General features: G+C 57.4%; 60 protein-coding genes and 1 tRNA gene (1 of these 61 running past the window's edge). 4 read left to right on the top strand and 57 right to left on the bottom strand.

Translation table 11 applies throughout. The annotated features are described in order from the left end of the window. Positions 1-374, top strand: partial view of a RagB/SusD family nutrient uptake outer membrane protein gene (locus tag IH971_00735; GenBank protein MCH7496364.1) — the end only. It extends 904 nt beyond the left edge of the window; the window shows 374 of its 1,278 coding nt (coding positions 905-1,278); its start codon lies off the left edge, out of view; it ends in the stop codon at positions 372-374. Positions 375-539: 165 nt separating this feature from the next. On the opposite strand, the gene IH971_00730 is transcribed toward IH971_00735, so the two are convergent. Then, entirely contained in the window at positions 540-1,103 is a 564-nt protein-coding gene (locus IH971_00730) for a hypothetical protein (GenBank protein MCH7496363.1), read from the bottom strand. Positions 1,104-1,637: 534 nt separating this feature from the next. Here IH971_00730 and IH971_00725 point away from each other — a divergent pair. Then, positions 1,638-2,648: a tetratricopeptide repeat protein gene (locus IH971_00725; protein MCH7496362.1), complete on the top strand. Its 1,011-nt coding sequence runs from the start codon at positions 1,638-1,640 to the stop codon at positions 2,646-2,648. A 218-nt stretch (positions 2,649-2,866) separates the two neighbouring features. On the opposite strand, the gene IH971_00720 is transcribed toward IH971_00725, so the two are convergent. From IH971_00720 to IH971_00695, 6 genes are all read right to left on the bottom strand, one after another. Then, complete coding sequence (locus IH971_00720; protein ID MCH7496361.1) at positions 2,867-5,230, bottom strand: adenylate/guanylate cyclase domain-containing protein; 2,364 nt, start codon at positions 5,228-5,230, stop codon at positions 2,867-2,869. A gap of 41 nt (positions 5,231-5,271) precedes the next feature. After that, positions 5,272-6,033 (bottom strand): FecR domain-containing protein, encoded by a 762-nt coding sequence (locus tag IH971_00715; protein ID MCH7496360.1) that lies wholly within the window; start codon positions 6,031-6,033, stop codon positions 5,272-5,274. 115 nt (positions 6,034-6,148) lie between these two features. Continuing rightward, positions 6,149-7,060 (bottom strand): LPP20 family lipoprotein, encoded by a 912-nt coding sequence (locus tag IH971_00710; GenBank protein MCH7496359.1) that lies wholly within the window; start codon positions 7,058-7,060, stop codon positions 6,149-6,151. 69 nt (positions 7,061-7,129) lie between these two features. Then, the gene (locus IH971_00705; GenBank protein ID MCH7496358.1) at positions 7,130-8,269 is read right to left on the bottom strand and encodes an S-layer homology domain-containing protein; all 1,140 of its coding nucleotides are present in this window, start codon (positions 8,267-8,269) and stop codon (positions 7,130-7,132) included. Positions 8,270-8,427: 158 nt separating this feature from the next. Next, complete coding sequence (locus IH971_00700) at positions 8,428-9,600, bottom strand: hypothetical protein (protein MCH7496357.1); 1,173 nt, start codon at positions 9,598-9,600, stop codon at positions 8,428-8,430. Positions 9,601-9,654: 54 nt separating this feature from the next. Beyond that, a tRNA-Gly gene (locus tag IH971_00695) sits at positions 9,655-9,725 on the bottom strand. A gap of 396 nt (positions 9,726-10,121) precedes the next feature. Between IH971_00695 and IH971_00690 the strand changes: the two genes are divergently transcribed. Further along, complete coding sequence (locus IH971_00690) at positions 10,122-12,569, top strand: adenosylcobalamin-dependent ribonucleoside-diphosphate reductase (protein MCH7496356.1); 2,448 nt, start codon at positions 10,122-10,124, stop codon at positions 12,567-12,569. An 88-nt stretch (positions 12,570-12,657) separates the two neighbouring features. Here the strand turns inward: IH971_00690 and frr are convergent, their stop codons facing one another. From frr to pyk, 10 genes are all read right to left on the bottom strand, one after another. Continuing rightward, positions 12,658-13,215, bottom strand: a complete 558-nt coding sequence (frr, locus tag IH971_00685) for a ribosome recycling factor (protein MCH7496355.1) — start codon at positions 13,213-13,215, stop codon at positions 12,658-12,660. After that, the gene (locus IH971_00680) at positions 13,212-13,937 is read right to left on the bottom strand and encodes a UMP kinase (protein ID MCH7496354.1); all 726 of its coding nucleotides are present in this window, start codon (positions 13,935-13,937) and stop codon (positions 13,212-13,214) included. The genes frr and IH971_00680 overlap by 4 nt, the downstream gene beginning before the upstream one ends. An 18-nt stretch (positions 13,938-13,955) precedes the next feature. After that, on the bottom strand, positions 13,956-14,570 hold the full coding sequence (tsf, locus tag IH971_00675; GenBank protein MCH7496353.1) for a translation elongation factor Ts: 615 nt from the start codon (positions 14,568-14,570) through the stop codon (positions 13,956-13,958). Next, entirely contained in the window at positions 14,567-15,391 is an 825-nt protein-coding gene (gene rpsB / locus IH971_00670; protein MCH7496352.1) for a 30S ribosomal protein S2, read from the bottom strand. Before rpsB ends, tsf begins: the two co-directional genes overlap by 4 nt. A 26-nt stretch (positions 15,392-15,417) precedes the next feature. Continuing rightward, positions 15,418-15,810: a 30S ribosomal protein S9 gene (gene rpsI / locus IH971_00665; GenBank protein ID MCH7496351.1), complete on the bottom strand. Its 393-nt coding sequence runs from the start codon at positions 15,808-15,810 to the stop codon at positions 15,418-15,420. Between the two features lie 7 nt (positions 15,811-15,817). After that, entirely contained in the window at positions 15,818-16,246 is a 429-nt protein-coding gene (gene rplM, locus IH971_00660; GenBank protein ID MCH7496350.1) for a 50S ribosomal protein L13, read from the bottom strand. A gap of 40 nt (positions 16,247-16,286) precedes the next feature. Then, entirely contained in the window at positions 16,287-17,564 is a 1,278-nt protein-coding gene (locus IH971_00655) for a dihydroorotase (GenBank protein MCH7496349.1), read from the bottom strand. Positions 17,565-17,581: 17 nt separating this feature from the next. Beyond that, complete coding sequence (locus IH971_00650; protein ID MCH7496348.1) at positions 17,582-18,526, bottom strand: aspartate carbamoyltransferase catalytic subunit; 945 nt, start codon at positions 18,524-18,526, stop codon at positions 17,582-17,584. Further along, complete coding sequence (gene pyrR, locus IH971_00645; GenBank protein MCH7496347.1) at positions 18,523-19,074, bottom strand: bifunctional pyr operon transcriptional regulator/uracil phosphoribosyltransferase PyrR; 552 nt, start codon at positions 19,072-19,074, stop codon at positions 18,523-18,525. Before pyrR ends, IH971_00650 begins: the two co-directional genes overlap by 4 nt. A gap of 185 nt (positions 19,075-19,259) precedes the next feature. Next, positions 19,260-20,699, bottom strand: coding sequence for a pyruvate kinase (gene pyk, locus IH971_00640; GenBank protein ID MCH7496346.1), 1,440 nt, complete (start codon positions 20,697-20,699; stop codon positions 19,260-19,262). Positions 20,700-20,985: 286 nt separating this feature from the next. On the opposite strand from pyk, the gene IH971_00635 reads away from it, so the two are divergent. After that, on the top strand, positions 20,986-21,753 hold the full coding sequence (locus IH971_00635; GenBank protein ID MCH7496345.1) for a hypothetical protein: 768 nt from the start codon (positions 20,986-20,988) through the stop codon (positions 21,751-21,753). A 638-nt stretch (positions 21,754-22,391) separates the two neighbouring features. On the opposite strand, the gene IH971_00630 is transcribed toward IH971_00635, so the two are convergent. The 40 genes from IH971_00630 to IH971_00435 form a co-directional block, all read right to left on the bottom strand. Next, positions 22,392-22,811, bottom strand: coding sequence for a helix-turn-helix domain-containing protein (locus IH971_00630; GenBank protein ID MCH7496344.1), 420 nt, complete (start codon positions 22,809-22,811; stop codon positions 22,392-22,394). A gap of 601 nt (positions 22,812-23,412) precedes the next feature. Continuing rightward, the gene (locus IH971_00625) at positions 23,413-24,768 is read right to left on the bottom strand and encodes a glycosyltransferase (protein MCH7496343.1); all 1,356 of its coding nucleotides are present in this window, start codon (positions 24,766-24,768) and stop codon (positions 23,413-23,415) included. A gap of 8 nt (positions 24,769-24,776) precedes the next feature. After that, positions 24,777-25,859 (bottom strand): hypothetical protein, encoded by a 1,083-nt coding sequence (locus tag IH971_00620; protein ID MCH7496342.1) that lies wholly within the window; start codon positions 25,857-25,859, stop codon positions 24,777-24,779. A gap of 113 nt (positions 25,860-25,972) precedes the next feature. Further along, entirely contained in the window at positions 25,973-26,968 is a 996-nt protein-coding gene (locus IH971_00615) for a cyclic nucleotide-binding domain-containing protein (protein ID MCH7496341.1), read from the bottom strand. A gap of 70 nt (positions 26,969-27,038) precedes the next feature. Beyond that, positions 27,039-27,626 (bottom strand): tetratricopeptide repeat protein, encoded by a 588-nt coding sequence (locus tag IH971_00610; protein MCH7496340.1) that lies wholly within the window; start codon positions 27,624-27,626, stop codon positions 27,039-27,041. Positions 27,627-27,817: 191 nt separating this feature from the next. Continuing rightward, the gene (locus IH971_00605; protein MCH7496339.1) at positions 27,818-29,761 is read right to left on the bottom strand and encodes a glycosyltransferase; all 1,944 of its coding nucleotides are present in this window, start codon (positions 29,759-29,761) and stop codon (positions 27,818-27,820) included. Beyond that, entirely contained in the window at positions 29,758-30,306 is a 549-nt protein-coding gene (locus IH971_00600; protein ID MCH7496338.1) for a class I SAM-dependent methyltransferase, read from the bottom strand. The genes IH971_00605 and IH971_00600 overlap by 4 nt, the downstream gene beginning before the upstream one ends. A 6-nt stretch (positions 30,307-30,312) precedes the next feature. After that, a complete protein-coding gene (gene csrA / locus IH971_00595; protein ID MCH7496337.1) occupies positions 30,313-30,585 on the bottom strand; it encodes a carbon storage regulator CsrA in 273 nt (90 codons plus the stop codon). Positions 30,586-30,590: 5 nt separating this feature from the next. Continuing rightward, entirely contained in the window at positions 30,591-31,043 is a 453-nt protein-coding gene (locus IH971_00590) for a flagellar assembly protein FliW (GenBank protein MCH7496336.1), read from the bottom strand. Then, positions 31,043-31,915: a hypothetical protein gene (locus tag IH971_00585; GenBank protein MCH7496335.1), complete on the bottom strand. Its 873-nt coding sequence runs from the start codon at positions 31,913-31,915 to the stop codon at positions 31,043-31,045. Before IH971_00585 ends, IH971_00590 begins: the two co-directional genes overlap by 1 nt. Before the next feature lie 20 nt (positions 31,916-31,935). Then, positions 31,936-33,294 (bottom strand): flagellar hook-associated protein FlgK, encoded by a 1,359-nt coding sequence (gene flgK / locus IH971_00580; protein MCH7496334.1) that lies wholly within the window; start codon positions 33,292-33,294, stop codon positions 31,936-31,938. A 1-nt stretch (position 33,295) separates the two neighbouring features. Then, positions 33,296-33,814 carry a flagellar protein FlgN gene (locus IH971_00575; GenBank protein ID MCH7496333.1) on the bottom strand — a complete coding sequence of 173 codons (519 nt, stop codon included), beginning with the start codon at positions 33,812-33,814 and terminating at the stop codon, positions 33,296-33,298. Then, on the bottom strand, positions 33,792-34,190 hold the full coding sequence (locus tag IH971_00570) for a hypothetical protein (protein ID MCH7496332.1): 399 nt from the start codon (positions 34,188-34,190) through the stop codon (positions 33,792-33,794). Before IH971_00570 ends, IH971_00575 begins: the two co-directional genes overlap by 23 nt. 10 nt (positions 34,191-34,200) lie before the next feature. After that, the gene (locus tag IH971_00565) at positions 34,201-35,328 is read right to left on the bottom strand and encodes a flagellar basal body P-ring protein FlgI (protein MCH7496331.1); all 1,128 of its coding nucleotides are present in this window, start codon (positions 35,326-35,328) and stop codon (positions 34,201-34,203) included. Next, positions 35,328-35,990: a flagellar basal body L-ring protein FlgH gene (locus IH971_00560; protein MCH7496330.1), complete on the bottom strand. Its 663-nt coding sequence runs from the start codon at positions 35,988-35,990 to the stop codon at positions 35,328-35,330. The genes IH971_00565 and IH971_00560 overlap by 1 nt, the downstream gene beginning before the upstream one ends. Positions 35,991-35,994: 4 nt before the next feature. After that, positions 35,995-36,735 carry a flagellar basal body P-ring formation protein FlgA gene (gene flgA / locus IH971_00555; protein ID MCH7496329.1) on the bottom strand — a complete coding sequence of 247 codons (741 nt, stop codon included), beginning with the start codon at positions 36,733-36,735 and terminating at the stop codon, positions 35,995-35,997. A 5-nt stretch (positions 36,736-36,740) separates the two neighbouring features. Then, positions 36,741-37,529, bottom strand: a complete 789-nt coding sequence (gene flgG, locus IH971_00550) for a flagellar basal-body rod protein FlgG (GenBank protein MCH7496328.1) — start codon at positions 37,527-37,529, stop codon at positions 36,741-36,743. Between the two features lie 9 nt (positions 37,530-37,538). After that, on the bottom strand, positions 37,539-38,252 hold the full coding sequence (locus IH971_00545) for a flagellar hook-basal body protein (GenBank protein MCH7496327.1): 714 nt from the start codon (positions 38,250-38,252) through the stop codon (positions 37,539-37,541). 231 nt (positions 38,253-38,483) lie between these two features. Next, positions 38,484-39,284 carry a GAF domain-containing protein gene (locus tag IH971_00540; GenBank protein MCH7496326.1) on the bottom strand — a complete coding sequence of 267 codons (801 nt, stop codon included), beginning with the start codon at positions 39,282-39,284 and terminating at the stop codon, positions 38,484-38,486. Between the two features lie 24 nt (positions 39,285-39,308). Further along, a complete protein-coding gene (locus IH971_00535) occupies positions 39,309-40,187 on the bottom strand; it encodes a hypothetical protein (GenBank protein ID MCH7496325.1) in 879 nt (292 codons plus the stop codon). Beyond that, positions 40,138-40,428, bottom strand: coding sequence for a hypothetical protein (locus IH971_00530; protein ID MCH7496324.1), 291 nt, complete (start codon positions 40,426-40,428; stop codon positions 40,138-40,140). The genes IH971_00535 and IH971_00530 overlap by 50 nt, the downstream gene beginning before the upstream one ends. Continuing rightward, positions 40,425-41,192, bottom strand: a complete 768-nt coding sequence (locus tag IH971_00525; protein MCH7496323.1) for a FliA/WhiG family RNA polymerase sigma factor — start codon at positions 41,190-41,192, stop codon at positions 40,425-40,427. The genes IH971_00530 and IH971_00525 overlap by 4 nt, the downstream gene beginning before the upstream one ends. After that, positions 41,164-41,424 (bottom strand): hypothetical protein, encoded by a 261-nt coding sequence (locus tag IH971_00520; GenBank protein ID MCH7496322.1) that lies wholly within the window; start codon positions 41,422-41,424, stop codon positions 41,164-41,166. Before IH971_00520 ends, IH971_00525 begins: the two co-directional genes overlap by 29 nt. 1 nt (position 41,425) lies before the next feature. Continuing rightward, entirely contained in the window at positions 41,426-42,250 is an 825-nt protein-coding gene (locus tag IH971_00515) for a MinD/ParA family protein (GenBank protein ID MCH7496321.1), read from the bottom strand. 65 nt (positions 42,251-42,315) lie between these two features. Next, complete coding sequence (locus tag IH971_00510) at positions 42,316-43,470, bottom strand: hypothetical protein (GenBank protein ID MCH7496320.1); 1,155 nt, start codon at positions 43,468-43,470, stop codon at positions 42,316-42,318. After that, positions 43,460-45,505 carry a flagellar biosynthesis protein FlhA gene (gene flhA, locus IH971_00505; protein MCH7496319.1) on the bottom strand — a complete coding sequence of 682 codons (2,046 nt, stop codon included), beginning with the start codon at positions 45,503-45,505 and terminating at the stop codon, positions 43,460-43,462. Before flhA ends, IH971_00510 begins: the two co-directional genes overlap by 11 nt. Before the next feature lie 26 nt (positions 45,506-45,531). Further along, complete coding sequence (flhB, locus tag IH971_00500; protein MCH7496318.1) at positions 45,532-46,629, bottom strand: flagellar biosynthesis protein FlhB; 1,098 nt, start codon at positions 46,627-46,629, stop codon at positions 45,532-45,534. 1 nt (position 46,630) lies between these two features. Continuing rightward, positions 46,631-47,419, bottom strand: a complete 789-nt coding sequence (gene fliR / locus IH971_00495; protein ID MCH7496317.1) for a flagellar biosynthetic protein FliR — start codon at positions 47,417-47,419, stop codon at positions 46,631-46,633. After that, a complete protein-coding gene (fliQ, locus tag IH971_00490; GenBank protein ID MCH7496316.1) occupies positions 47,416-47,685 on the bottom strand; it encodes a flagellar type III secretion system protein FliQ in 270 nt (89 codons plus the stop codon). Before fliQ ends, fliR begins: the two co-directional genes overlap by 4 nt. A gap of 2 nt (positions 47,686-47,687) precedes the next feature. After that, entirely contained in the window at positions 47,688-48,443 is a 756-nt protein-coding gene (gene fliP, locus IH971_00485) for a flagellar type III secretion system pore protein FliP (protein MCH7496315.1), read from the bottom strand. A gap of 2 nt (positions 48,444-48,445) precedes the next feature. Next, the gene (gene fliO, locus IH971_00480) at positions 48,446-48,766 is read right to left on the bottom strand and encodes a flagellar biosynthetic protein FliO (protein ID MCH7496314.1); all 321 of its coding nucleotides are present in this window, start codon (positions 48,764-48,766) and stop codon (positions 48,446-48,448) included. Positions 48,767-48,975: 209 nt separating this feature from the next. Continuing rightward, positions 48,976-49,353, bottom strand: coding sequence for a flagellar motor switch protein FliN (gene fliN / locus IH971_00475; protein MCH7496313.1), 378 nt, complete (start codon positions 49,351-49,353; stop codon positions 48,976-48,978). Positions 49,354-50,146: 793 nt separating this feature from the next. Next, complete coding sequence (gene fliM, locus IH971_00470) at positions 50,147-51,142, bottom strand: flagellar motor switch protein FliM (protein ID MCH7496312.1); 996 nt, start codon at positions 51,140-51,142, stop codon at positions 50,147-50,149. A 10-nt stretch (positions 51,143-51,152) separates the two neighbouring features. Beyond that, complete coding sequence (locus IH971_00465) at positions 51,153-51,734, bottom strand: flagellar basal body-associated FliL family protein (protein MCH7496311.1); 582 nt, start codon at positions 51,732-51,734, stop codon at positions 51,153-51,155. Then, the gene (locus tag IH971_00460; GenBank protein ID MCH7496310.1) at positions 51,727-52,410 is read right to left on the bottom strand and encodes an OmpA family protein; all 684 of its coding nucleotides are present in this window, start codon (positions 52,408-52,410) and stop codon (positions 51,727-51,729) included. The genes IH971_00465 and IH971_00460 overlap by 8 nt, the downstream gene beginning before the upstream one ends. Before the next feature lie 16 nt (positions 52,411-52,426). Further along, positions 52,427-53,248 (bottom strand): motility protein A, encoded by an 822-nt coding sequence (locus IH971_00455; GenBank protein MCH7496309.1) that lies wholly within the window; start codon positions 53,246-53,248, stop codon positions 52,427-52,429. A 110-nt stretch (positions 53,249-53,358) separates the two neighbouring features. Beyond that, positions 53,359-55,077 carry a flagellar hook-basal body complex protein gene (locus IH971_00450; protein ID MCH7496308.1) on the bottom strand — a complete coding sequence of 573 codons (1,719 nt, stop codon included), beginning with the start codon at positions 55,075-55,077 and terminating at the stop codon, positions 53,359-53,361. Between the two features lie 132 nt (positions 55,078-55,209). Continuing rightward, positions 55,210-55,641, bottom strand: a complete 432-nt coding sequence (locus IH971_00445) for a flagellar protein (protein ID MCH7496307.1) — start codon at positions 55,639-55,641, stop codon at positions 55,210-55,212. Between the two features lie 2 nt (positions 55,642-55,643). Then, positions 55,644-56,330, bottom strand: a complete 687-nt coding sequence (locus IH971_00440) for a hypothetical protein (protein MCH7496306.1) — start codon at positions 56,328-56,330, stop codon at positions 55,644-55,646. Between the two features lie 15 nt (positions 56,331-56,345). Then, positions 56,346-56,771 (bottom strand): flagellar hook-length control protein FliK, encoded by a 426-nt coding sequence (locus tag IH971_00435; protein ID MCH7496305.1) that lies wholly within the window; start codon positions 56,769-56,771, stop codon positions 56,346-56,348. Between the last annotated feature and the right edge of the window lie 900 nt (positions 56,772-57,671).

The following is a 57,671-nucleotide window of genomic DNA, read 5'->3' as shown; positions in this document are numbered from 1 at the left end:
CCAGGGATCGGCCGCTCCGTATCGCCAGCTGGCAGGAGAGCGCCCTTATTGCGGCCGAGGCAGAGCTGACAGTCAACGGGGACGTGACGGCAGCCCTGGGCTGGATCAACAGCGTGCGTGTGGAGGCGGGCCTGGCCGCTGCCACGGGCGCCACGATTGCCGAGGTAACAACAATTCTGCGGCGAGAGCGTAAGTACGAGTTCTTTTTCGAGGGACGCCGTTTGTCAGACCTGATCCGCTACGGAGTAACCGAGGTGAACTATACGGGTGGGCAGGTTCCGGGAGTGCAGCCGCTGCCCTACTATCTCCCCATCCCCGACGACGAGTCGGACAACAACGACCATGTTAGCTGCAACGAGGCCCGCTGGCCGTAGCAGCTCGCACACATCTCAAAAGGCGACAGCATGATGGCCCTGCGACTCCGCGGGGCGTTGTGTTTTGGCCCTTACCCCTGAAATTGGAGTGGAGGGCGCGTTCAGGGGTTGACGATGGGGGGCGTGTCGACAGCTGTTGACCGGCACATCAGGGGGCCATGGCCCTCACACGTTGACCTGTCGTGCCACGCGGATAAATCGGCTGGTGGTGCCCGTACCACGCCCGGTATTGAACCACTTTTTCCACAGCCAGGCCTGCGCAGGGAGGTTGCGCGCCTGCGGTATGGGATAGGGCGCCATCATATACCACAGCCTGCAGAGAGCGATCCCCAGGATATCGTTGTTGCGGAGCTCCTCATCAAAACGCCCCGGCTCCTCCAGCAGCCAGGTCAGCTTATACCCCAGCACCCGCTCGAGCCGACGGCGCCATTCCTCCTTGCGCGAACGCTGCAGGTAACGGAACAGGATATCCTTTGCCGTACGCGGGTGAATCTGCCAGTAGCCCAGTTCGGGTCCATTGCTGATGCCCTGCCGAAATTGGTACAGGCTTTCCACCGCGCCGGTCCTGAGCACCAGCTCTTCCACGTCCGGCGACCACATATCCAGGCCTTGGAGCACCAGCCTTGCCAGCAGTCGATAGTCGGGATAGTGAATCCCGATCGGGGTGTGGGTCCGGACACCGCTACCCAATATGACGGGTACACTCAGAAGTATGAGAATGAATCGCATGGCTCGTATGGTGGTGTTGGTTGGCTTAGCAGACAGGTGTTGGGAGCATTGAAGGCGCACTGGTAAGGCACCCCAGCAGGCTCAGGAGGGCACTGTTCAGGTGTCGGCCAGCATTGCATAGCAACGATGTTGGCACCGGCACGGCCCGTGCTGCTCCCAGGCTTCCCGCGGGGTTCATATGATCGTGGCATTCATTCATAGCTGCACAACGCATCATTCGCTAGCGTATAATTGGCAACATCCGTGCCATAATGTCCAGTTCTGCCGTCCTGGCATACCTCCAGTAGATTAAATCATTGATTACCAAATAATTGAACCTGGTGTAGAGTGTGCCTGGATGACGGGAAATGTGGCTGAACAAAGCACAATCAGGGCGCATCCTGCCGGCTCGCCGGTGCGGTTAACGAAATCCCTGACCGAGGTGGGCGCTCCTCGGCCAGTCAATGCTGACGGCTGCCAAATGGGGCGCGCTACGGGGTTAAATTAAGAACAACATGGCAATGGAGTCATGGCGCCACAGGCGAAGGGGATAATATGGGACACGGCCTACTTGCCCAAGTCATTCAGCAACGAGCCAAACACACGGCGGCTGCCCTGTTCCTGGTGACATTACTTGCGGCAGGCTGTGGCACCGCGTCCGTCGCCATCACAGTTACCAGGCCAGCCGAAATCAATCTGAAGGATTATCGCAAGATCGCCATCGGAGATATCATTGGCCAGGATGAACGCAAGGGGAAGCACGCCAAGGATCTGTCGGATGAACTCACCTCTGCCCTGGTTGCTTCGAATCAATTTGAGGTCCTCAACCGCAAGAATCTCGCACGGATCATGACTGAGCATGACCTGAGTGAAACCGGAATCATTGATGAATCGACAGCGCCGGAACTCGGCAAGCTCATCGGAACAGCGGCACTGATATTCGGACGCATTCAGACCGACCAATACGAGGAAGACTTGAGCACTGGGGCATCGTACAAAGATAAAAAAGGCAAAGTCCATCAGACGCATACGAGAATAGGGACCTACCGCGTGACGGCAAACTTGCAGATTATAGATATCCAAACAGCTAAAGTGCTGGCTGCCAGGACCCTCACCGCCAACAGATCAGCCCGCAAAACCGCCGACCTCAAGGACCCGGGCAGGATAGACCGCGACGCGCTGTTCCGCAGCTGCATCAAGAATATCTCCGGGCAGTTCATGCGGATGGTGGCCCCCTACGAGGTTCAGGTTCGGGCGGCGTTTCTCACGGATGATCTGCTGCCGGAAACAGACCAGGCCATCGCATTTTTCCGTATCGGTGAATGGGAGGACGGCATAACCTTGCTCAGGGACGCCGTGGGCAAGCTGGGACTGGACAGTGAGGTTCAGTCCAAGGTCTACTACAATTTGGGTCTGGCAGAGATTTATACGCAGGAATTTGACTCGGCGCTGAAACACCTCAAGACCGCCCTGAGCCTGAATCCAAAGTCAAGGCGCATCCAGAAAACCATCGTGAGGGCCAAGGACGAGAAGGAAAATGCGGAGAAACTCAAGGAGCAGATCTGACCGGAGGTGCCCCGGTCGGGTTTGCTGCTTCACCCTCAATTCTATCCGCTGGAGGTCGCCACGAGCGCCAGGCACATGAGGTCCCCACTACCTAGGGCCCGCCTCTGCAGAGCCCTGTCCAAACTGCTGGCGACAGGACTGATATTGACCGCTCTGCCGCCGCTGAGAGCATCCGAAAAATCGGCCGCCCTTGAAAGCGGGTAGCTAGCCGCTAACGCTCACTTGGAGGTGAGGGTCCAGCTGCCGTCCCAGTCATCGCCGGGGGGGTGGGCCTTGAAATGGTCGCAGCGCAGGGCGTAAACCTGGCTGGGGGTGGTGGGGCGCTTCGTGAAGGTCTCCTCCAGCGGTTCACTGGCAAGAAACTTCTCCATGGCCTCATCCCACACCTGCTCTCCGTACAGCGCCATGCCCGCGCGGTAGATAGCCCGCATTTCAACCAGTGGGGGCGTCAGCTGCCCTGCTGTGGCCATGATTTCGACTGTCGAGACGGCCTCTGACTTGCCCATGACGCGAACCTTGTCGATCTCTCGCCACTCGAAGTTGTCGGGCCCGGCGAGATCGAGGGTCTCGTTCGTGCACTGGATGTAGATGCCATACTGTTTCGCGGAGGCCTCCAGCCGGGCGGCCGTATTGACCACATCGCCCATCATGGTGTAGTTCATCCGCGTCGGGGTTCCCATATTGCCGGTGACAAAATCACCTGAGTGCACGCCGATACGCATGCGCATTTCGTGGATCAGCTCAGGCCACTTATCGCCCTCCGAATGCCACTTTTCCCGGAGTTCGGTAAGATTCGCCTGCATCCCAAGGGCCGTTCTCAGTGCTCGGGCAGCGTGATCGTCCATACGCAACGGTGCCCCGAAAAATGCCACAATGGCATCCCCCTCGTATTTGTCGAGCGTGCCGCCCGCGGCCAGCAGGGTGTCGGTCATTGCCGTAAGGTATTCGTTGAGCAACTCCACCAGCTGCGTGGCCGTAAGGATCTCCGAAAAGCTTGAAAACGACTGAATATCGGTAAAGTAAGCGGTGCGCACCCCAGAATCACCCCCCAACTCGGGCTGTTGGTTGGTCTCAACCAGCTCGTCGATGAGCTCTGGCGATATGTAGGTGCTGAAGGTCTTGCGGAGGAACCGTTTGTCCTTTTCAAGAACCACGTACTGATAGAGATTCACACTGAGGAAGGACCCTCCGATGCCCATGATGGGTCGTACGATTTCGAACACCTGCAACACCTCGATAAACCGGTTGAAGGCGAACAGCATCCAGCCCGCAGCGAATACCCCCGCGACGAGTAATGACCAGATGCCCTTGACCCGGGTCAGTGCAGCGCCTGCCAACGCCCCCAGCAAAGCTACAATCCAGAACATGGCGGCCTGCGGTACGGGGTGGACAAACTCGTTCGCGAGGAAACTCATGATCATGTTGGCGTGGATCTCCACGCCGGGGAAGGCCTCCTGCACGGGCGTGCTTCTCAGATCCATCAAGCCCGGCAGTGTGGACCCTACCAGTACAATCTTGCCCTGGAAATATTCCGCCGGCAGCATATCAGGCGAGGCCCAGGCATAGGGGATGTACCGAAAGGTGCGATGGGTGCCAAAATAGTTCACCCATATGCGGCCGCTGGCATCGGTGGGGACCTCGCGTACAACCTTGCCGCTGCGGTCCCTCAATTTGAGTCGCTGCCGGTCCATATCATACTCGAGGCCGTCCGCAGGAATGTCGAGTATGTCCATGACCGCAGCCATCGTGAGGCTGGGGTAGACTTGGCCCGCGCTGGAAAAGTGCACGGCGGTGGGACCGCGGCGGATGATGCCGTCGGCGTCCTGGGGGAAGTTGGCGCTGCCGATGCCCTTGCTGGCGTTGAGCAGATCTATAAATTTGAGGTCGAAACGCTCACCGGCGGGAAAGCGGGCAGCGACATCAGCGGGCACCCGAATCGTCTTTGCAGCGGCATCCAGCAGGGATGGAATGCGGATAACCATCCCCGCCTCAAGGCCAACTGGCGGCAGCAGGTCGGTGTTCAGCCCGCTGAGATAATCGGCGGCAGCGGTGTCGCCAAAATAGGCACCGGCAATGTCGGCCATGGACTCGCCCTCCCGAACCGTATGCAGGTGCACACCCTCAGGCGGCTCGGTCATGGGATATTGGAAATTCAGAGTGTCTGCCTGGGAGAGTGAAATGGCGTGATAGACATTGCCCGCGCGGTAGGTGGCATTAACAAACGCCGTGTCATGGTGGAGCTCGGGCTCGGGATCAAACAGGACATCGAATATGATCGCCCTGGCTTGACCACTGCTGAGATAGTTGATGAGCACGCCATGGCGATCGTGAAACCATCGAAAATAGTTCCCCAATTCGTCGATACTTTGTTGATCAATATCGACGATCAGCACGGTATCAATGGATTCTTCGCGGAAGTTCGATGTTCTAGCCCGGAACCTGCTGTCATAGGACCGGTTTTCATAGCCGCCCACGACTTCCGTCAGAAATGACCACGGTGCCGTGGTGACCGTCCATATAAAAAGGGCTGAGACCACACCCAGCCCGGAGCCAATGAGCAGCTGCCTGAGTTTGTCAGACACCCTGGCCACTTAGCCGACGAAGCGATGCCACGGTTTTACCCCTATTCTCCCTGTTGTTGATCGAGGTCTTTGTTCCAGCGGACAAACTCCAACTGATCATCGGTCGCCTGATCAAACTCGAACAGATTGTAGCGGCCGTCCGAGCGGACGTTGATCTGCATGCCTTCAACCAGGGTGATCCAGTCTTCCAGTGACACCTCGTAGGGGCCTGGCACCTCCTCAGGCGGGGCTACTTCCTGGGGCGGCCCAATCCTGATGGGGTCCGGTGCACCGGTGCCACCATCGCCCTGCTGGCCACCATCGCCGGCCTGCGCCCAGATAACGTCCACATTGCCCTCGTACACCAGTACCGAGCTCTCAGCCGTGTCGGCGATGGTCCTGAACTTGGTGCCGCGTATGGCGGCCACTGCCGTCGGCGCCCGGATAGCGACGTTCCTGGTCTCACCAAAAGCCGCCTTGGCCGCCACCCACACCTGGCCCGAAAAAATTGTCGCCCCGAAGTCCTTCTGGAGGGGGGTTACACTTGCAGCGGTCAGCTGCAGCTCGCTTTTCTCCGCAATGCGGACTTTCCCGCCTCCATCGAGGGTAATCTCACAGCGCGATTTGGGTGCCGTCCTGATCCTGTCGCCCACAAATACGTCCTGATTCATAATCGCTTTGCCCCAGCCCGGATTGGGCCGAACCAGGATCTGGACGTTGCCCAGGGGAAAGGTCACCCGGCCGAACAGTTGTTTGTCCTGGGCCGATAGAGCAGTTAGAAATATGGGCAGTAAGACCGGAAGATACCGGTAAGGAGCTGTCATGCCGTCATTCAAGCCCGGTCGGAGGGATTATCGGATCCGCCTTAGGAGACAGCTAGCGGTAGGCTGGCGAGAATATCGCGAGCGAGTGTCGTTTGGCCCCAACCGCACGCTCTCATCAGTCGAGGATGAACATCACCCGGCAATTGCTGAGGGCCTCCGCGAAGCCGGCATATCCCGCCGCCTGCTGGGCATCGCGGGTGGCGATAACCACATCGGTGCCGAACGTGCCCTGGGTTGCAGTCCCCTTGATGGTGAGCGGGTTACCCGCAACGCGGGAATCGAGCTTGGCCGCGGCGATATCCTTGTGGTAGCCCACCACGCCCTGGGTAACAGCAAAGTCGCGGGGATAGTTGCCCGGGCCGTAGATCACCGACCCATCGCTGGTAAACACGCGGGGCGACATGGACGGTTTGACTCCCAAGCCGCGGGTATCGATAATCAGACCCGTAATGGGCTGGCCCGCGATGGCGAGGGCAACGCTAGCTCCAGCCGCCGGGGCAAGGGCGCGGTTGGCAGCACCAGCAATACCTGGGAGGAAAGCAATGGGCTGGTCTTCACCGGGGGTAGCCACCGCGGCACTGGCCGGGAGAACGGCGTCCATGATGCCGCTCATGGGCACGGTCATGCTGAGCTCCACCGACGCGTCGCTCAGATATTTCACGTCCCCCACCTGCCGGGCACCCCGGACCATGGCTTCCACCTGTGTTCGGATGACATCACTTGAAACCATGTTGTTCATGACAGTGGTCTCCGACGTGATTCGCACCGCCTTCACCGCCTCCACGAGGTTACGCAGGGCGTCCAATTTAGCCGCCCGAATCGCATTGGCCCGGGCCATGCCCACATTGGGCGCATTGGTAGGAATGGCGCCGATACCCGTGGCGGTAATGATCCGCATGGAATAGTCCACTACACCGAATTCATTCGGCTCGGTGACGGCCCCGGGGGCGCCCAATCCCTGGCCCCGCGCAGCGCCTACGGAAAGGAGCAGAAGCAGCACGGTCACCATAAGTTTGTTGTGTCGCATAGGTTTTCTCCCTGGAAATTTCGTTGTGCGGGACAGCGTGGCGCTCAAAAGAACTCTATGGACTGCGCTCTAAAAGGTGGTTCGTAGCGCAGTTTGAAAATCCCTGATGATGAGCAGGGCGTCCGCTCCGGTTACGTGGCCCCCCGGATCGAACCGGCCGGTGAATGTGTCGGCTTTCATGATGCCCCGCTCCGCACAGAGCGCCATCGCATTGTAGGCAAAGTGGCTACTGGGCACATCGGCGAAGCGTGACGGGTTCTCCCCAAAATAGCGGGTGTCCAGTGAGGCGTCCCTCGTAGCCGTAACCAGGATGCGTTGCACGGCCATGGCATAGTCGACCCGAGTTACCGTTTGGTCGGGAGAAAAATTGCCTGCGGGATCCACCTGGAACACGCCCAGTTGCAACGCCTCCACGATCCACGGCTCAGCCCAATGGCCGGCCACATCCCGGGGAACCATCGCGGCGGCTGGGGTCTCCGAAGCCCCTGGGGGCCGGAAGCCCACCTGCCCGGCGCTCGGGGGCGCCATACGCTCGAATATGGCGGCGAGTTTGAGCTCCTCAGCGAAGAGGACCGCCAGGTCGGAGCGGGTGATCTCGCTCTTGATGGCGATCTTCCGGCCCGCGTCTGTGCCCGGTCTGGCCCTGACAATATTCTGCGAAAGGGTCCACATCTCATCCGCCTTGCCCGCCAAGTCGCCCTTCAGGTCAACCACCTTGGCAAATTGTGCGCCAGCCTGTTGAAAATTCAGTCCGTAGAAGCTGGCCTCGCCCAGATAGTAATCGACTGCCTCGTTACCGGGGTCAAGTTTGGCGGCACGGTTAAGATCGCCTTCGGCTTTCTTCAACCAATTCTTCTCCAGCGACCTCTTGGCAAGCCAGTACCGGCCGCGGAATATCCAGACCGTAGGATCCTTGGGGGCCAGTTTCACCGCTTTGTTGACGGCCTTTTCCCGATCCTGAAAGTCCATCATGTAGGCTCGCGTCAGGCCCAGCCCACCCCAACCGGGGGCAAAATTCTTGTCCAGGTCCACCGCCCGCTGAAAGGCGGCCTCGGCCCGGGCATAATCGCCGCTCTCAAGGCTGCGGACACCGAGCCGCTGGTGGTACTCAGGCGTGTCCAGGTCGGACTGTGATACGACCTTCGGAGCACACCCCGGCAAGCCCATTAGCCCTATCAAAGCAAGGGATAACAATACTTTAGCGCGCATCGTGAAAACTCCTCCGCTGGTGGCACTGAATGACATGGCGCGGGACGCAAGAGTAGCTCGGAATGAAGGTAGGTATGGATAGCATCATCCGCAAGGGGATTGCCACCACGGTCAGCATTTCAGCACGGTGGACGCCGTTCGAAATCCACGGCAGTGAGTCATTTGGCCTGGACTGTGAGATCTAAGCCGCTGGGCGTCATGGCCACAACGAATAGTGCATAGGTCCCGAAATCTTTCCCGTCCAGGGCCGATCCCAGGTCCTCATTGCTGCCTGTATAGCGCAGGGCCAAGGTGACCGTCCCACTGGCAAAGCTGCGCTGGTCCACCGACTGTATGCCCTCGATCTCGCTGCCCAGACTGGCGATGATCTGCCGACGGCTTTGGAAGGTCACCCCGGAAATTCGCAGGGTAACGAGACGGGCGTTGGATTGTTCGAGGCTCCAGCGCCTGACCGTTTCGGCCAACAGGTAGTCGCTCACTTTTCCGGCGGCCTGTTTCAGGGCGCTCACGCCGGCGGTTCGGGCGTCAATATGAGTGCCCTTGCCGTGGAAAGTCTCCTGTGCCATGATTTCGGCATTATCCGCGCGGATCACCTGAGCGCTGATGTTCGCCTGGCCCGAGAGCCGCGTGCCCAGCATGGGATGGGTTACGGCTTTGGAGCTAGCGATGCCCACAATGATGTACTCGGCGCCAAACTCGGCTGCCACGCCAGCGGCCTGGGCCGCATTTCCCTGAATGGAGGCCAGGCTGATATTCCTCTGCCGCAAGGCCTCGCTCTGGCTCGGGCTGACGATACTGAACCCCTTGGCCGCCAGCGCCCGCCCAATCTCCGTTTCGGCTACGATGGAGTTGGGATCATCAATGTTGGTCTCATCGATCATGATCATGAACCGTGGGTGCCGCACCCACGATAGCAAGAGGTCCAGTGCCAACTGATCCTTCACCACCTCGTCCAGGATATCTGTTACGACGGCCTCAATCGTTACTGTCCACAGTCCATCAGGGCCCTGGCTGGCTGACCGCTCTTCGTAGGTCTTTACGAACCCGTTGGCTTTGCTCAGAATACGGTCCTCCACCACCTGAAAATTCTTTACCAGCGTTTCGCTGGCAACCACCACGCCGACCCCTTTCTCCACGGCATCACGCTTGGCGGCAGACAACGCAGCATCGCGGGTCATGGCCATCCCCTGACCGGTCACTGTCAGTGTCTGGGCACTAAGGATGGCACCCAGTCCCACGAGCACGGCTACGGCCAGATTCGGTGGCAGGATTCGTTTCGGCGAGAGTCTGTTGTTGATCATGTCGGTACGCTCTCTGGTAATTGAGGCCAATGTTTCCGCTCATGGGCTACCGCAAGCCCGCGACCGGCGACAGCCTGAAGATTGAGCGGGTGAAGGGAATCGAACCCTCGTAACCAGCTTGGGAAGCTGGTGTTCTGCCATTGAACTACACCCGCACGGGCCAATCCAATTTACCGGGCCTTATCCTGCCAACACAAGACACCAATATGAGTTCTTGCGCGGTTGGGCCACGATCTACCTGGTGAACCTGCGCTGCAACATCTAGTTCATACTTCGAACTGCTCCACAATATTTTGTGGTCCAGGCCACATTTTTACTTGCACCCTAATTTTAGGCGGCCTACATTTTGCGCGGCATTTCATGCCGCCCCCGTATACCTAACAGTTGCCAGGTATCCGCTTGAAGCAGAGGAAGTCTTTTACCCTCAAGGAGGAGATGGTCGCATGGCCGAAGCGATGGAATTTGATTTCTTTGAAACGATTATCGGGGCCCCTGGCACAGGAACAAGGCTTCCCTTAGAGCCTGCCGAGACTGGAAACGGGCGTGGCAGGATGGCCGAGGCCTCCTTGCCCCCCAAGACCCGCGACGAACAGTCGCCCCCAAAGTACAAATTGGACGCCTATTATCAGGATGACGAAATCGCCAGGGACGTGTTGCGGGCCAAATATCTGGCGCCGGGAGAGAGCCACCCGTGGGATCTGTGGGTGCGCCAGGCCAGGGCCATTGCCGGCGTGGAAGCCACCCCGGAGTTGAGGCGCCAGTGGGAAGGTCGATTCTTGTACCTCCTGGAGGATTTTCGCTTCGTTCCTGGCGGTCGCATTATGCACGGCGCGGGGCGTGAAGATATCAAGACGACCCTCAATAACTGCTATGTTGTGGCCATCAAGGAGGATGCCATCAGTGCCATCTACCAGGCTATTTTTGACGAGGCGTTGACCTACAAGTATGGCGGCGGCTGCGGCCACGACCTGTCGACCCTGCGGCCGTCCGGTTCGCCCATCGCCGGCACGGGCGGGGAGTCGTGCGGCCCCATCGGCTTCATGGACCTGTTCAGCACGAACACCAATACGATCGCACAGCACGGGCGCCGGGGTGCAAACATGCAAACCCTGCGGGTTGATCATCCCGATATTGAAAGCTTCATCACGATCAAGAAAAATCTGGACAAGGTGATGTACTCGAATATCTCCGTCCTGCTCACCCATGAGTTCATGCATGCGGTGGAGCAGGATCAGGACTTCGAACTGCGGTGGGGCGGTGAGGTCTACCGCACGGTCCGCGCCCAGGAATTATGGCATGAGATCATTGCCGCGGCCCATGCCAGCGCCGAACCGGGGCTCATATTCTGGGACACCATGCGGGACTACCATAACGGGGAGTATTGCAGCCCGCTGGTTTCCACCAACCCCTGCGCCGAGCAGCCGCTGCCCGATGGTGGCTGTTGCAATCTGGGCAGCATCAACCTGGAGCGCTTTGTGGATGCCGATGGCCAGTTTATGATGGCGGCGTTTGATGAGACGGTGAGCGTGGCCACCCGCTTCCTCGATAATGTGATCGATTACAACATTGACCGCCATGCCCTCCCCATCCAGCAAGAAAACGCCAAGAACGATCGCCGCATTGGACTGGGCATTCTTGGTTTGGGCGACATGCTGGTGCGCCGGAGCATCCGGTACGACAGTGATGAGGCGCTCCAAGCTGTAGAGGAGATCATGAGAACCATGCGGGACACGGCCTACGCAACTTCCATCAGTCTTGCAGCTGAAAAGGGCGTCTTCCCCAACTTTGAGTGGGACGGCTATCGCCAGAGCCACTTCATACCCAGCCTGCCGGAGAATCTGCGCACGGACATCAGAGAGCAGGGGATTCGCAACGTAACCATTCTGACTGTGCCACCTACCGGCTCGGGGGCGATCGTCGCCCAGGTGACCTCTGGCATCGAGCCGATTTTCGCCACTTCCTACAAGCGCCGCGTAAAGCGGAATGAGGGGCTGGGCGATACTTTCCGGGAATACACCGTCTATCACCCCATTATCAAGAATCTGTTTGGGACTGACGGCGATATGCCCGAGTATGTCACAACCGCACACCAGATTGACCCCTTTTTTCGGGTGAAGCTACAGGGTGTTATCCAGCGCTTCGTCGACAGCTCCATTTCTTCTACGGTGAATCTGCCCCAGGACATCTCCGCGGAGACGGTGGCGGAGATCTACATGGCCGCCTATCATGAAGGCCTAAAGGGCATTACCGTCTACCGGGAGGGTTCGCGTGAGGGTATCCTGATATCCGACGAGCAGTCCCAGCCACAGGGAAATGAGCCGCCACCTCATGAGCCAGAGGCTGACCGTGACGGACAATCCGGTGATTCTGAGAGCACCGTTGATGCCCAGGCTCAACCCTCCGTCGCTGTTTCTGAGAGCCTCATGGGCCGGCCACAACTGCACCCCCGCCCCAGACCGGAGATAACCGGGGGTGTCACGCGCAGGGTCCGGACCGGCGAGGGCAATCTCTACATCACCATCAACGAGGATGAGCGTGGGCTCTGCGAGGTCTTCACCACGATCGGTAAGGCTGGCGGCGCCGCGTCCACCCAGGCCGAAGCCATCAGTCGCTTGATATCACTGAACCTTCGGTCCGGCGTGGATCCGTGGGAAATCGTGAAGCAGCTCAGAGGCATCAGCGGCCCCAGCCCAACCTGGGAACAAGGCCGCCTCATTCTGTCGACGCCGGACGCCATTGGCCAGGCGCTGGGCCGCTATCTGGGCGAGCGACAGAAACGGCCGTGGGAACTTGTTCAAAACGGCGCTGGAGACAGGGCCGGTGCTAATGGCCTGAGACCCGACGGCCCAAAACCTGCCCCTGGGTACTCTTCCGCCAGCGGGCCAACCCCTGAGGAGCCTAGTTCCAAGACCATGATTACATGCCCGCATTGCGGCGGCAATGTCGTCCACGAGGGCGGCTGCGTTACCTGCCCGGCATGCGGGTACTCCCGGTGCTAACCCCCCCTGACTACGCACCACACGGGCAAAAAAGGGCGGGAATCCCATCCCGCCCTTTTTTTATCCAGCCATCGCTAGCTCGCTTGTGTCAGTCGTGCAGAATCTCCTGCTCCTTCGTCGCCAGCATCTCATCCAGCTGAGTGACGCGAGCATCCGTCATGCCCTGAATATTGTCCATCTCGCGGTGCATATTGTCCTCGGACAAATCGTGCTCTTTGGCGAATAGTTTAAGTTCGGCGTTTGCATCCCTGCGAACATTGCGAACCGTTACCTTGCCTTCTTCAACGGTCGCATGCGCTATCTTGACAAGGTCGCGCCGCCGTTCCTCAGTGAGCTCGGGTATGGGCAGACGGATGACTTGCCCGTCATTGGTAGGATTGAGTCCCAAATCAGCAAGTTGAATCGCTTTCTCGACAGCCCCAATCTGGGTCTTGTCGAAAGGCTCAACCACCAGCATGCGCGGCTCCGGCGCCGATATGCTGGCCAGGTTTTTCAGCGGCTGATGACTCCCGTAGTAATCGATCTTAATGTGGTCGACCAGGCGGGGATTAGCACGTCCTGTGCGCAATGTTGCCAGCTCCTGACGCGTGTGCTCCAAAGTTGCATCCATCTGTTCCTTCGTGCGGGCGTGTAGCTCGTTGATCATGACCCTTCCCCCCTAACAATGGTGCCCACTGCCTCACCGCTGGCAGCCTTTAACATGTTGCCATCTAACTGCATGTTGAAGACCAGAATGGGCAGCTGGTTTTCCATGCAGAGCGTAACCGCGGTCAGATCCATGACGCGCAGTTTTTTCGAAATCACTTCCTCATAATCAAGTTTGTCATACTTCCTCGCCCCGGGGTCGACTATGGGATCGGCGCTGTACACTCCATCGACTTTCGTGCCCTTCAAGATCAGCGCTGCTCCAACTTCAATGCCGCGCAACACTGCTGCCGTATCGGTGGAAAAATAGGGGTTGCCCGTGCCACCGGCGAAGATGACCACCCGCCCTTTTTCCAAATGCCGAATAGCGCGGCGGCGGATATACGGTTCCGCCATCTGGGTGATGGTAATGGCCGAAAGAACCCTCGTATCGAGGCCGAGCCTCTCCAGGGCATTCTGAAAGGCAACCGCATTCATGACGGTGCCCAACATCCCCAGATAATCTGCGGAAACTCGGTCTACGCCATTATCGGCGGCAGAGGCACCCCGGAAAAAATTGCCCCCGCCGATGACAATGCCAATTTCGATGCCCCGCTCCGCAACGGTCTTGACCTGACGGGCAAGATTATCGACAACGGCAGTCTCGATACCAAAGCCTCGTTCGCCAGCAAGAATCTCGCCGCTCATTTTCAGGAGGACGCGACGATACGGCAAATCAGCCATGTGAATGCAGGGATTGGGTCAGGCGCCGCTATTCAGGGGATCTGTCTCGCCAAGTTGAAAGCGACTGAATCGGGCAATGGATATGTTCTCACCCATCTTGGCGATGACCTCTTTCACGTAATCACCAATCGTCCTCTGCGGATCCTTAACAAAACCTTGCTCGAGGAGAACGTTTTCAGAAATAAACTTGTCGACCTTGCCGGCGATAATTTTCTCAAGGATATGGTCGGGTTTACCTGCTTGGCGGGCCTGCTCCGCAAATATGCCTTTTTCATGTTCCAGCACATCGGGAGACATGTCTTCACGCTGAACCACCATAGGCGCCGCGGCTGCGATATGCATGGCAATATCTTTGACAAAGCTCTGAAAACTTTCCGTCTTGGCCATGAAATCGGTCTCGCAGTTGACCTCAATCAGAACACCCAGTTTTGACCCGGGATGGATGTAAGAGAGCACGACCCCATCGCCGGTGTCGCGATGCGACTTTTTCTCGGCCTTCGCTATGCCACTGGCTCGCAGATGGTCAATGGCCTTTTCAAGATCACCGCCGGCTGCCTCCAACGCCCGCTTGCAATCCATCATGCCGGCCCCCGTCCTCTGCCGAAGTTCCTTGACGAGGCTGGCGGGGATCACGCTTCGCTGGCCTCCTTGGGAAGATGTTCGCCTTCACCAGCGACCACAGCTTCGACCTGAGCTTCTTTCACCGTTTCGGTTTCCTCAGGCCCGGGCTTGGCTGCCTCCTCGCCATCTTCCTCTTCAAAGGACTCGCCGCCGCGAGCGGCAATGATGCCGTCTGCCAGCTCGGCGGTGATTAATTGGATTGTGCGCAGGGAATCGTCATTGGCAGGAATAGGATAGTCGGCCATTTCGGGATCCGTGTTGCTGTCAACGATGGCGATCACGGGAATCTCCAGGCGACGGGCCTCCCTGATGGCCGTAGCCTCATGCTGGGCATCGACAACATAAACTGCATCGGGGAGCTGCTTCATGTCTTTAATACCCCGGTGTTGATCGGAGAGCCGTATCCGCTCACGCTCCAGGCGCAATATCTCCTTCTTGGTCAAGGACTGGTATAGAGTATCGGCATCCTTTTCAAGCTGCTGAAGTCGCTTGATGCTGCGCTTAATGGTCGCAAAGTTGGTCAGCGTTCCACCAAGCCAACGCTCCACGACGTAATACATGCCGCACCGGTCAGCCTCGCGCTGCAAGACATCCTTGGCCTGCTTCTTGGTACCGACGAAGAGAATCGTACCGCCATCCCGGACAATCTGCGAGGCCACCTCCACAGCACGCTGCAAACAGATCATGGTCTGCTCTACATCAATGATGTGGATTCCGTTTTTCTCCATGTAAATGTATGGCTTGTAGTTGGGATGCCACCGCCGGGTAAGATGCCCGAAATGGGCACCGGTGCTGATAAGATCTTCTACGGTTAGCTGGTGGCCGGCAGGCATCGCGATATCAGTAGGATATCAGGAGCTTAGCGCTTCGAAAACTGGAATTTCTTCCGCGCACCCGGCTGGCCGTACTTCTTACGTTCCACCTCGCGGGCATCGCGGGTCAATAAACCGGCCTGCTTGAGTGGCTGGCGATTGCTGCTGTCAACTTTTTCGAGGGCACGAGCAATACCCAGCCGGACAGCACCGGCCTGCCCGGAGGACCCCCCACCCCGCACCCTGACGGTAATATCAAAGTGCGACGCAGCACCCACCGCCTCAAGAGGCTGCGCTATGATCTGCTTATGGGCCACACGGGGAAAGTAATTGTCAACGGTCCGCTTGTTGATCAGGATTTGCCCTTTGCCGCTTTCAATCCGTACGATGGCAACGGACGTCTTGCGCCGCCCAACGGTAGTAGCCATGGCCTTGCCCATGCTCCGGCTAGAGTTCCATCAGCTTAGGTTGCTGGGCTGTGTGCGGATGAGCAGCACCTGCATACACTTTCAGGTGTCTCAGCAGCTGTCGTCCAAGACGATTGTGAGGCAACATACCTTTAACGGCGCGCCTGATAATCCGATCGGGATGGGTCCTGCGTACATCTTCCAGAGGGGTGAGTTTCAGGCCGCCTGGAAAGCCCGTATGGCGCCAATACTTTTTTTGCGACTCCTTGGCACCTGTCGTCTTCACCTTCTCTGCATTTGTGACGATGACAAAGTCGCCCATGTCCAGATGGGGCGAATAGGTGGGCTTGTGCTTTCCACGAAGCACCGTTGCGATGCCCGAGGCCAGTCGCCCAAGGACCTGCCCTTCGGCATCCACCAGGTACCAATCCTTATGGATGTCGCCCCCTCTGAGAGTAAATGTACGCATTTGTATAGCGCGGCAAGTTAGCGGCCGGGTCGACAGGAGGTCAAGGCTTTTCAGGGCGGGAAAACAGGGTATTGCGTGCGATGGTTGCCTGAACCCGCCCGCGGTATCTGGAGCCCACCAGCGGGGTGTTGCGGGAGCGTGAATGGATGTCATCCCGGCGAAATTCCCACGCTTCGTCAGGCTTCAAAACCACCAATTCCGCCTCCTGGCCCGGCTCCAGAGGCGTAAGTTCAATCCCTACCACGCGAGCCGGGCCGGACGTGAACAGGTTGATGACCGCCTCCGTGGAGAGCTCTGCCTTCCGCAATACCGTGTGGGCTAACCCAAACGCAGATTCCAGTCCGATCATTCCGAACGGTGCGCGCAGCATGTCCTGTTCTTTATCCTCAACCGTGTGGGGGGCGTGATCGGTGGCAATGCAGTCCAGGGTCCCATCGGCCAGTCCCTCGACAACAGCCTGACGGTCTGCCTCCGTACGCAGCGGTGGAGCCACCTTGGCATTGGTATCAAAGTCAGCGATGGCCTGTTCCGTCAGCCCGAGGTGGTGTGGCGTGGCTTCGGCTGTCACGGCTACACCCCGGGCCTTGAACTGGCGCAGGAGATCGACTCCCAAAGCCGTGCTCACATGGGGTACGTGCAATCGCCCCCCCGTCTCCTCGGCCACCAGGAGATCGCGATAAAGCATGGCTGCCTCGGCCTGGACCGGATTGCCGGGCAGACCCAGACGGGTGGCAAGGGCGCCTTCGTTCATGACCCCCTCGGCGCGGAGGTGAGGGTCTTCGGCATGGTTCATGATCGGTACGCCCAAATCCTTTACATACAAAAGGGCCTGCCTAAGCATTTGACCATCCCGAATCGGTAGCCCGTCATCGGAGAATGCCACGGCACCGGAAGCATGCATCTCCAGAAGCTCGGCCAGGGCCTCGCCGTGCTGGCCGCGGGTCACGGCCCCGATGGGGTACATGATCACCGGCAGGTCCGCCGAGCGTTCCACCATGAACCGGATTCCTTCGGGGGAATCTATGGGCGGGTCGGTGTTGGGCATGAGGCATACCCTGGTAAATCCGCCGGCCAGGGCCGCCCTGCTGCCGGTAGCCAGCGTTTCCTTGTCCTCCCGCCCCGGTTCACGAAAATGAACGTGGGTGTCAATAAACCCGTGGGTAACCAGGCAATCAGTTGCCTCAATGACGGTGGGCGTGTCCTGCAGCTCTGCTGCTTCTACCAAGCGACCGTTTCTGATGGCCAGATCCTGCTTGCGGCTGCGGCCGGTGCGTGGGTCGTAAAGGGTGCCACCCCGGATGAGAACCTCGCTGGGCAGGGCGCCGATGCTGCCCTTCAAGTTCCCTCCGGCGGGTTGGCCCCCAACAGATGGTAGAGGACGCTCATGCGAATGGCCACGCCGTTGATGACCTGGTCCAGAATGATGGCCTGGTCACCGTCGACGACATCGCTGTCCAGCTCCACGCCACGGTTCACCGGCCCGGGGTGTAGGATGACCAGCTCCTTTTTATGCCGCGAGAGGCGCTCGTTCGTGATACCGAAGCGGCTGCGATACTCCCGGACCGAGGGGATCATCCCGACCCCCATCCGTTCGCGCTGAATGCGCAAGACGTTCACAGCATCGGTGTCGTCCAACACGGCGTCGGTATCGGTGGTAACGGCGACACCGAGGTCGGCAATGAAGGGCGGAATCAGGTGCCCTGGGCCGCACACCGTCACCTTGGCACCCATGGTGATGAGGCCGAAGATGTTCGAAAGGGCTACCCGGCTGTGGGCGATATCGCCGATGATGCCAATTTTTAGATTCTTCACCCGGCCAAACCTTTCGTGCAGGGACATGATGTCCAGCAGTGCCTGGGTCGGGTGCTCATGGGTTCCATCGCCGGCGTTGATCACCACCGCGTCGACAAACTGGCTCAGCTGCCGCACCGAACCGGGAGCGGGGTGCCGCATCACTACGGCATCCATCTTCATGGCATGGATGTTCCGGACGGTATCCTTCAGGCTCTCGCCCTTATCGAGACTGGATTGGCTGGCGGAAAAATTGATCACTTCCGCGCTGAGCCGTTTCTCGGCCAGTTCGAATGACATGCGGGTGCGAGTAGACGGCTCGAAAAACAGATTGACCACGTTGATCCCGGTGAGCGTGGGCACCTTTTTGATAGGCCTGTCGAGCACCTCCCGAAACATGAAGCCCGTATCCAGGAACTGCTGAATATCCGGTCGGGAAACCCCCTCCAGACCCAACAGGTGCTGGGTGGCAACGGCGGTTCCGCTCACGCGCCGTAATCCACCAGTAACACCTGGTCCTCCCCATCAACTTCTTCCACGTGGACGTGCACCTGCTGGTTCGCCTCCGCTTGGTGGAATTGGCCCACGTAGTCGGCCTGGATGGGCAGCTCGCGATGCCCACGGTCTATCAGCACCGCCAACTGGATGGATGCTGGCCTGCCGAAATCCATGACGCTGTTCATAGCGGCGCGAGCGGTCCGGCCCGTGTAGAGCACATCGTCTACCAGGATAATGTGCAGATCGTCAACGGCGAACGAGATGTTGGTGGGGCCGATCTTGGGTGCGGGGAGTCTGGTGCGAAAATCGTCACGATGGAAGGTTACGTCTACCGTGCCGAACCTGATGGGGCCAGCGCTTGCTGAGCTCAGAATTTGCTGCATGCGGCGGGCCAGGAATTCGCCCCGCCGTTGGATGCCCACCAGGGCTAGGGTGTCCTGATTGGGATGCTGGTCCGTAATCAGTCGGCACAGTCGTTCCAGCGCCTGCGCCATGGCGGCGCCATCCATCAGAACTGATGTGGCCTTGGCTGTGCTCACGATTACGGTGACAAAACAAAGCCCCCAGACTGGAGGCTTAGCAGTGGCGGCTGGTAAGGTGGGAGAGCCCCGTCACAACCGCTCGGTTTCAATGGACGGCTCACTTCAAAGGTCAAAGTTAGTCAGCCTAATCTTTAGAGAACAGGACAATATAAACTCGTCGCCCGGCTGAGCTCCCCTGCACGTTAACCCGCACCCACTTTCTGAACTTTAAGGAGGTTGGTGGTGCCTGACTGACCGATGGGTACGCCGGCAGTCAGGACAAAATATTCGCCCGGCCGCACGAATCCTTTCGCCAGCAGCAACTTTTCAGACTCGGCCAGCATCTCGTCCGTGCTCCGATAACTCTCCACATGCACCGGCGTTACACCCCAGGAGAGCTGCAGCTGGCGGCAGGTTGACAGGTGCGGTGATAGGGCGACGATGCGCGACTTGGGCCGGTACCGGGCTACATGCCGGGCAGTGTTGCCGGAATGAGTCATCGTGACCACAACAGGTATCTCGCGTTCCCGTGCAATGGTGCTCGCCGCGTGGCTGATGGATGCTCCCACGCCCAGGAGGCTGTAGTCCACTCGGCGCCGGCCCATGGTACCCACCGTCTCTCTCTCGGTGGCAAGGGCAATCGTGCTAAGGGTTTGGACAGCCTTCACGGGGTAAGACCCTACGGCGGTCTCATTTGACAGCATCAGCGCATCAGTGCCGTCATAGATGGCATTGGCGACATCGTTGACTTCCGCCCTCGTGGGCGCTGGCGAGGAGATCATACTGTCAAGCAACTGGGTCGCCGTCACCACGGGTTTGCCGACCGAATTGCATGCGCGGATAATCTTCTTTTGGATGTGGGGCACCTCTTCCAGGGGCATCTCGACTCCCAAATCGCCCCTGGCTACCATGATGCCGTCGAAGGCCTGGACGATCTCCTCCAGTCGAGCAACTGCCTCAGGTTTCTCGATCTTTGCCATGACGGGTAGCTGCTTGCCTGCGGCAGAAAAAATGGCGTCTATAGGCTTCCGATCATCGGGGGAGCGGACAAACGACAGCGCCACCCAATCCACCCCCAGAGCCAGACCGTGGCGCAAAAAATCTTTATCCGCCGAGGTAAGTGAGGGGACAGCCAGGGCTACGCCCGGAAAATTCACTCCCTTATTGGCTCGCAACTTGCCGCCGAAAGTCACCCGAACGCGGAGACGGGAGGATGACTCGCGCGTAAGGACCTGCAATTCAATGCGTCCATCATCCAGCATGACGCGCGCACGGTCTTCCACCCCCTGGAAGCCGATCTGGGGGCGGATTCGTACGTCCGCCTTACTATCGGAGCCGAGAGTGAACTCGTCACCGTCGGTTAACATCGTGCCCTCGGGCGGGATATTGTCTACCCGTATTTTCGGGCCGGAAAGGTCGAGCAGGATACAAAGCATACTACCCGCCTGTTTTTCGACCTCTCGGAGCCGGGGGACCAGATCGGTCATCTCCTCCAGGCTGGCGTGGGAGCTATTGATGCGGGCTACATCCATACCTGCCGCCATGAGTTGTCGCAATGTTTCAGACGCGGCTGAGGCAGGCCCGATGGTTACAACCGTTTTTGTCTTGCGCTGCACGTTTTCCCGGTCATTATGCTCAATCATGAGGTTGCCATGGCGTGAATGGATCGGTGGGCCGAAGAAGCCCCCCCAATGAGTGTCTGTGTCACTGAGTTCAGGTGAACCAACGTTACGGGCGGGGTTTTGTAAGCGCAAGGCCCTCCTGCGCCTTCAGGGGACCGAGGTAGGTTGAGTACTGCCTGCGCGAAAAGAAAGTAGTAAAGTATCACTGGCTTTGGCCGATAACGGATGTGGGAAGTTGGACTCACCAGCCAAGCTCGCAAATGAAGCACCGCATTACCCACACTCACCTATTGGCACCCCAGAGGTCATGAACATCTCCCCGATAGCCATTGCTAGCCCACGACTGGGCGCTTACTTGCCCCAGCGCGAGCAAGCGGATGGTGATGCCCCTGGTCGAGGTGCGGGCTCCAACCAACCTGCCGGTAATCCCGGATCCGCTCCGCAGGCCAATCCCTATCTGCCGCCCGCCCTTCGCCAGCCCGAAGCAGCATCCAGTCTCGGGGCCACCCGTGGCCCGCAGCGCCCATTGGGGGCTACGGACGAACCTGCTGAGAGCGGTCAGGGGCTGAGTGCGACAAAAGGTGGGAATTCAGCGAAAGCGCTGGAGGGGAGTTTCGGCGGTAACGGTAAGCTGGAACTCTCACCCGAGGAAAATGCCCGGGTTGAGGAGCTCAAGCGCCGCGATACCGCAGTGCGGCGGCATGAGCAGGCCCATGTGGCTGCGGCGGGACGCTACGCCCGTGGGGGCGCGAATTTTCAGTATGTGCTGGGGCCTGACGGCAAGCTGTACGCCGTCGGTGGCGAAGTCCAGATCGACACCTCGGAAGTACCCGATGACCCGCAAGCAACCATTCAGAAGGCCCAGACGGTTCGCAGGGCAGCCCTGGCACCCTCCAATCCATCGTCTCAGGACCAGCGGGTGGCTGCGGCCGCAACCCAAATGGAATTCAACGCCCGGATGGAACTGGCCCAGGAACGAGCTGAGAAATCCGGTCCCGATGCGGAAGAAAACGAGCAAAATGATCAAGCTCCAGCGCCGCGGGCGGAACCTGCTGTCATTGATCTGTTTGCCTGAGGCTTGCTGAGCCAGAAAAGGTGTGACACCGGCAAACTCGGCACATCCGCACCCAATCGGGATTTGTGCAACCTATCAGTCTGACGAATGATGTTCGCAGCTAGGGGACCGGGCCGAGATCGACAGTGCCATCAAGGGCGAGCTGTGGCTGAGGGGATCGATTTTTCGGGGACCCGGCTATGTGTAGCACCTGATAGTGGCCGCAGGCCTGCTGCTGGCGGCAAACCCAGCGGACATCGTGCACGCGGTGTCGATGGTCCACCCGACAGTACCGGGGGCAGAAATAGTCCCCGGAGTTTTTCACACTAACGAAGATCTTTTCTCCTGTTGCGACATAGATCGTGGCTTGGCTACGCAACTCCTCAACGTGCCACGCACTCCCGCCTGCGACGATGAGTGAGAAAAAGACTAACATTCCCGCCAGAGACCCCATATCCAAGGCTCCTTTCTTTCACCTTTATCGGCGGTAGAAAGGCGCTTGCCAGATAATAACCGGCTAAGTGTCCCGGACAGGGAGTTATGTGTCGAGCGTTAAAATGCAGAATTATGGGGAAAGAAAAACGGAAATAGCGTGGGCGCTATTTCTGTTGGAAACTACGTCAGACCCACCATCACCCCCCCTGAGTGGAACCGGAGATTTAGCCCCCGGCACCTTCATCAGTCTGGTCTGAGAGGTTCTTAAGTCCTTCATCGAAGAGAATGCGCGCCAGATTATTTGCCCGGGCGGGATTCTGAGTAACAAATCGGACCAATGACAACTGCTCGGGCGAGAGACTCGCCTCAGAAGTCATCGGTACGGGGCCACCCTCGCTCACAGCCAGGTAACTACCCTCCCCTTTGGGCTCACCAATCCCGACCAGGAGCCAACTTGGAGACACATCCAGGTCCCGACATACCTTCTCCATCATGTCAAGGGTGGGCCGCTGGCGATCATTCTCGTAGGCGTTGATCGTTTGTCGACTTACGCCCAATATCTGGCCGAAATGTTCCTGGGTCAGCTTGGTGGTCTTGCGAATCCATCTGAACCGCTCACCGAATTGCCAGGCAAATTTAATCATTGCTTTATCCATTTATTCTTGACACTTTGTATAGGCCGGAACTACATTCCGTCCGTATTTGGTATTTTACTTATATTTGAAACAGTATTTCTGATCGATCCGGCCTCGAAGGAATAAAGGAATATAGGGAGAGTTGCATCCGAATTCAAAATAATATGATTTCTTAATGGGGTTAAATAGTCATCATAGCGCTTCAGATCACCGCCGAACCTGTGTATCATCCGAATAGCCTCCTCCGATTTATCTTAAGCGCATCACCTCCAGTTTGAAAAAACCTTATTGTTCCGGGCCCAGTTGATTTTCCGTGAGGAGCGAGGTTCTGGATGACGACCGACTGACTGAATAATCAACATCCACTGAGCCAAATAAGCTCAGGCAGCCCTCTACTCCGCAAGGACTGTTTGCCGATCAAAGGGCACTGCTAAGGTCTCAGTTGAATTGTCTGCAACGCGCGTCGCCGGCACCGATCCGCCACAGCTGATCCTGGTGTTCTGGGAGCTGCCGGCGCCGAGCAGCTAGCGTCCGGAGAGGCGCAGCTTTTATCGGCGCGGTGAGCTGTTGCAGGCGCAGGCGGGGCCGGGCTCCTCGCGATATCGCGGTCTTAGGGCGAACCACCCCGAAGAAGGCTTTCCGCTGCCGCCCGATCGCCCACTTTAGCATACAGGCCTGCGAGGCGTTCCCTTAAGCCTTCATAGTCGGGCTCATCATCAAGCCACGCGCGGTAGTGGTCGACGGCTTCTGGAAACCGCTGGAGCTTGATCAGCGCCGTACCGATGATACCCCGTGATTCGCTTGATGGCGGCTGCGGCAAATCCGCCAGAGCCTGAAGAATTCCCTCCCACTTCCCCTGCTGGGCAAGTGCCTTGGTCAGTAGGGTCATGGCTTGTTGACTGTCAGGTTTCAGAGTGAGGCACTCGCGGAGGACCCGCTCAGCAGAAGCTGGGTCCTCGTTGGCCAGCTGAAGTTCTCCCAAGCTGTAGAGCAAGTGCTGCCGGGGAATAAGGACGTCCTTCGGCAAATCGCTCCCCCCCGTGACCGCTCCCTCCTGCGGCTGGGAGAGTACTGCCGAAAGGTACCGGATTTGGCCGGCAGGGTCTTCCCGCGACCGCATTACCCGATACATAATGAAGTTTCCACTGGATTGCCGGGGGACCAGTTGAATCGATTCCGCGGCATAATTCTCGGCCTCAGCCAAACGATCCAGTTGCCAGCAGGCCTCAGCGGCCGCATTGAGCACCGTTGCCAACGATGCGCCGGAAAATTCCTTGAGGTCCATGGCCCGCACGTATTCGTGCAGCGCCGCTTGAGGGTCACCCATAAGGGCATAATTTTGTCCGAGGGTGTAGTGAGCGTAGCCTGAGTCCGGCTCCTCGGCGACCTGGGCTTCCAGCAGGGGCTGGTTGCGCCTAAACTTGGCTTTCAGCCCGGCCTTGTCCAGGGCGTACCCCTCGTGCTCCAGGATAACCTGGGAACTCTTTTCTTCCCCACCCGCAGCCTTGAGACTGGGATGAACCTGCTCGTGAATGCGACCAGAAAACTGGATTTTCGGATGACGGGAGAACAGCCGGTGCGACATGGAGAGGGTGTAGCTGTGCCTGTCAGCCTGCAGGTTCCTGATCTGGACCTGATAAATCGTGGGTCTAGCCGGCACAACCAGCAGGCTCCGAAGTGGCTCTACCGAGTGCTCAAGCAACCGCTCATCCGCGTCGATCCACAGAATCCAGGTTTCGGTGGCGTGGCGAATGGACTCGTTGCGGGCGGCTGAAAAGTCGTCGATCCACGCAAAGTGATGCACCTCCGCACCGAAGGAGCGGGCGATGCTCGTGGTGTCATCCGTGGAGCCTGTGTCCACTACCACCAGTTGATCGGCGACCCCCGCGACACTTTCCAGGCAGCCCGGAAGCATCCGGGCCTCGTCACGCACGATCAAGCAGACTGAAAGGGTGGTCCGGCCCATGGCGGGGCCTATCCAGCCAGACCCGTTTGAAGCGCATCCCGGATGGCAATGAAAAGGGGTTGGTTTCGGCCGGAGATATATTGGAGCAACGCTTGAATTTTTATTTGATGTTTGTTGAACAGGGCTTGAATCTTCATAATAGAGTTGAGCAACTCATCATGGGACAGCTGCTGTTCCATTTCCCAGGCCAGCTGAATCGGCTGATATAGTCCCTCCTCCATGCCCAGGTAGTAGCGCCTTTCGCCAAAGTAACTTTCCACCGCCCGGTGCTGGGCCGCAATGGCGTCCGCCTTCCGGTCTGCAGCCAGAAGCAAACGCCCAAGAGGCTCGCTGAAGCGCCCGTTGGCCTCCATGTTTTGGTGAATGATCCAAAGCGATTCAACCGTCTTTTCGGGGTAGTGCTTGCCGGCCAGTAAAGAATTACACAGCATGCCGATAAGCCCGCTCACGGCCATGGGCTCCCGACGGGGCACATCCGGGTCTCTGCTGACGACATTGAGGCCCTCCTCCACGGCCGCACTGGCGCGGTCCCATTCCTTCAGGGCCCTGGCGGCTTCGGCTAGATAAAACCAGGACCGCACGGATTCCGGGGCCCTGTCGAGCTCTTTCTCAATTCTGACAATAGCGTCACGCAGCTCCCACTCCTCTGGTGCCGGGGTGCCCAAGCTGATAATGGCAGCGTGAGGCATGAATTCGGTAACTTGTTCCCGCCCGGCCCCAGCGGCCGAGGCGTCTTCAAGGCTGTCCTGCAGTGTAGGGTAGATCTCATGTTCCCAGCGCAGGGAACTGCCTGTGCGTACGAGCCGGGCATCGAAATAGTAGTTGCGGGGCTCCTCAAAGCTAAGGATGGGGAATTCTATGGCAACGGCCTCCACATCCTTGAGCCAGTCGGTGAGGGCCGGGGGATCAGCCACATGGAGGACTTCCTCCTGATGCAGGAACAGCGCCCAGGGAGATCGCACCTGATCCAGGGCAGTGTTGAGCAGGGCACTCTCGTTTGGATCGTCAGGCACGGGCAGATACTGGGCGTCATATTCCGAGGCGAGATGCTGCACCATCTGTTCGCCCGCCCCACCGGTATGGACGATCACAATCTGACCGGCTACTTTGTTGACTGAGTGCAACGCATTGGCTAGATTTCCGCTCCGTGACTGAATCACCATGCAAAGAGTGATAAGGTTGACTGCAGCCTCACCCGCGCCACTCATGCCATAATCTTTTTTTCGACCTCCCCAAACTCCAACAACAATCGCATCTTGGCCATTTTCTTTTCGAAGAGTTCCCGATTGTTGACACGCAAAGCCGGTTCACTCCCCCCCGGCTTAAAAGTATCCAATAGGCCCTCGTTGCTGTACTGATCGAGCAAAGACTTATATTTTTCCAGTGGTTTATTGAATTTCTCCTTGAGCACTTTCTCCAGCGCATTGATCGGAAAGTCTTCCGGTGCACCCTCGGCAGATAAGATTTCTTTAATGGCCTCAAGCAGTTCCGGCTCACGCACATCACCAAATTTGAACTGCTCGGACATCGACTTGGCATAGCCCGTTTCGAGCATGTATCGGTCGCGGCAAAAATCGGCAAACTGGAAAAATCTTGGGGTGTCTGATATGATAAGAACTCGGCCCATTCCTTCCCTGCGGTCAGATTCGGCCAGCTTTGCGGTAACCAACAGGTTCATCGTGTCGTTAACCCGCTCTTCGTTAAATCCCAGCATGAAAGAGGTGGTGCTCACCGCCGTGGCCCATTCCAGAATAATCTTGTCATGAGTATCGGGCTCAGTCTGCCGAGCCATAAGTGCGACGATGTTTATCACCTGTCGGCCAGCACCCCGTGCGAGCAGAATACTCTGATTCTTTGTCGCCGACCGCAGTCGTTCCACAAGAATGGCAAAAAACCCTCGCAGCCACTTAGGCACTTCTTCCATGCGGCTGCGAAACATCTCACGGCTGATTTCCAAGAGAACCACCTTGGAAACAGCCGTTGCCGCCGCAGAGCGGGGCTGATTATCGATCAGGCACATCTCCCCGAAAATTGAGCCCGCCTTCAGCAGTTCCAATACCGTCTTCTGATCGCCAAGCACCTTGGATATCTCGATCTCACCCTCGAGAACGATGAACATGGTCTGCCCCGCGTCCCCATCCTTGAAGATCACGTCACCCGGGGCGTAATACCTTTTTAGGCGCTCTCCCAAAGTGCTCAATCTACCCTACCTCACTATGCGGTAATCTGGCCCGGAACGGGCCCCAAAAGCAAGGCTGTCGTGGCCGAGCCTATCCTTGGCGGTTAAGTTGGTCAAGCAGCTCCCGCGCCTGCTCATGCTCGGGATTTGCCGCGATAACGGCTTCAAGATGACGCTTCGACTCCGGCGTTCGCTCAACCTCGGCGTAGAGTGAAGCCAGGATGAAGTGGGTCTGCCATTCGTTGGGATCTTCTTCCAGGATGCTCATCAGCAAGGCCACCCCGTCGTCGTACTGCCCTGCCTCCACCAGTATCTGTCCCAGTAGGCGCCGGGTATCCAGATCGCGAGAATCCTTTTCCAGCACCTCTACCAGGCGAAGTTGAGCGGCACTCATGCTACCTTCAGTCACATCCAGCAAGGCCAAGCTGTGCTGGACTGGCGTCCAGTCCTCATTTAAGCTTACGGCGTGGTGATAGTGATTCCTAGCTTCCAGCAGATCGCCCTTGAGGTGCGCCACCAGCCCCAGCCCGTAGATACCTTCGATCCTGGCGGGGTCCTGGGCCAAAACCTCCCGGCAGATTTCGGCCCCGCCGTCCAGGTCGCCCTGGTTGATCTGCTCGATGGCCGCAAGCGCTTTGCGCTGCAACTCGCTGGTCCTCTGTTCTGCTGACTCAATCACAACTACCTCCTGCTGCACAGGCTAACGCGTTCCGAATGATCTACCGTAACTCCCGCGGGGAAAGCTTCATCGTGCCCGACATTGAGGGCGACGGATGCTGACCCTGACTGCATGCATGTACTGCGGTGCCTGGCTACCTTGTCGAGCCAGGCAACGGGCTGTTATCGGTCCTGGATTTCACTGACGGCTTGTCACGCATGCAGATTCTTGAGGCTCTCTTTGACAATAGAACTACCGGGATCGATATCCAGAGCGCGCTCGAAGAAAAATCCGGCGTCATTTACGCGTTCCATTTTCTGACAAATCTTACCCAATGCGATGAGCGCCTCGAGATCCTGGGGGTGATGCCGGATGATTTTCTTGTAGGTCAGCAGGGAATCGTTTATTCTACCGGTCTCCTCGTACAGTTCGGCAAGGTTTTTCAGGCTCGTGCTATCGTCGGGCTTGAAGCTCGCAGCCTGCTCAAGGTGGTAAACGGCAGCACTCATTTTCCCTTGTTCATAGTATAGAGAGCCCAGATCGTTATGGGCCGCAGCAAAATCGGGGCTGTAAAGCAAGGCACATTGCAGCACCAGGACCGCGCCGGGTGTGTCGTCCCGATAAAGGAGATTTTGTGCATACAGGCGGAGCAAATGCGCCTGCTCCACAAATTGCTGTAATGTATCTTCCGTCAGCTCAATTGCGCCTGCGGAGTCCCCCTTGGCCATCTTGTCACGAATGGCTTCCATTGTCTTCTCCAGCTTCAGGTAGTGCCCCAGACGGTCTTCTACCACCCGGTTATAGGCCTCCAGGCGCTTATCTCGTTCTTTGACCATCCTGCGGGTATGCACCAGCTCCATCTCGGTGGAGACCCGGCTACCGGTTTGCTCGCCGGAGTGGTGCCGGTATTCCAGCACAAACTCAGGCACCAGCACCGCGTCCCAGCCAGCGGTGACCATGCGGACAAACAGGTCGTGGTCCTCATGCCCTTCGGACTCGCCGTAGCCCCCCACCTGCTCAAAGGCTTTCCGGCGGTACATGGACGAGCCATGCATGTAGTTGGCGGTCTTCAGCTTATCGAGATGGGCGCGGTCGAATTCGGGAAATTCCCACAGATACATGTCGTCCACATTCGGCACAGGCTTGGCGCCCACCTGCGACGCAATGAGCTCGGCCCGAGGCCCAAAGAGGACCGTGTTGGTGTACGCGATGGCTGCCTTGGGGTGGCGATCCAAGGCCAGCCTGCAGCGCTGGACATAATCGCTGCGAAATCGATTGTCCGCGCCCAGGAAGCAAATGTAATCGCCTGTAGTAAGGGCTACGGCCTTATTGAAATTCCCAATAATGCCAAGGTTCTCCTCGTTCCGAACGATTCTGATGCGATCCTTGTAGCGTTCCGCGATATCCATGGAGTTATCGGTGGAGCAGTCATCCATGAACACAATTTCATCCGGTTGTATCGACTGCGCCAGGGCCGATTCAATGGCCTCTGCGGCAAACGAGCCGTAATTGTAGTTAGCAATGATGAGCGAGACGGTGGAAGTCTTAAACGAAGTATCGTTGACAGCGATGATCCTGTTGAATTGGAAGGGGTCATGATTGTTGCCATTTACGCACGACAGTGCCCCGGTAAAATGCTTGCGGGTCAGTTCAATCAGCTCATCATCATGGTTTCCGTAGGGGTAGCCGAACCAGCCAAATCCATCTGGGTCCAGCGCCCGAAGTTCATCGGGGACCTGCAGCTCTCTGAGCAGCTTGTCCGGGTCACCCTCTTTCACCAGGTCGCTATGCGTCTTGCCATGCCACTGCAGGCGGCCCCCGCCCTGGATCAACTTTGCCAGCGTATCGCGATCCGCAAACCGCGCAGGGGGTTCCACCTGCTGGTCAAATGAGTTGTCCTGCCCAATCGAATCACCCACCACGAAGAGTTCAAACGGGTAACCGAACGACTTGAGTATCGGTAGCGCGTACTGATAGACGTTTTCGTAGACACCATCGAAGGTGATGACCACGTGGTCGGGATCGTGGGGGTCATAGTCATCAAGATGGACCACGGTCCGGTGGGCGAGTTCGGCCATCTGGCGCCAGAACTGATTGCAGTTGACCCACCACGGGGTGGGCGACTCCAGGAACACTTTGTGGTACAGCAGGATCATTTCAGGTAGACTTCCAGATGGTGAGAATACTCGCGGTAGGAATAATATTCCCGGTGGAGAGTCAGGTAGGGAAAACGGAACCTGTACCACTCGTCGATGTGGACGCTTACAAGATGCCCACCTGGAACCAACAAATCGTCCAGGATACTGAACGCCAGTTGATCCCCCTCCGCGATGTATTGGGGATAAAGTACACCCGCGATAACAATGAGGTCAAACGACTGCCCCCACCCCGCGTCGGGTAGCTCAAATAGCGAAAGGGGATAAAAACTCAGGTGTGACTGGTCCCGGAATTTGTCTTTGGCGAGCTGGATTGCCCGGTTCGATATATCGACACCAATGACTTCGTCACCCGGTAATCGCCTGGTAATGAAGCCGTCACCACTGCCAATGTCCAGAATGCGTCGGTACCGCTTTCTGGGTAGTACAGACAACAGGTTCGCCCGGCGAACTAGGTCGGAACGGTTGCTCTCATAGTTCCAGGGGTCTGGCTTGTCGTACCACTGCTCAATTTCATCTAACGGCTGTAGAACGCCCTTGAACATGAGGCGTCATTTCGCTTTTGAGCCGGGGGCCTTGCCCTGGCCCAACTTTTTCAGCTCATCCGGCACACTCTTCGCCAGCGCGTCCACGGCGCTGCCGGACAGAGCAGCAGCCTGATTCTCGGCACGGATTCGAAGGTAGACTTCTTCCCGGTGAATGGACACTTCCGCAGGGGCAGTTATCCCAACTTTCACCTGGCCGCCGGCACATTCCAATATGGTGAAAATAATGCCATCGGACACCCTGATACTTTCACCCGACTTCCGCGTAAGGACCAGCATGACAGTTAATCTCCCCCCATGGAGGGTACCAGGGACGCGAGTGGTTCGTCAAACTTGAGGCCGTTCGCATCTAGAATAATCTGGTGCCCCCGGCCAGTGAGGGTGCTAATGATAATCGGCGCCTTGGTGTTCACGGTAATGGAATTGGTCTCCGAATTCACGCGCAGGACGTAGTAGGACGCCACGCTATCCATCGAAGGATTTCCAATCAAGCTCAGGTGTTCTTTGCTGAGATTCGGGAGCACGTCTCTTTTCAGGAGAAAACTGCTGAGGATAGGGAGGGCGACCTCGGGATCTACGGTGGACCGGAGCCACAAGAACGGCCTGAGATCTTCCCTGCTCTCCAGCACATATATTTTGTGCTCCTCGAAGCCGGGCAATCCGGCGGGAAACTGCAGTGGCCCTGAGTCCCGCTGCCACTCCGGCTGCCTCGACGGGCGTACGGCTGCGCGAGCCATTAGCGGAGATGATTTAGAATGCTGATGTTCATGATGCGCGTGCTGGACTCCAAAGCAGCTCTGAAACCGAGCTCTCGGGCATTAAACCGCATAATAGCTTCGGTCAAGTCTACATCTTCGGACTGAGAAATGGTGGCCTGAAGATTGATGCGTGAGATTTCCAGATTATCCCGCGTGAGCTCCAGCCGACGCTGAATGGAGCCTGAACCTGTTATGGTGGTAAGCAGCTCTTCACTGACCGTATCGATCGCGGCAAGGGCTGCATCCATCGCCAGTCCGTCATTGGCGACCATGGCATCGCGCATGGCGATGCCGGCGTCGAAAATGTTATCGAATTCCGAGCCCACTATGTTAATCCGCAGGTAGGTGCCCTCACCCACCTTGCGGCTAATCTCGCCGTCATTGCCTGCATATGTCACGGAAATGCCGTCGAAGGTGAACGGATCGGCGCCCTTGGTGATCGTACCGCCAAAAAGGAACCTGCCTGCGAAGCGGGTATTGCCCATTTGAACCATTTCCTTTATCGCCGCTTCAACATAGATCGCGGTTGTAGCGCGGGCGCCTGGATCGGCGTCGCTGCGCGACTGCATCCCCAGCTGCCGGATTTGCTGCAGGGCATCATAAACGATATTCAGCGATTCCGCTCCCACCCTGATCCACGCCAACCCGGAATCAATATTGTCCAGGTGCTGTTCGGTCCGCTTGAGCAGGCTCTTGAACCTCCCCGCCCGATTGAATTTTACGGGATCATCGGATGAGGTCGCGACCTCCTTGCTGGTACTGATCTGCCGCTGGACACTGGCCAGCCGTTCCTGATTACCCGCCAGAAAACTGATGATCTGATCCTGAAGTTGGGCGTTAGTAATTCGCATGGGAAACCTCTAAATCCTATTTAGGTCATGTTCAACAGTGTGCGCGTCAATTCGTCAGCGGTCCTAACCAACCTAGAGGCAGCAACAAAGGCCTGCTCAAGTTGCATCAAGCGCGTCATTTCCTCTTCTATGCTGACACCGGCGACAGATTGCTGCTGGGCCCGAAGGTGATCAACGATGCGCTGCTGGTTGTTTTGCAGGAAATCTACCGCCTGGATCCTGTTCCCCAGGGTGCCCACCAGAGAGCGGTAAAACTGTCCCATGGTCTGATTACCAATTGTGTCAATATCCACCAGGTCAGACAGCGATTTGGCGACATTACTATTGCCGGGTTCGCCTGCAGCATCGGCGCTGGCAATCAGGTCGACGTTGTCCAAAATCGCATTGTTAAGCGCCAGCGAGGCAGCCCCTTCCACCGAATCGGTGAAAAAATTCAGACCGGTCACCCCATCCAAATTAAAGCCGGCGCTGTGGCGGGAATTGACCTCTTGAGCAATCGTAACGGCCAGGGTATCGAGATTATTCAGAATCGTGGGTATGTCCTCATTATGCACTGCGATTAGGCCGCTTATTTCCCCAGCGGTTATCTCGATCTGCCGCTCGGTTCCGCCGATGGTGGTGATAATTTGGCTAATCCCATCGGCGCCCACCGATTCCTGCACCGTCAGTTCAAATGATATGGTACCCGCGACCAGCAATAGTCCCGAGACAAAGACGGACTCCCCGGATTCACCGCGCTGGACGTCAATGTTGGCGAGCTCGGCCATACGCCCAATAATGCGGTCGCGCTGATCTTCCAGATCCGGGTTGCCGGTGGGATTTAGTTCGTTCAATTGGGCCAGCTGGGAGGCGAGCTCATTCAATGACGACACGCGTGCTTTAATCTCGCCGCTGATTACGCCTTGTAAATCAGAAAACTCCTCGAATACCCGATTAAAGCTGAGCGCAAGGGTTTGCCCCCTGTCACGCACCACGGTTCTAGCAACGCTGCTTTCGGGATCGTTGGCCAGGCCGTTCCAGGCGCTCCAGAAGTCGTCAAGCATGACACCTAGGCCGGTTTCATTGCTGGCCGGCAATACCCCTTCGATCTGCCTCAGCAGGGTGTTTTCCGATGTGTAGCGGGACAGCAGGGAGTTTTGGTTCCACAATTGGCGATCCACAAAATTTTCTCGAATGCGCCTAAGGGTATCCCCGTTAATGGCGCTGGCAAGGCTAAAGCCGGACAGCAGTTCCGGCAGAATGGGATTGACGTCAACGCGCTGCCGGCTGTACCCGTCCGTATTCACATTGGATACATTCTTTCCGGTAATCTGTATCTTGAATTGGGAGAGCAGCATGCCCTGCTTCCCGATTTCGGACAATAAACTTAAACCACCCATCTCAGATTCTCCCTTCGATCAGACTGGAGCCCTGCGTACCCTGATCATCCTTGCCTTCGGCCGAATAGACCGGAAAGCGCTCGGATGATTTGATGAGCTCGCGGGCAGCGTCACGCACGAACTTGATGGAGTAATCCAGCAAGTAACTGTTTTCCTCGTTGGTCAACATCACTTCCTTGAGGATTTGCTGGAGGCTGCGGTGAATATCTGACAGGCGCTCGGAATAGGTTGACTCAACCACCGCAATCAGCTGGCTCACGCTCTGAATCTCGTCCTCACTGCCCAGCGCCTCGCCCACCGCCTTAAGCGAAGATGCTCTGGTCTTGGCTACCTCTTCGGATTGTTGCAGAAGGGTTTGTTCCTGGCTCATCGCCTCCCTGAGATCCTCCAACTGCCCTTCGATGATGCTGGACTGTTTCTTGCGGAGCACGAGCAGCAGCTCGTTGTACATCCGCATCTCCTGGGACAGGACCGTAATGAGCCTGGCAAGCAGGCGTTCAGCGACCGGTTGCTTGGTCATCGATAACCTTCATTATTCTGGGAGTCAGCAGATCCTGTGGTGCGGCACCCTGCTTGGTCTCGTCGGCGTTCTCAGGAACATGAGATTGCAGGTTGCGGTACAGCAGATCCGCCAGGCCAATGCCGCCACCCTCACTCAAAGCGGTGCCCATCACCTGATGGAACATGAGATCGGGCAATCCGCCACCTGACAGGCTGCCCTCGGGCAGCGATTTTTCCATGGTCTTGACCAGATGGCCCATGAAGAGGGCCTCAAAACCCTGGCAGGCCTTCCACAGGTCGCCGTTCCGTCCAGCATGGTCAGGGCCGCTGCCGGCGGCCGCACGATCCCGTGCTACGGGTGCATTTAAAGTGTTTGCCGTGGCGTCAATCTTCATAGCTGAACCATCACATGATGATGAGTCTTGCGTTCAAGGCACCGGCCTCCTTGATGGCCTGGAAGACGGCGATAATATCCCGGGGCTTGAAGCCCATGTCGTTCAAAGCCGTCGCCAACTCGGCCACCGTAGCCGCCGAGAACACGGACGCTTCGCCCGGCTGTTCGATCACCGTGGTCTGGGTAATGGGAATGGTGATCGTCTGCCCAACACTGAAAGGCGTAGGCTGGGCTACAAAGGGTCGGGTAGTGGTATGAATCTGAAGCGAACCATGGGAGACCATTACGGCTCCGATGGTAACGTTCCCCCCTGCCACGACGGTGCCCGTGCGCTCGTTGATGACGACTCGGGCCTCCACGTCCAGCACAACCTGTAATGTTTCGATACTGGCCACGAACTGGACCAGTTCCCAGTTGGCGCTCAGTCCGGGCGGAAAGGCTATGTGTACCACGCCGGCATCCTGTGCCTGTGCCAGCGGTTGTACTGCTGGTACGAATAAATTGATGGCGTCGGCGATGCGGTAGGCGGTGGTATAGTTGGGCTCCTTCAAGAGCAATTCCAGCGGCTGGCCGGCCTGGAGGGCAACTTCGTCCAGCGCTCGTTCCAGCCGGGCGCCATCGGGAACCCGGCCCACCAGGGCATAATTTTGCCGCAAGCGCTCACCGCCCAGTGTGGTGACATTGAACCCACCCACCGATACGGGGCCCTGGACCAGGGCATAATGCTCACCCCGGGCGCTCCGTAGCGAGGACATGAGTAGAACGCCGTTTTCCAGGCTGGTGGCGTCTCCCAGGGATGAAACATTTACATCGAATTGTGTCCCCAGCTTAGCGAACGGCGGGGTGCTGGCCGTCACCATGACGGCGGCCGCGTTGCGCGTGCGCAGATGCTGACTGTTGATGGTCAGACCGAATTCCTCCAACATGTTGGCAATGCTTTGCACGGTAAAGATGGCGCCGCGGCTGCCTACGGCTCGGTCGCCCGTGCCGTTCAGGCCCACCACGAGGCCGTAGCCCACCAGACTCACCTGGCGGATATTGCCGTAGGTGGTCACATCCTTGATGCGGCTCACTGCCTGGCCCGACAGCACCTGAATGGCCAGCAGGATGGCGAAACTCAACTCGATTACGCGCTTCATCACTGCGTCAGAGTCTGGATGAGGGTGAGTGCGCTGATGCCGCCCACATAGCCGATGACGGCCAGGCCGATTCCGCCCATGATCAGGTTGGCCAGGCGTGGAAATGCGCCCCGCTGGAACAGCCTGCCGGATATACCGGCTTTGCTGTAATAAATCCTTGAATTGGCCAGTTGGTACGATAAAACCGTATTGTTCGCTCTTATGTCCCGGGGCCGTACAATCCCCCGGATGGTCATGAGATTACGGGCGCCGTTTATATTGATAACTTTCGAACCAGAAATCTTGAAGTTGCCGTTGGGGGTCACTTCGGTAATCACTGCTGAGATGCGGCCCGTGAGCAGATCTTTCTGGGCCGTCGCCTCCTTGGAACTAGCGTCGGTTTTCAGGCGGGATCCCAGACCGAAAACGGGTAGGAATTGCAGCAGGTTGCCCTCGATACTTCCAGAGGCGTCCACGGAATTGTTGTCAGCTTTTTGTACCTGGGACTGCCGGGTAGCGCTGGCGACTTCTGAGATCAGTACGGTCACTACATCACCTACCGAGCGGGCTTTTCTGTCGGCAAAAAGGGACGGTGGTGCCTCCTGACCGAAACTGATGCCCGCAGATAATACGATGCAGGCGGCAATCAATCCAGGGGTACGATTTGACGCGGCATGGTTCATCGACTTACTCCACAACAACCTTCCCAGGAGCAACCAGGCGGCCATAGAGCCGCTTGCCGGTAACGGAGGCCACAACAGGGATGGTATCGCCTATGTTTCCTTTCCGCCGGGCTTTGCCTGGGCTGATCAGGGTGATGGATTGGCGCCGGAAGTGGATCTCCACTTGCTCGCCCCGCTGTACCACCGGAATCATTTCCAAATGGTGCATCCGAAGAAAATTCCCCGCGGCCAGATGGGTCGTAAGTTGGAAATTCGCGGGCAGTTCACCATCGGTGAAGAATTCCTTTTCCCGACGGGTGACCCGGATAGTCTTACGTTCGAAATCTTTTTTATCCAGACGGGTGCCTCGCTTGGTGGGCAGCCGTACGGCCCAGCCGTGCACAACGGCCACACACTCTGCCGTGGCGTTCAGCTTCATTATCTTGCCCCCCGGCAAGGTAATTTCTAACGGAATGACGTAGCGCCCAGCCGCTTCCCGGGGGGTGAAGGTCCGCAGCGGCTTGACGGCCGCGGCGGCGCTCATATGGGCCACATTGGCGGGCAGGTGAATGGCCACCAGCTCGCCCTCCAGCCCAGCCTGCCGGAACCCGGCGGCCACATGCTCCCGCACGACCTCCTCCAGTTGGTCGTGCAACGAAGCCTGTTGGGCGTCGCCAGCGAGCGGCGCAACTCCTGCCAGGATGGCAAGTCCCAGCACATAGCTGGGAGCCCGCAGTATCTTGGACCACATTTGATTAGCCCGCATGATTGTTACCGCTTCAAGTTGTTGGCCACCGCCAGCATTTCATCGGCGGTTTTTACGGCCTTGGAATTGATTTCGTAGGCCCGCTGGGCGATGATCATGTTGATCATCTCCTGCACCACGTCCACGTTGGACTTCTCCAGGAAACCCTGGATGATGGAACCAAACCCTTCATCGCTGGCAAAGCCTAGCGCGGGCGGGCCTGAAGCCACCGTTTCCTCATACAGATTCCCTCCCACGGCCTGCAGGCCGGCAGGATTGACAAACCTGGCCAGCTCAATCTGACCGATCTCCTCAGGACCGGACTCGCCCGCCAGAATGACGGAGATGAGACCGTCTTGACCAATATTGATACTGTCGGTATCAGGGGGCAGGCTGATCTCGGTGCCAAATCTCAGCCCCGTGGTGGTAACGATAAAGCCGTCTGCATTGATGCGGAAGGTGCCATCACGGGTGTAGGCAAATCCGCCATCGGCCTTCAGGACCTGGAAAAAGCCGTCGCCTTCAATGGCCAGGTCAAGGGGGTTGCCCGTTTCAGCCGAGGCGCCCTGTGCAAATGTTCGGAACGTCGACACGGCCCTGTTGCCGTGCCCCACCTGTATGTTGGTGGGTTTCTCCTGCCCAATACCACCTTCGCCGGCGCCGGAGACGATGGTTTCGTACAGGATGTCCTGGAACTGGACGCTGCTGCGCTTGAAACCGGTCGTGTTGACGTTGGCAAGGTTATTGGCGATGACGTCCAGCGTAAGCTGCTGGGCCGCCATGCCCAAGGCCGATGTTCTTAATGACCGAATCATAATGCCTCCCTAACGGTAATCCCCTAGTTGGGTGGCCCGGCCCAGTATCTCATCCATGGCGCGGGCAACCCGTTGGCTGGATTCAAAATTTCGCTGTTTCTCTATCAGACTGACCATCTCAGTTATGGGCTGCACATTGGAGCCTTCCAGCATCCCCTGCCGCACACGGAACTGTCCCGGCTCTAGCTGCGTCACCACGGCATCCCCTGGTGAGCGGTAAAGACTGGTCCCAATTTTTTCCAGCCCCTTCAAATCCAGTATGTTGGCAATCAGCAGCGTATCGATGATGACGCCATCCAGATAAATCTCACCATCGCGTGTAATCTGGATATTCCCGGCAACGCCGTTGTCTGAGCGGGTCGAAATAACCCCGGATTCACCCATCAGCCTGTGCCCCTGTGGTGTCTGAATGAAGCCTTCATCATCCACGTTAAAATGGCCATTGCGCGTGAAGGCCGGGCCGAACGAAGTCTGTACGACGAAAAAGCCCCGGGTGGTCAGCGCAATATCCAGGGGGTTGTCAGTCTGATGCAATTCGCCCTGACTAAAGTCGGTATAGCGCTGCGCACCCACGGCGTGGAGGGACTCGATGAACCAGTCGGTGAAGGCATCATCGCGCTTGAAGCCCGTGGTGCCGATGTTGGCCAGATTGTTAGCCACAATATCGGTCCCGAACAGATTACGCGTCATATTCCGGGCAACTCGGGCTAGGTCAAAATCCATGGCTATTCCCTTGTAAACATGGCGTGCTGGCACTAACTAGTTCAAATGCCGTGCCAAAGACCAGAATGCGTGCGTGCATCGGCCTCTCATGGCACGTCTTCTCGACGAAGAGGGTAAAATTTACGGGGCGCAGTGGGGGGTCTGTTGCCAAAGGAAATTGGGTTGAAATAGGGTATAGAAAGGTAAAGTGGGCGAGGGATGGGAAATTATTCCCGCAAGGGCAAATTGCGGCTAGCGCAGCTTAAGCATTTTCACCCCCTCCATGTACTCTTCTACGTCGGTGGATTCAAGGCTCTCAAGGCGCTTGGTAACCTCGTCGATGCGGAATGCGGCGGCTCTCATCTTGATCAGCGATGCATGAATTTCGGGCAAATCCCGCTCGCTTTTCACGGTGAGTAGATCGATGAGACTGATGATGATGGCCAGTGGGTTGTTGATTTCGTGGTTGATTGCCACTACCAGCTGGGCCGTGGCGGCCAACCGCTCTTTTTCAACCAGTACACTCTGCGTGGACCGCAGTTCCTCCAAGGCCGCTTCCAGCAGGTCATTTTTCGCCCGAACATCTGCCCTGAGCCGGAGCTGCTCAATGATCAGGGAAAGCTGGACGCCCAGTTTTACCAGATCGGCCCGGATGTCCTGCTGGTAAAAGCCCGGTTCGCCGTGACCCAGATTGAGCACGCCCTCAAGTTTGTCTCCGCTCCACAGGGGAACCGACACAAACGACCGGAAGCCCCGTGCGCCGCCGTCCGCTCCCATGCTGGAGAGAATGACTGGCTCCCGCTGTGAAGCTACCCAGCCACTGAGCCCGCCGCCCTTGGAAAACGGCACCTCCGAGGCTAGGTCCACCCGTTGCTCGCCGCGGCTTTCCACCACTTCCAGCTGCTCCGTGGTCGAGTTGACGACAAACAGGGTGGCGGCATCAAACTCAATAACACCGTCCAAGATATCGAATACCGCCGAGTAAGTCTCCTCGCTAGAGAGACTGTTCTGCAGGATTTCACCGATTTTCTGTAGGAATTCCAGGCCAATCATGATAACTGCGGGGCTGGGTGGGCGCTAATTCGATACAGGCGATCTGCCGACAGCTTTGCTGCTCTCCATCGAAGTCAGGAGGGTGGCCTCATCGTAGCTCAGGGCACCGTTACGCGCCATGATGGCCCAGACTCTCGACCTGGAGCCGGTGGATTGCTGATCGTCGCCTGGCATGTCCAACCCAGCTGACACAGTGCCGTTCAGCTGCTCTCTCCTCCGCTGGTAGTACCACACCAGGGGCACGCCTGCGAGTAGCAGTAGCCCGGATAGACCCCCTGCCCAGGCCACCGCACGTTGTACGACTCGCCGGTAAGGCGTACGCCCGGTTGGCACTGGCCGGCTGATCTCTCCAGCCAAGGGAGCGGCCGGGGCCGCGGTCGCCTCCCGGATTGTGCCGGCAATAATGTCCGGCTGAAACCGCCCTGTAGGCCAGAAAGAGGAGATAGTCTCCTCCCGGAAATAACTTTCCCGGGGCAGAGCGTGGGTGTACAGGTCAATCACGTAAATATCCGACTCCACCACATGGAAGCGGACAATATCCCTGAACCGGGTGCCGGAAATCTTGATGGTCATCACGTTCTTGCCGGGAAAATCAATGCGAAAAGTGACGGGGATGAGATAGCCCTTTTCGTATGCCCTGCGCCCCACATAGGAGTCTTCACCTATGCCGAAGACCTTTACCTCGGCCCGCCCGATGCTGTCCAGCGCCACCTGCACTTTCCGGTCGCCTATGCCGTCCAGGACAATACGCCGGTAGGATTTCTGCTCAGCCGAAAACACGGCCACGTACCGGTCGCTCGCCCCCCTCAGGAGCGAGCCCGTCAGCCCCAGCGCCAGCAGCGCCAGGCCGGGACTAAATGATAATATCAATATTTTTGTCGTCGCGCTTCCGGGCCACTTCACCAGACTGCTCCTTATTTACATACTCCACATCTGAAAGATCGGGGCGGCTGGACAGCTCAACCCTGTCCTTCCGTTTGCGCTTGCGACGCCTTTTGCCTTGCCCCTCTTCATCCCCGGTTTTCTTTCGCTCCAACTCCTGTTTTTCGATCTTCACCGATTCGGGTTTGATCGGATCAACCTGCTGCGCATCCGACTGGGGAGGCGGCAGTATGTTCAGGTTGGGATCGAAGGCTTCGATCATCCGAGCTGCGTCCGCAATTGATCCAGCGTCTTGCTCATGATTTGAGATACCCGTGATTCCGAGATATTCAGAATCTCGCCGATCTCGACTAACGTCAGGTTCTCATAATAGTAAAGCGCCAATATGAGTCGCTCCCTTTCAGGCATATCTTTGAGCAAGTTAACCAATTGCGACTTAAGATTATTAATCATGTAGGCGTTCTCCGGATCTTCGGATTCCATGTCTGCCAGGAGGTCGATTTGCTTTGACGAAACATCATGGTCTCCCGTTACGGGATCGTCAAGTGAGAAGGTTGCATAGCTCAACTGCCCAGCCACCAAAAGTTCATCGTACTCGGACAGCGAAATACTGGCCTTCTCGCAGATTTCCTCAGGAGTCGGTTCCCGATTCAGACTTTGGGACAGCCTTTCGCCTATTTTTTGGACCTCCATCAGGCGCTCCAGTTTGGTGCGGCTCAATATCCGCACCTGACGAATAGCGTCGATGACGGCGCCGTAAATGCGCTTGTAGGCAAAGGTCTTGAATTTGACCTGACGGTCCTGATCGAAACGATCGATGGCCTCGAGCAATCCGTGGATAGCACTTTGCTCCAGGTCTTCCCTGGAAATCACATCGGTCACAGGCAGCGGAATTCGATTGACCACATAGTAAACCAGTGGCAGAAATTCTTTGACCGCCTGCTCCTTGAGCAGCGGATTTTTGGTGGCGTAATATTCGCTCAGGAGAGCGTCGCCGCTAAGTTGAACTGGCTTCGTCGTCTTCATTTTCTTCGCCGACCAGCGGCGCGGTTGATAGTTCCTCCGACAAGGACTCCAGATTTCTAGTCCGCATGCTCACGCGCAGGATGTTTGCAGCCACAATCATGAGGATGAGGACCGCCACAAGCACCAGTCCGCTCCGGATGATAGACGCCTGTAGACTGTAGCCCCTCAACAGGAGGACGATGAGCGTTCCTAATCCCATGACAAGCGTGAGTTGGTAGATAACAGCCTGCATATCAGAGCGCCTCCGCTTCCTTGCGGCTGACTCGGAGACGGTCAAAGATGTTGGACCGATATTCCAGATCCTGCGGCGGGAGCTTCAGCAGGCGCTGGCACACAAGCCGCAAATTGTGGGTCGCCTGACTGCGGGGAAATTCGATCACAAAGGGTCGCTGACGGATAATCGCCTGACCAATAGCCGGGTCTTCCACCAGCGAACCGCCGTAGTACAGGTTGGTCTTCAGGAATTTTTGCGTGATCAGGTTCAGTTTCTTGAACAGGTCGAGCCCGTCATCCAATGATCTGAGCCTATTGGGTACCAAAATCAGGGGCAGGCTTGCTGACTTGCTGCGGATCACCTTGATCATGGCATACACATCGGAGATAGAGGCAGGCTCCGGCGTAACCACCAAGATAACCTTGTCGGCCCCCAGAGCCATCGTCAAAACTGTTCGGGAGACCCCTGCGCCCGTATCCACGATCAAGTAATCGTAGCGGGCCTGAATAGAGGAAAACGACTCCGCCAGCACCTTGAGCATCCGGGCGTCAGCGTCCAGCAGGTCCAAATCTCCCGACGATGCCGGGAGGATATCGATGCCCGATGGGTGATGCATGATGATCTCTTCAAGGCTCTGGGTGCCTTCCACCAGTTCGGCCAGGGTATAGCGGGGCGTGGCCCCGATCACCACATCGAGTTTGCCCAGATGCAGGTCGGCGTCCATGATCAGCACCCGCTGGCGCCGCTGGGTCAGCGTAATACCCAGGTTTACGGCGAGATTGGTCTTGCCGACGCCCCCCTTGCCGCTGGTCACCGTAATGATTTCGGGAAGTACCGCCCGCATCGGGGACTGTGGCCGCCTTACCGTGGCTGGGGCTGTCATTTTCTCTGCGGAGCTCATCATTTGGCTCAGGCCCCCCCGAACAGTAGTGGTAAACGCTCGATGATGGCTTGCCCTACATCCAGAGCCAGGCTATCGGGCACCGACTGTCCAGTGGTGACATAATTTACCGCCGGATAGGTCTCATCCATAAGCCCCAATACCTTGCCCGGCTTGCTGGTCTCATCCAACTTGGTGATGACCATGCCTGTTGGATGGAGCCCCTGGTACAGCCCCGCAAAAAGCCATAACTCCTCTAACGCCATATTGGCGCTGAGCACAAGGAGGGTTTGGTCAGGCCGCAGCACCGCCAGCTGAGTTTGGAGATCTGGCAGGCTACCTTGCGATAGGGGACTGCGACCAGGGGTATCCACCAATATCACGTCTCGAGAACGTAAATTTTTTACAGCCCGGGGAAGATCGTCTACCTGCCGCGCCTCGATGATAGGCACGGATAAGATTTTGCCGATGGACCGAAGTCCGGCATTGGCGCCGGCTCGAAAGATGTCTGTTGAGATGATGCCTACCCGGCGGCGGCCGTAAACAGCGCGATGGGAGGCGAGCTTCACGATAAGTGACGTTTTGCCAGCGCCGGATGGTCCCACCACGGCTATCATTTCCTGCTTCCGGCGGCGAGTCTTCTTCGTTGCGGGAAGAAACAGCGTGCCAATCTGCTTTTTCAATACTCTTAACGCCTCAACGGGATCCACAGCCCCCTCGCCGTTCATGCCCACAACACGTTCCTCGGTGCGTTGAATAAGTTGCTCTGCCACATTGTCCGGCGCTCCAGCTTCCGTCAGCAGGTCGAAAAGGGAGTCGAATGGCTCCATGAATGGGCTGCTCCGGAGAACCCGAAGCTGGGCTTTCAGGCTCCGCATCTGCCTGCGCAGCTGAAAGAGTTCTGCGGCCTGTGCCTGGTCACGATTCGCCCATGAATTGCCCCCATTCATACGCTTGGCGGCAACACCCGTTGACGGACTCCGCCAAGCCCTGGTCCCGCCGGCTGCCTGCCCCTTGCGAGGACTAGCACCGACGCGCAGAATAACCGCATGGCGGCCATCGGGACCAACGGCTGACTCTCTGTCCCGGCGCAGGCCCAATATCATGAGTTTCTCGCCCAACTCCGACTTGGCCAGGTCGAGGACTTCCCGTTCGCTGGTGCCTGTGAAAGTCTTAAACAGCATCGGGATATTTCACCATGCCTACTGATCTGATCTGTACGGTGGGCGCCAATTCCGCGAATGAGAGGACCGCCACGTTGGGCAGGACCGGTTCGGTAAACTGGCGCACGCTTCGCCGGATGGGTGGCGAGACCAGCAGGGCCGGCTTGCCTCCATCACGGATAATCTGCTCGACCTGCTCGCTGATGCCGGTCAAGACGTCTTTCACCTGGTCCGGAGTCAACCCCAAATTGCCCTGATAGACGTCACCCTTTTTGGTTGTCTGCAAAATGTGGTCCTCCAACCGCGGCTCCAGCGTGGCCACTGGAATGGCCTGGTCATCGCGTTTAAACATGTTGGTAATGGTATCGGACAGGGCTGAACGGACGTGCTCGGTGAGTGCAACCGCGTCCTTGGTTACGTGGGCGTGGTCCGCCATGGTCTCCAAAATGGTGACCAGATTGCGGATCGGTATGCCTTCACTGAGCAGGTTACGGAGCACCTGTTGAATGACCCCCAACGGCAGGATATCGGGTACCAGGCCCTCTACCACTGCAGCCTTGTCCTCCTTCAGGTCATCGAGCATCTTCTGCACCTCCTGACGGTCCAGAAGCTTGTGCGCATTACTCTTGAGCACTTCCATCAGGTGGGTGGCAATCACCACCTGGGGCTCGACCACCGTATAGCCCGCCCCCTCGGCCTTGCCTTTCTGATCCTCCGTGATCCACAGGGCCGGCAAATTAAACGTCGGCTCCACCGTCGCAATACCGACCAGGCCCGCCTCCGGGTCAGGATTCAGAACCAGGTAATAGCCTACCATGACCTCACCACTGGCTTCCGCGATGCCGTGCACCTTGAAATGGTACTCATTGGCACCGAGATTGATATTGTCCCGCAGTCGAATGGGTGGGATCATGACGCCCAGTTCCAGAGCAATGGTTTTGCGGATAGAGGAGATTCGGCCCAGCAAGTCGCCTCCCTGATTGGTGTCCACCAGGCTAATCAGGCCGTAACCGATCTCGATCTCAAACGGGTCCGGATGCAAAAAGGCTTCAATCCGTTCCTCGGGCACCTCGATCCTGGCCTCTTCAGCTTCGGCAATTTTCCGCGCCTGGGTCACTTTGGCCCGCGTGCTCATCACCGCAGCGCCGGCGAGGCCCACAGACAGCAGGAAAAACGGCAGAAAGGGCAGGCCCGGAATGAACCCCACCAGCGCCAGCGAACCGGCCGCCACATACATGGCGCGCGGTTGGGCCGTGATCTGCTCCACTATATCGGCGGCCAGGTCGTGTTCAGTGGCAGATCTGGTGACAATAATGCCGGCGGCCGTGGAGATGATCAGCGCAGGAATCTGTGCCACAAGACCATCGCCGACGGTAAGCAAGGTGTACTTGCGGGCAGCGTCCCCCAGGTCCATGCCCAGCTGCAGACTGCCGATGGCCAGGCCACCTATAATGTTGATTCCGGTGATCAGCAGGGACGCGATGGCATCGCCGCGCACGAACTTGGCTGCGCCGTCCATGGCCCCGTAAAAGTCGGCTTCCGCGGCGATCTGCCGGCGGCGCTCGCGGGCCTCGTCCTCGTCCACCAGGCCGGAGTTCAGATCGGCGTCGATGGCCATCTGCTTGCCCGGCATGGCATCAAGGGTAAAGCGGGCGGCCACTTCGGCAATCCGGGTGGCGCCACGGGTGATGACCATGAAGTTGATGATCACCAGGATCAGGAAAATGATAAAGCCTACCACGAAGTTGCCGGAGACAACAAAGGTGCCGAATCCCTGAATGACTTCGCCCGCATAACCCCGGCCCAGAATCAGCCGGGTCGTGGCAACATTCAACGCCAGGCGGAACAGTGTCACGATGAGCAGCAGGCTGGGAAAGACGTCAAACTCCAGCGGCCGGAGCGTGAATAGGGCCACAAACAGAATAACCAAAGCCCCAAGGATATTCATGGCCAAAAAGACATCCATGAGGAAGGTGGGCATAGGGACCAGCATCACCGCCAGAATCAAGATGATAGCGGTGCCCAAACCTATGTCGGTAAATTTCAGGGGGCGCATGAGCTCTTATTCACCACGGGTTTTCATCATACCGGGACAGCAACCGCCGGGGCTTTTCCGGTGCCGTAGCGGTCCCAGAAAATCTCGGCCAGCAGTTCTGCAACTGCCTGATAGTAAGTGTAGGGTATTTCGGCTCCAATTTCACAGTTATCAAACAGCGCCCGCGCCAGCACGGGGTTCTCCTTAATGGGCACGTCATGAGCCCTGGCAACCTCCTTGATGCGCTCCGCAACTTTGCGTTGGCCCTTGGCCACCAACTTTGGAGCGCTGGCATCGCCGGCTTCCTGATAGGACAGCGCCACGGCCACGTGCGTCGGGTTGGTGATCACCACCGACGCCCGGGCTACCTCGGTCATCATCCGGTTGCGGCTCAGTTCTCGCTGCAAGACCCTCAAGCGCGATCGAACTTCGGGACTACCTTCGGTCTGACGGTGTTCATCCTTCACCTCCTGCTGGGTCATTCGCAGCTTGCGCTTGTACTCCCACCGCTGGTAGAAGTAATCCGCAGCACCCATCACCAAGTAGGCCAGACCCACGTACAGCCCGATCCTGAAGAGGTCGCTGGCCAGTGAGCCGATGATTTGAAAGGTCGTCATGTATGTCAAAAACGGATAATCCTTGATGCGCTCGGACAGGTAGATGTAAATAATCGTGCCAACGATGATCATTTTGAGGATGCCTTTGATGAGCTCGACCAAGCCCCTCGTCGAAAAAATCCGCTTCAGTCCAGTGAGAGGATTGATGCGTTCCCAATTGGGACCAAGGGCCTTGGGGGCAAAAATTACCCCTACCTGTAAATAATTCACCAGGAGCCCCATGACCAAAACCAACACCAGAATGGGACCCATGATCGTAATGACCCTGTCAGTCATCCAGGAGCCCAACATAGGCAGGCTATCGGTTGTCAGCGTCGTCGTCGAAAGGGAGCTGTAGACCTCCTGAATCACGCCTGACAGACCCATCAGGAAATCGTGTCCCGTAAAGTAGAATAGCAGCACCACCGACAGCATGAGTACGGCGGAGCTGAGCTCAACGCTCTTGGCAACATCGCCCTTCTCCCGCGCTTCCTGAATCCGTTTCGGAGTCGCTTCTTCTGTTCGGTCCTGGGCCGCTTTTTCCGCCATTTCAGCTGCCCAGCGTCGTCATCAACGTGGCGACGTATTCCCGAAACTCATCATACATTGATGAGAACAGTGCCTGGAACAGCTGCAGTGAAACCGCCAGGGCCAGCACCCCGACGAAGAGCTTCAGCGGCAACGCGACGAAAAATACCTGCAGCCGCGGCAGTGCTCGGGATAGAACCCCAATCCCCACATCAAGCATAAGCATGAGGATGACGGCCGGTGCAGCCAATTTAATGGCCAGGCGGAACATTTCGTTTGAGCCATCGATGAGCATGCGCCCCGTTGCCGGGGTCAGCACGCCGGTGTTCAACGGCACGAGATAAAAATTTTGCACCAGGAGCCTGATTAGAAAGTGATGGCCGTCCACCGCCAGAAAAAAGAGTATCGCCACCAATGACCAGAACTGTCCCACCATGGACTGGGGGGCGCTGGTGATCGGATCAATGAGATCGGCCATGGCAAAGCCCATCTGTCGACCGGCAAAGGTGCCCGCCAGCGAAAATGCTTCAAACATGAATTTGGTTCCGAATCCGATAACCAGCCCAACCGCCAACTCCCGACCCACGGCGAGGCTGAGCTTGCCGAGGCCCCAATCGAGACCCAGCCCGTCCACGCCTACTACTGGCAACAGCATAAAACTGAGCACCAGGGTTATCACGACTTTTACCCGCCGGGCGATGGCCGGCGAGCCAAATAACGGAAAGGCAAACAGCATGGCCGAGACCCTGGTGAGCACCAGCATGAATGAGACGCCCCATCCCGATAGAAGGTCGAGGATGGACAGGCTCATCGGCCCAGCTGGGTAATCTGATCGAATATGAGCAGGTTAAACTCGATGACCAAGTCCAGCATCCATGGTATGGTCATCAGAATCACAAGCCCCACCACCGCGATTTTGGGGATAAAAGTAAGCGTTATTTCCTGGATGGAAGTCACCGCCTGAAACAGGCCCACGATAACACCCACCAGCAGGGCGCTGCCCAGAATCGGCAGCAAGAGCAGTAGGGCGGTGATCAAGGTCCGGTTGCTGATGAAAACGACAAAATCGGTATTCATGATTATTGCAGTCCGCGTATAATGGATTCCACCACCAGATACCAACCATCAACCAAAACGAACAGAAGCACCTTAAATGGCATGGAAATCATGACCGGTGGCAACATCATCATACCCATGGACATGAGCACCGCCGAGACCACCATGTCAATGAGCAGCATGGGCAGATACAGCATGAACCCTATCTGGAAAGCGATGCGCAATTCATTAATCATGAATGCAGGTATAACGACGAACAGTGAGAGTTCTTCAGGTGATTTTGCATCCTGTGCCTGAAAATAACCGGCAAAAAGCGCTAAGTCCTTCTCGCGGGTATGGTAGATCATGAAATGCTTTATCGGTACGGTAGCCAGAGCGAGGGCTTCCTGCTGTTCGATCTCATCGTCCAGATAGGGACGCAGCGCGGTGGTATTCACCTCGTTAATGACGGGGGTCATGACAAAGTAGGTCAGAAACAGCGCCAAGCTGATGAGAATCTGATTAGAGGGTGTGTTCTGCGTGCCGATGGCCTGGCGCAGGAAGTGGAAAATCACCACGATCCGTGTGAAGGACGTGGTCATGATCAGAATGGATGGTGCGAGGGAGAGGATCGTGATGAGAATCACGATCTGAATGGTGGTGCTGAGCTGTTCGGGAGTTTCGGCGGAATCGAGCGATAGTTTAATGGCCGGGAAGCCGGAGGATTGGCCGTAAGCGACCAGCGGGGCGCCCAGAATAATCAGGGTCAGGATGGATAGCGGTAACCAACGTCGAGTCATATTTAGACTTCCGCTGAAGATTCGGCAAACTCCGTGCCATTCCTGTCCTCCTCTTCGGGTGTGAAGTCATAAATTAGATGTATGGACTGGTCGGTAATGCCCAGCAGGAGCTCCTTCTGCCGTACCTTAACCATGGCGAGGGACTGCTTGGGACTGATATAGTGTCGTCCCAGAACGCTTATCTCTGACGATGTGGCGCCGGCAAATCGTCCTCCTCCATAGCGCTTGATCCCCCTTGCAACGAGCAGAATGGTTGCCAGAATCACGCCGAGGTAGATCACGACCTTCCAGGCTCTGCCAGCCAAATCTTGCTGATCGGTCATGCTCGGCTGAGCTATTCTGCCACCGCCCGCGGGCGGTACACGCGGGGCGACTGCCTCCGCTTCGGGCGCAGGTGCCGTAGCAGCCCCCTGGGAGGGGGTCAGACTGTCCCCAATGGACCTATTCCGTAATAGGAGCCCGACAATGGCCACCAGGACCAAGGCGGCAATCAGATACAGATTCGAAGTTCGCCGGGCTTTGAATCGCGCCATTAAGTGCCCAAGCTTTTGATGCGCTCCCTTGTTTCCAGCAGGTGGGTCAAGCGCACGCCAAAGTGGTCCTCCACCACGACCACTTCCCCCTCGGCCAGCTTCTTGCCATTCACCAGCACATCGACGGGCTCACCGGCCAGTTTGTCGAGTTCGATAACCGAACCTTTCCCCAGCCGCAGAATCTCCTCCACTAGCATATCCTTGCGTCCCAGCTCCACCGTCACTTCGAGTTTGACGTCCAGCAACATGTCAATCTTGCGACCACGGCCATTAGCCGGAGCCGCGGACTCACCCAGGTCACCGAAATCGGCCTGGCTGATCTCCACGATTCCGCCTCCTGCGGTGTCAGCACCTGAATCCCCGAACAGGGCATCCATGTCCGTTGCGCCGCCCGGAAGATCATCTGTCTCGAGGGCCAGGTCAGCAGTCTTATCATCGGCAATAGCGTCGCTGGCGTCATCATCCGCCGCCAGGTCTTTAGAGACATCCTCTGTGCCTTCCGACGGCTCCTCGTCAGCCACCACGGGGTCTGCGGGGGCATCCTCTGTGCCTTCCGACGTCTCCTCGTCAGCCGCCACGGAGTCTGCGGGGGCATCCTCAGCGACTTCGGAGGGCTCCTCGTCAGCCACCACCTCAGATGTGGCTTCGCCGTCGTCCTGGGCAGGCAAATCGCCTGTCAAACCGTGGGTCACGGTATAACCCGTTTTCTTTTTCCCACGGGTAAACTTGTAGGTGGCCAAAAGGCCTGCCTCAGGTAGACTGAGATCATCCTGCGAAGCCACCTCCTCCAGCTCGACTTCGCCAGCGGTGAAGCTAAACTCCTCCCCTTCCAGTGCGGCCTGGAGTTGGCCCAACACTTGGGCGACGACCTCTTTGACCGCATTCAGTTCCTCGGAGCCAACTTCTTCGGGCGGGTCACCGCCCGCCATCCAACTGAAGATGAGCCCCGCCAGGGATTTGTCCATCAGAAAAATGTGCTCGTAGGAAGCATCGGTCTTGCTGCCCGTGGTCAACTTCAGGATGGGAAACTCGTGCTTGATTTCTACGGATGCAGACAGCTCCGTTGGATCATCGGCTTTGATGTTGATCTTGTCCTGGAGCACTTGGCCAACGGCCTCGCCCAGTGTATCCAGAAGCTCCTTGGTCGCTGCCTGGTATTTTTGGCTAAGTTCATCGTATTGCATTGTTAAGGTCCTCTTCAAGTATGCTTGTCAGGAGCACAGCGCGGTTTTTATCGCGCCGCCCGATGATGCCTTTGAACACCGGTTTTTCCTTCACATAAATGGTGTTAGTTTGATTCGGCTTCTCATTCAGAACCAGCAAATCGCCTACCTGCAAATTGATAAAATCATTGATCGTGATGGTCGTGTTGCCCAGATTCGCCTTGACAGGACAGCTGGCCTTTCGCAAGTGTGATTCAATCAAATCGCGCTCTTCAATGTTGATTTCTCCGCTGCCGAAATGGAGCTTGTCCTGGACTTCCTGACTCCCAATTATTTCCGCCAGCCAGCGATAGGGGTAACAGAAGTTCATCAACGTCTTGTGGTCGTGAATCTTGATCTGGAGTGAGACCACCACGACCGGCTCTGACCCTGCTACAATCTGGATGAATTCCGGATTGCTCTCGTATCTGCCAAGCGCAAAATCCAGCTTCATAATCGGGTCCCACACGTTGCCCAGTTCCTGCATGCTCCGATTGATGATATGGCGCATAATTTTTTCTTCAATGGCCGAAATCGGTCGCGAGATCGTGCCCGAAAACGAGCCGTGACCTCCAAACAGTTTTTCCACGATAAACAGAACGAGGCTGGGACTGACTTCCACAATAGCCTCACCCTCTGGCTTGTCCATTTTCATGACGTAAAGGCAGCCGGGAGGTGCGATGGACATGACAAACTCTGAATAGAGCAGCTGATCGATGGCCAGCAATTCGATCTCGACGATCATGCGCAACTGTGCTGAGAGAAAAACGCCGAAAGACCGGGAGAAATTCTCGTGGATGTTCTCCAGCAAGCGCATCTGCTCCTTGGATATGAGATTGGGGTGCTTGAAATCGTAGAGCACGACCCGTCGCGCTGGACCGGACGTGCCGGCCTCTTCAGCGGTATCATCGGCTACAGTCGACAGGAGCGCATCGATTTCAGCCTGACTGAGTATTTTGGCCAAAACAACCTCCCTATTGAATCAGAAAGCTCGTAAAAAACACTGTATCCACTTCTCCCTCATCGATCACCGCGTTAATTAGGCTGCGTACGGTGTCCCGGGCGATATACTGAAAATCCCTGGTGGCGATCTCCCGTACCGTCCGGCCCCCAAAATAAAAAATCAGGGCATCTCGTATTTGATAGTCCTTAGCTATCATCTCCTCCCGGGCCTCCTCTGAGGTTGTTTCCACCATCAAGTCAAACGCTACGTACCTGCGACCCATTGAACCGGCGGTATTCGCAGTGATCCCCAGAATGGGATGCTTGATGACCGGGCCTTTCTTCTTCTCCTTCTTCTTTTTCGGTTTTTGCAGCTTCTGCTTGACCTCCGTTAACTTTTCACCTACGGGTGTCTGCGTAACACGTGGCAGGATAACCTGCGTCGTAAGCAGATACGCACCTCCGGCCAGCGCCACAACTCCCACCACAAGTAGGAGCAACTTGACGATAGGGGGTAGTGGTTTGGATTCGTCGGTCTCCTGCTCCTCCTCGTCCTCGTCTGGAGTTGGCTCAGGCTCGTCGGCGGGCGTTCCCCGCTCATCAATTTCACTCATTATCAGCCTCACTCCAGGTTATATAGAGCTCCACACGGCGGTTCTTGGCCCTTCCCTGCACCGTGCTATTGGATTCCAGGGGCACATAATGGCTGTGACCGACGGCGGCCAATTGGCCGGGAGGTATGCCTTGATCTTCCAGCAGACGGACAACGCTTATTGCCCTGGCAGACGAGAGCTCCCAGTTAGAAGGGAAAACCGCAGTATTAATGGGGATTGTGTCGGTGTGCCCCTCAACGTACACAGTCTCCGTTTTGCCAGTGACTGCTCTTGCAATGCCGGACAGCACTCTTATGGCCTGGGGCTTGAGACCCGATTCGCCCGGGTCGAACAGAAGCTTGTCGCCCATGCGAATGATGACCTCCCCGGGCCCGGCCATTTCCACGGAAGCGATGTCCTCCAGCGACTCCTCCCGGAAGATTTCCTCAATTCGCGCGAAGCTCGCCAAGACATCCCCCGGTTCCCTGGAGACTCCCGACGTACCGATGGCCGGAGACAACTCCCCGATCACGCCAATGTTCTTGTCCAGCATGCCCAGCGCCTTCGACAGGGACGTGGCAGCCTTCAAGAACTTCTGCTCGTTAATCGATGACATTGCGAACATCAGGATAAAAAAGGTGAGCAGCAGCGTTACCATGTCACCATAGGTGGTCATCCAGAAAGGTGCTGTCGGCATTCCACTGTCATCCGTTTCAGGCTGCGGCTTCCGTGCCATCTGAGGTCCCTTCCGTAATTTTGTCAGCAGCGCCTTCATCGTCATCAAGCTTGCGATCCTTGGGCGCTATATAATTCATAAGTTTACGTTCAATATTTTGGGGGTGTACCCCGCGCTGAATCGCGAGCACACCTTCAATAATCATGCGCTTGTAGTTTGCTTCACTGGCCGACTTGTTCTTCAGTTTTCCGGCCATGGGCAGATAAACAAGGTTGCCCAGCACAGCGCCATAGAACGTGGTTATCAGGGCGATGGCCATCGAAGGCCCGATATTGTCGGGATCATCCAGATTCCCGAGCATTTTCACCAGACCGATAAGCGTTCCAATCATTCCGAAGGCGGGCGCATAGGCTCCCAGCGCAGTAAAGACCCCCTGCCCGACCTTGTGGCGGTCGATCATGGATTCGACATCAGTTTCCATGATATCGAGGATGGTGTCAGGTTCGGTGCCATCCACGGCCATTTCGAGTCCAATCCTAATAAACGGCTCCTCTTCATCCTTGAGCACTCGATCAAGCGCCAGAATTCCATCCCGCCGGGCAATCCGGGCATACTCCGAGATCTGCTTAACCACCGTGATCGCCTGGTTATCCTGCGCCTTGAAGGCCTTGGCGGCTACCTTAATGGTTGCAATCATCTGGTTCATTGGAAAGTTGACCAAGGTTGCAGCCGTAGAGCCACCAAACACGACCATAAACGAAGGAGCATCGATAAATGACCCTGCGCTTCCGCCGGGCAAGATCGTTCCGATGAGCAATAGAAAGCCTGCCACAATGCCGGCAATGGTGGCGATGTCCACTTATTTCCTCCTGCATCTTAAATCACTTCCGCCCAAAGGCCACCCTATCCGAATTTAGCGCGATAAGGTGGCCTGAGCGGCAAGCTTAAACCAGATTGGTCGAACGATTATTATCGCTTCAACCTTAAGGTTTCTTCCAGGATCTGGTCGGCAGTAGTGACAACCCTGGCGTTGGCCTGGAAGGCACGCTGGGTCGTGATCATATCCGTAAACTGCCGGACGAGATCTACGTTGGACTGCTCCACTGACCCGGATATTACGGATGAGGAGAACTGCTCACCAGCAGCTCCTATCACCGGGATGCCCGATCCGGCAGCAGCCTCAAACAGCCCACTGCCCCCTCTCAACAATCCAGGTGGATTGGGAAACTCCGCCAGGGCTATTTGGGCCAGAGCAACATTCTCTTCATTGGAGAAGATGCCCGTGATGATGCCCTGAGTATCGATATCGAACCTCAGCAGCGTCCCCGAGGGCCGACCGTCCTGATCACGCACGATCAAGGTGGAATCGGACGCGAACTGGGTGACACCGGCAAAACCGCTACCGCCCGCAACGTTGATTTCCACCGTGAACTGAGCTGCTCCGGCGGCGGGGTCGGGGACGATCGTGATCCCTTCCGCTGGGCCCGTGACGTCGAAGTCGATGACCTCACCCGCCTCGTTGAACTGGATGGTACCGGCATCGGTGCCGTCGGCAATCTTAGCCTCGCCACCATCGGCGAGCTCAGCCACCCAGCGCCATTCGCCGGGCTCATCGGTCTTGGTGAAACTGACAACCACGTTATGGCTGCCGCCCAAACTATCGAAGACCACCGTGGACGTGCTGACTGTGCCTGTGAAGCCTGCTTGGCTGACCTCGAAGGCCGGCACCCTGATGGTGCCCGTATTGGCATCATCGGGGTCGAGCTTCAGCGCTGTGCTGGTTTCGGACGCCTCCAGGGACGTGCCGAACAACGTGCCATCGTTATTGAGCACGTCTTCGAACTCGATCTTGCCGTCCACGAGGCGCGCTACCGCGTCACCGCCTGCACCCACCGCATCTCCGCCAAAGGCGATATTGATGACTGCAAGCAGATCATCAATCGATTTGCCGCCAGAAGCGCCCGTGTAGGTGAAGGTCGCGGAGACAGTGTCTCCATTCGGTTTCGTGGCCACGATATTGATGACATCACCGCTTACCAGCCCCACAGCGGTTTGATCCAGATCGTTCAGATCATCGCCACCGACTGCCAGCGTCTCCCCGGCATCTTTCGTCAGCGTACTTGCCGAAAGCAAGGTGTTCGCCTTGGGGATCAGGGTCGCGTCGAAGTTACCGGACAAGAAAACGGTTGCCGTTTCAGCTGCGGGCGACCGCAGATTCTTGTCCAGGAGCACTTCGGTCAACGGGGCGGATGTGTTGATCTCTCCGCTGGCGTCGGCACGCCACCCCATAACAGCCAATCCATTTGGATTCACCAGGGTTCCCAGGCTGTTGAAAAAGAAGTTCCCTGCCCGGGTATAACGGTTCGACTGGCCATCACTCAGAACGAAAAACGAGTTCCCCTGGATGGCTAGGTCCGTGGGTGTGCCAGTAAACTCCAGGCTGCCTTGCGTAAAATCAAGGTCGGTGGAACTGACAATCATGCCCAGACCGAGTTGCTTCTGGTTGCCAAATCCGCCACCGACGCCCCGGGATGCTCCCGCCAGCGACAGTGACTGGGTTTCGGAAAATGTCACCCGGCTTCCCTTGAAGCCAAGTGTTCTAACATTAGCGAGGTTGTTTCCCAGCACGTCCAACATGGTCGTGAAGTTTTTCAACCCCGATACTGCTGATGTAAGTGATTTCAGCATTGTGAAATCCCCTTCTAGTCTCAGGTTATGGCTAGGGTCCCGCGTCAGTCGTTCGGCGGGACCAAGGCTTCCCTGACTGTCAGCCCGATTATGAGGGGCGGACGACGAGGGGCCAGCCTTGCCGTATCTATTTCATACGATGGTCGCGCTGTCGATTTTGGTAAACACATTGTCGACAGCAGCGTCCTTGGTGATCGCCGTGATCACCTTTCTATTCCTCACACTCACGATAAAGGCGGTGTCGTCCATCAGGACCAAGGTATTCTCACTGCCTTTACTCTCGGCCAGCCGCACCCCGTTATTGAGGCGCTGGAGACTGAGAGGTGAGAGTTCCACATTTCGCTCCTTCAGCCGCGCACGGGCATGGGCAGAAAAGGCCACGCCGGAACTGCTTTGGGCTGCTCCGGTTGTCTCGCTCCTGGTCGCTAGCTTGTCTGCCAGTACCTCGGAGAAAGGGGACCCCTTCCGCACCGCTGTGGCACCCTTGGCGGGTGGCCCGGCTGCCGTCTGCGGCGGTTTGAGCGGTTGTAGTCGTGTGCGAAGTGCTAATTCCTCGGGTCGCATGTCTATCCCCCCTCCGCTATTCGGATTGAGATTACGCTGCCCATGGGGATCGCAATATCGCCCACCATCAGAACCGCGGTGCCGGTCTCATAGCTGATACCGGTGATGACGCCGCCAGTGGTTGTGATGGTATTCACCACAATGCCGTCGGCATCTTTTGCGGAGATAGACAGGCGGTAGATTCCGTCGGACAGCAACTGACCGTCAGCATCAGTTCCATTCCACACGACGTCATGTTCGCCGGCCTCCAGATCGGTGCGCTGAATCGAACGTACAATCTGGCCGGACTCGTCGTGGAGGGTAAGAGTCACCTCCGCGGCAGAATCTGATAGCCTGAAGCGCAATTTCGCCTCGCCGCCGGTCAACATGATACTGTCGCCGACAGCTTCCACCTCGCGACCTATGAGGCTGGCAGCCATCGTGTTGTTGACCGCCTGGGTCATCAACAGGTCGAGTTTGAGGTTTTCGCCGAGTTGCTGATCGATACTGTACAGACGTTCCAGGCTGCCGAACTGAGCCAGCTGGGCGGCCATTTCCTGACCCTTGATGGGCTCCAGGGGATCCTGGTTCGTCAGCTCCGCAATCAACAGTGTCAGGAACTCATCTTGGCTGATGGTCGCTCTGTTGGGGATCTGCTGCCCATCGGGTGCGGCCAGGTTGCCACCTGTGAGCGGTGTGGCTTCTACCATGGAAACACTCCTTGGTTAGGCGACAAATTCCACGGTATTGTAACCGTAGTCTTTGACGCGGTTTGATTCGAGGTCATCTGAGCTGACCTCGTCGATCGTTTCTGAAGCATCGGTCGAGGATTCCGTGGAATGCTCCCCACTGGGGTAACTTTTTCCATGGTCGCCATTGCCAACCGTCACATTCACATCGGAGAAGTTCAAGCCATGCTGGGACCACTGCTGCTCGAGGTTGAGAAGCGCCCGCTGGAGCATTTGACGCACCTCGGACGAATCGACCACGATACTCAGAGTGGTTCCGGCTTGATTTTCCTGGAAAGTGAGTTGCACCTTGCCCAGCGAGCCGCCATCGAATGCGAATACGTCGCTACGCTGATCGCCGGCGATAAAGCGGCTGTAGTGAAGTGTCGTCAGCCGGACCAGAGAGGCCAGACCGGCAGACACCGTAGCCGGAACAGGTGCTGGCAAGGATGGCTGCAGTGGTGCCGGGGATGCATCTCCCCTGGACGCATCACTGCTTAGAACCCCAACCGATTCGGGTTTGACGAAGCCGCGACCCTTTCCCTCCCCAAGGGCGGTAATTGGCCGCAACCCGTCTTGCGTGGTGAGGCTATTCGTGGAACCGATTTCGCTGCCCCCATGATCGATCGCCTTCGAGGCGCCAGCGTGAGCTGTGCCTGCGGTCCGCACAGAGCTTACCCGGGAACGGGTCTGCCGTTTTGCGGCCGGTCGTGGGCCATCGATGCGTCCCGAGCCCGGCTGTGACGCCTGCGACTCCACGCGATTCGAGGGGCTTGGGGTTCCGTCCAGCCTCAGCTGGATCTGTATGCGCTCGGTGCTCGCTGCCTCGTTGCCAGCAATGCGGTGCGCTCTAACGGCCCGTTGGGCCTGTTTCGCGCTTGACGGGCCACGTCCATTCGGACTGGACACGGCACCATTGTTGGCTAGAGCAGCCTTGCTCGGGTCACTCCGGCTTACGTTCCCATTCGAGGGATGAGTATTTGCCGGGACCTGTTCAATGGCTGATGGCAGTGGGCGAGATTCTGGTTTACCGGTTGCACGATGGTGCGGCGCGAGCTGCTCGGTCTGGCCCGCCGATGAAGGCTTGGTCGCCTTCACGGAGACCGATCGAGCGCCTGATGCGGCGCGTTGCTGCGGCGCGAGGTGCTCGGCCTTAGCCGCCGACAAAGGCTTGGTCGCCTTCACGGAAGCTGATCGAGCGCTTGATGCGGCGCGTTGCTGCGGCGCGAGCTGCTCGGCCTTAGCCGCCGACAAAGGCTTGGTCGCCTTCACGGAAGCTGATCGAGCGCCTGATACGGCGCGTTGCTGCGGCGCGAGCTGCTC

Source organism: Candidatus Neomarinimicrobiota bacterium (genome assembly GCA_022560655.1).
Taxonomy (GTDB): Bacteria; Fidelibacterota; Marinisomatia; order SCGC-AAA003-L08; family TS1B11; genus JADFSS01.
This window is presented reverse-complemented; position numbering and strand designations above follow the sequence as displayed.

Excerpts from the sequence above, each read along its gene's own strand:
- IH971_00730 (MCH7496363.1), bottom strand. The coding sequence starts at position 1,103 with ATGCGATTCATTCTCATACTTCTGAGTGTACCCGTCATATTGGGTAGC.
- IH971_00725 (MCH7496362.1), top strand. The coding sequence starts at position 1,638 with ATGGGACACGGCCTACTTGCCCAAGTCATTCAGCAACGAGCCAAACAC.
- IH971_00715 (MCH7496360.1), bottom strand. The coding sequence starts at position 6,033 with ATGACAGCTCCTTACCGGTATCTTCCGGTCTTACTGCCCATATTTCTA.
- IH971_00710 (MCH7496359.1), bottom strand. The coding sequence starts at position 7,060 with ATGCGACACAACAAACTTATGGTGACCGTGCTGCTTCTGCTCCTTTCC.
- IH971_00705 (MCH7496358.1), bottom strand. The coding sequence starts at position 8,269 with ATGCGCGCTAAAGTATTGTTATCCCTTGCTTTGATAGGGCTAATGGGC.
- IH971_00690 (MCH7496356.1), top strand. The coding sequence starts at position 10,122 with ATGGCCGAGGCCTCCTTGCCCCCCAAGACCCGCGACGAACAGTCGCCC.
- frr (MCH7496355.1), bottom strand. The coding sequence starts at position 13,215 with ATGATCAACGAGCTACACGCCCGCACGAAGGAACAGATGGATGCAACT.
- IH971_00680 (MCH7496354.1), bottom strand. The coding sequence starts at position 13,937 with ATGGCTGATTTGCCGTATCGTCGCGTCCTCCTGAAAATGAGCGGCGAG.
- rpsB (MCH7496352.1), bottom strand. The coding sequence starts at position 15,391 with ATGCCTGCCGGCCACCAGCTAACCGTAGAAGATCTTATCAGCACCGGT.
- rpsI (MCH7496351.1), bottom strand. The coding sequence starts at position 15,810 with ATGGGCAAGGCCATGGCTACTACCGTTGGGCGGCGCAAGACGTCCGTT.
- rplM (MCH7496350.1), bottom strand. The coding sequence starts at position 16,246 with ATGCGTACATTTACTCTCAGAGGGGGCGACATCCATAAGGATTGGTAC.
- pyk (MCH7496346.1), bottom strand. The coding sequence starts at position 20,699 with ATGATTGAGCATAATGACCGGGAAAACGTGCAGCGCAAGACAAAAACG.
- IH971_00635 (MCH7496345.1), top strand. The coding sequence starts at position 20,986 with ATGAACATCTCCCCGATAGCCATTGCTAGCCCACGACTGGGCGCTTAC.
- IH971_00630 (MCH7496344.1), bottom strand. The coding sequence starts at position 22,811 with ATGATTAAATTTGCCTGGCAATTCGGTGAGCGGTTCAGATGGATTCGC.
- IH971_00625 (MCH7496343.1), bottom strand. The coding sequence starts at position 24,768 with ATGGGCCGGACCACCCTTTCAGTCTGCTTGATCGTGCGTGACGAGGCC.
- IH971_00605 (MCH7496339.1), bottom strand. The coding sequence starts at position 29,761 with ATGATCCTGCTGTACCACAAAGTGTTCCTGGAGTCGCCCACCCCGTGG.
- IH971_00600 (MCH7496338.1), bottom strand. The coding sequence starts at position 30,306 with ATGTTCAAGGGCGTTCTACAGCCGTTAGATGAAATTGAGCAGTGGTAC.
- csrA (MCH7496337.1), bottom strand. The coding sequence starts at position 30,585 with ATGCTGGTCCTTACGCGGAAGTCGGGTGAAAGTATCAGGGTGTCCGAT.
- IH971_00590 (MCH7496336.1), bottom strand. The coding sequence starts at position 31,043 with ATGGCTCGCGCAGCCGTACGCCCGTCGAGGCAGCCGGAGTGGCAGCGG.
- IH971_00585 (MCH7496335.1), bottom strand. The coding sequence starts at position 31,915 with ATGCGAATTACTAACGCCCAACTTCAGGATCAGATCATCAGTTTTCTG.
- flgK (MCH7496334.1), bottom strand. The coding sequence starts at position 33,294 with ATGGGTGGTTTAAGTTTATTGTCCGAAATCGGGAAGCAGGGCATGCTG.
- IH971_00575 (MCH7496333.1), bottom strand. The coding sequence starts at position 33,814 with ATGACCAAGCAACCGGTCGCTGAACGCCTGCTTGCCAGGCTCATTACG.
- IH971_00570 (MCH7496332.1), bottom strand. The coding sequence starts at position 34,190 with ATGAAGATTGACGCCACGGCAAACACTTTAAATGCACCCGTAGCACGG.
- IH971_00565 (MCH7496331.1), bottom strand. The coding sequence starts at position 35,328 with ATGAAGCGCGTAATCGAGTTGAGTTTCGCCATCCTGCTGGCCATTCAG.
- IH971_00560 (MCH7496330.1), bottom strand. The coding sequence starts at position 35,990 with ATGAACCATGCCGCGTCAAATCGTACCCCTGGATTGATTGCCGCCTGC.
- flgA (MCH7496329.1), bottom strand. The coding sequence starts at position 36,735 with ATGCGGGCTAATCAAATGTGGTCCAAGATACTGCGGGCTCCCAGCTAT.
- flgG (MCH7496328.1), bottom strand. The coding sequence starts at position 37,529 with ATGATTCGGTCATTAAGAACATCGGCCTTGGGCATGGCGGCCCAGCAG.
- IH971_00545 (MCH7496327.1), bottom strand. The coding sequence starts at position 38,252 with ATGGATTTTGACCTAGCCCGAGTTGCCCGGAATATGACGCGTAATCTG.
- IH971_00540 (MCH7496326.1), bottom strand. The coding sequence starts at position 39,284 with ATGATTGGCCTGGAATTCCTACAGAAAATCGGTGAAATCCTGCAGAAC.
- IH971_00530 (MCH7496324.1), bottom strand. The coding sequence starts at position 40,428 with ATGATCGAAGCCTTCGATCCCAACCTGAACATACTGCCGCCTCCCCAG.
- IH971_00525 (MCH7496323.1), bottom strand. The coding sequence starts at position 41,192 with ATGAAGACGACGAAGCCAGTTCAACTTAGCGGCGACGCTCTCCTGAGC.
- IH971_00520 (MCH7496322.1), bottom strand. The coding sequence starts at position 41,424 with ATGCAGGCTGTTATCTACCAACTCACGCTTGTCATGGGATTAGGAACG.
- IH971_00515 (MCH7496321.1), bottom strand. The coding sequence starts at position 42,250 with ATGCGGGCGGTACTTCCCGAAATCATTACGGTGACCAGCGGCAAGGGG.
- IH971_00510 (MCH7496320.1), bottom strand. The coding sequence starts at position 43,470 with ATGCTGTTTAAGACTTTCACAGGCACCAGCGAACGGGAAGTCCTCGAC.
- flhA (MCH7496319.1), bottom strand. The coding sequence starts at position 45,505 with ATGCGCCCCCTGAAATTTACCGACATAGGTTTGGGCACCGCTATCATC.
- flhB (MCH7496318.1), bottom strand. The coding sequence starts at position 46,629 with ATGGCGGAAAAAGCGGCCCAGGACCGAACAGAAGAAGCGACTCCGAAA.
- fliR (MCH7496317.1), bottom strand. The coding sequence starts at position 47,419 with ATGAGCCTGTCCATCCTCGACCTTCTATCGGGATGGGGCGTCTCATTC.
- fliQ (MCH7496316.1), bottom strand. The coding sequence starts at position 47,685 with ATGAATACCGATTTTGTCGTTTTCATCAGCAACCGGACCTTGATCACC.
- fliP (MCH7496315.1), bottom strand. The coding sequence starts at position 48,443 with ATGACTCGACGTTGGTTACCGCTATCCATCCTGACCCTGATTATTCTG.
- fliO (MCH7496314.1), bottom strand. The coding sequence starts at position 48,766 with ATGACCGATCAGCAAGATTTGGCTGGCAGAGCCTGGAAGGTCGTGATC.
- fliN (MCH7496313.1), bottom strand. The coding sequence starts at position 49,353 with ATGGATGCCCTGTTCGGGGATTCAGGTGCTGACACCGCAGGAGGCGGA.
- IH971_00465 (MCH7496311.1), bottom strand. The coding sequence starts at position 51,734 with ATGAGTGAAATTGATGAGCGGGGAACGCCCGCCGACGAGCCTGAGCCA.
- IH971_00460 (MCH7496310.1), bottom strand. The coding sequence starts at position 52,410 with ATGCCGACAGCACCTTTCTGGATGACCACCTATGGTGACATGGTAACG.
- IH971_00450 (MCH7496308.1), bottom strand. The coding sequence starts at position 55,077 with ATGCTGAAATCACTTACATCAGCAGTATCGGGGTTGAAAAACTTCACG.
- IH971_00445 (MCH7496307.1), bottom strand. The coding sequence starts at position 55,641 with ATGCGACCCGAGGAATTAGCACTTCGCACACGACTACAACCGCTCAAA.
- IH971_00440 (MCH7496306.1), bottom strand. The coding sequence starts at position 56,330 with ATGGTAGAAGCCACACCGCTCACAGGTGGCAACCTGGCCGCACCCGAT.